Below are 56478 nucleotides of genomic sequence, written 5' to 3' on the forward strand. Positions count from 1 at the left end.
GACGAGGCACTACGGTGCTGAAGTAACAAATGCCCTGCTTCCAGGAAAAGCCTCTAAGCATCAGGTAACACGAAATCGTACCCCAAACCGACACAGGTGGTCAGGTAGAGAATACCAAGGCGCTTGAGAGAACTCGGGTGAAGGAACTAGGCAAAATGGTGCCGTAACTTCGGGAGAAGGCACGCTGATATGTAGGTGAAGTGGTTTACCCATGGAGCTGAAATCAGTCGAAGATACCAGCTGGCTGCAACTGTTTATTAAAAACACAGCACTGTGCAAACACGAAAGTGGACGTATACGGTGTGACGCCTGCCCGGTGCCGGAAGGTTAATTGATGGGGTTATCCGTAAGGAGAAGCTCTTGATCGAAGCCCCGGTAAACGGCGGCCGTAACTATAACGGTCCTAAGGTAGCGAAATTCCTTGTCGGGTAAGTTCCGACCTGCACGAATGGCGTAATGATGGCCAGGCTGTCTCCACCCGAGACTCAGTGAAATTGAACTCGCTGTGAAGATGCAGTGTACCCGCGGCAAGACGGAAAGACCCCGTGAACCTTTACTATAGCTTGACACTGAACACTGGTCCTTGATGTGTAGGATAGGTGGGAGGCTTTGAAGCGTGGACGCCAGTCTGCGTGGAGCCAACCTTGAAATACCACCCTTTAATGGCTGGTGTTCTAACGTAGACCCGTTACCCGGGTTGCGGACAGTGTCTGGTGGGTAGTTTGACTGGGGCGGTCTCCTCCTAAAGAGTAACGGAGGAGCACGAAGGTTAGCTAATCCTGGTCGGACATCAGGAGGTTAGTGCAAAGGCATAAGCTAGCTTGACTGCGAGAGTGACGGCTCGAGCAGGTGCGAAAGCAGGTCTTAGTGATCCGGTGGTTCTGAATGGAAGGGCCATCGCTCAACGGATAAAAGGTACTCCGGGGATAACAGGCTGATACCGCCCAAGAGTTCATATCGACGGCGGTGTTTGGCACCTCGATGTCGGCTCATCACATCCTGGGGCTGAAGTAGGTCCCAAGGGTATGGCTGTTCGCCATTTAAAGTGGTACGCGAGCTGGGTTTAGAACGTCGTGAGACAGTTCGGTCCCTATCTGCCGTGGGCGCTGGAGAATTGAGGGGGGCTGCTCCTAGTACGAGAGGACCGGAGTGGACGCATCACTGGTGTTCGGGTTGTCATGCCAATGGCATTGCCCGGTAGCTAAATGCGGAAAAGATAAGTGCTGAAAGCATCTAAGCACGAAACTTGCCCCGAGATGAGTTCTCCCTGAGACTTTAAGTCTCCTGAAGGAACGTTAAAGACTATGACGTTGATAGGTCGGGTGTGTAAGTGTAGCGATACATTGAGCTAACCGATACTAATGAACCGTGAGGCTTAACCTTACAACGCCGAAGATGTTTTGGCGGATTTGAGAAGATTTTCAGCCTGATACAGATTACATCGACATGCCCAAGAGGTGTGTTGATAAACAGAATTTGCCTGGCGGCTGTAGCGCGGTGGTCCCACCTGACCCCATGCCGAACTCAGAAGTGAAACGCCGTAGCGCCGATGGTAGTGTGGGGTCTCCCCATGCGAGAGTAGGGAACTGCCAGGCATCAAACAAGTGAAGAAGCCCATCCTGACGGATGGGCTTTTTTGCGTCTGTACGGAGTGAAAACCGCCGGACTGAACGTGTTTTGCAGGCCTGATAAGCGCAGCGCATCAGGCAATACCACAGTTACTGCCTTACCCATTGCGTAATAAAATCAGTAAGTTGCTGTATATCGTTGATATCTAACAATGGAACATCCAGCGCCAGCGGAACATCACTGGCAACCGCGATAACATATTCGTCTATCGCCAATTCTTCCGGACTGTGCCCGCAACCGTCGCGAAAAAGCACGATCTTAGCAACAGGTTCATGCTTAAAACCCTCAACCAACACCATATCCAACGTTGATGCATCCATCCTGCTTACCAGGTACGCTAAATCCAGTTCGGGCTCTTCCGGCGTCTCTACCATTAACGCCCAGCGTTGTTGGCTGGCGACCAGCGTTTGTGCTGCACCTGCTTTGCGTAGCTCAAAGCTATCTTTGCCGGGCGTGTCGACATCCATATTGTGATGGGTATGCTTAATCAATCCGGGACGAATACCTCTGGCACGTAGCTCCGGAATTAATTTTTTGAGCAGCGTGGTTTTCCCCGTTCCGCTCCATGCTGCTATAGCGAGTAATGGGATCATGATTTGTCCTGCCATTTTGCGAGTTCTTCAGGGGTATTCACGTTCACGAACGCATCTTTGCGATCGCTGAAATCCACAGCATGACCGCCAGCCTGGCGCATAAAGACCATGACGCGCCTTTCACCGGACTGAAGATAATCCTGTAACAAGGGCTGCATGGAGCGGTGCATCAGCGCAATGGTCGGGTGATCTCTTTCCCCATCGTGCACCCAGACAACGGGTGCGGTTTTGCGCTGTTCCTTCAAACGTGTAACCAGATCATGAGGAATATAGGGCATATCGCACGGGCAGAACAAAAACCACTCCCCCGTTTGCTGCAGGAATACCGATAGCATCCCGGCCAGTGGGCCAGGGAAATCGGCCAATGAATCGGGGATAACTTTCAGGCCGCTTTGCTGGTAAATATCCCGGTGGCGATTGGCGTTAACCACCACGGTTTCGACCTGCAAAGCGAGGGTATCGGCCACATGCCGCCAAAGAGGTTTACCGTCCAGTTCAAGCAGACCTTTATCGGTTCCCCCCATCCGTCTGGCCTTACCGCCAGCCAGCACAACCCCTGTTATTGCACTATCCAGAATCACTGATATCGCCTCTTTTAATGTGGGATTGACCCTGCTAACGTATCTGTATTGAGCCTAAGGAGCACAACCATGAAATGTAAACGTCTGAATGAAGTTATTGAACTCCTCCAGCCTGCCTGGCAAAAGGAACCCGATCTTAACCTGATGCAATTTTTACAGAAACTGGCGCAAGAGTCAGGTTTTGACGGCGAACTGGCGGATTTAACTGATGACATTCTGATCTATCACCTGAAAATGCGTGACTCGGCGAAAGATGCGGCCATTCCAGGTATTCAGAAAGATTATGAAGAAGATTTTAAAACCGCACTACTCCGCGCACGTGGCGTAATTAAAGAGTAAAAGCTTGTAATCGCCGCCACCGAAAGCGCTGCGAAATGATATCCTGAATCATTCGTAGTATTTTCCGGATGATGGGATGAACGACAACGCTTTTAATTTCCAGACGCTACACCCGGATACCATCATGGATGCACTGTTTGAGCAGGGGATCCGGGTGGACTCCGGGCTTACCCCGCTTAACAGCTATGAAAACCGTGTCTATCAATTCCAGGACGAAGACCGTCGACGCTTTGTCGTTAAGTTTTATCGCCCTGAACGTTGGTCTGTCGATCAGATCCAGGAAGAGCACCAGTTTGCTCTGGAACTGGTAAGCGATGAAGTCCCGGTAGCTGCTCCGCTGGTATTCAGCGGCCAAACGCTGTTAAGCCATCAGGGTTTTCATTATGCGATCTTCCCTAGCGTCGGCGGAAGGCAGTTTGAGGCCGACAATATCGATCAAATGGAGGCGGTGGGGCGCTATCTGGGGCGTATGCATCAGACCGGAGGTAAGCATAATTTTGCCTTCCGCCCGACGATAGGTCTTGAAGAGTACCTGACTGAGCCGCGTAAACTTTTTGAGCACGCGCAGCTGATCCCATCAGGGCAAAAGGCGGCCTTCCTGAAGGCGACAGATGCACTTATCGCGGTCGTTACCGAACGCTGGCATACACGTTTTGCCACGTTACGCCTGCACGGTGATTGTCATGCCGGTAATATCCTGTGGCGCGATGGCCCGATGTTTGTCGATTTAGATGATGCCCGCAATGGTCCAGCCGTTCAGGATTTATGGATGCTCCTCAATGGCGATAAAGCTGAACAACGTATGCAGCTTGAAACCATTATCGAGGCTTATGAAGAGTTTAGTGAGTTCGACATCTCTGAAATCGGACTGATAGAACCTTTACGCGCTATGCGTTTAGTTTATTATCTTGCCTGGCTAATTCGACGTTGGGCTGACCCTGCATTTCCAAAAAACTTCCCGTGGTTAACCGGGGAAGATTACTGGCATCGTCAGACCGCGACCTTTATTGAGCAGGCAAAAATTCTGCAAGAGCCCCCCTTACAATTAACGCCAATGTATTAATCGGAGAAACTTGAACATGAAAAAAATATGGCTGGCGCTGGCTGGTATGGTCTTAGCTTTTAGCGCATCTGCAGCGCAGTTCCAGGATGGTAAACAATACATCACTCTGGAAAAGCCAGTTGCGGGTGAACCGCAAGTGTTGGAGTTCTTCTCCTTCTACTGCCCGCACTGCTATCAGTTTGAAGAAGTGCTTCACGTCTCTGATAACGTGAAGAAAAAACTGCCGGAAGGCACCAAGATGACCAAATACCACGTCGAGTTTCTGGGGCCTTTGGGCAAAGATCTGACGCAGGCATGGGCGGTTGCTATGGCGCTGGGCGTTGAAGATCAGGTCACTGTTCCGCTGTTTGAGGGAGTTCAGAAAACTCAGACCGTTCAGTCCGTTGCTGATATCCGTAAAGTGTTTGTCGACGCAGGTATTAAAGGCGAAGACTATGATGCGGCATGGAACAGCTTCGTAGTGAAATCACTCGTGGCGCAGCAGGAAAAAGCAGCGGCTGATTTACAGCTGCAGGGCGTTCCGGCGATGTTCGTGAATGGCAAATATCAGGTAAATCCGCAGGGCATGGATACCAGCAGCATGGATATCTTTGTACAACAGTATGCGGATACCGTGAAATACCTGGTTGGTCAGAAATAAAAGCAAAAGCCGGTCACTGACCGGCTTTTTTATTTGAGGCTTTAATCGCGTCGAGTTGCGCGTCTTTCTCACTCCATAGCGTATTTAGCCAGAGCTGAAACCGACGCTTGAATCCTTTATCGTTCACGTAATCACCGTGCAACTCTTCATCAATTGGCTCCAGATTCACCCGCACGACAATCCGCGTTAGCTTACCGCTCAACATATCGTAGAACGGTCGGCTACTGTTTTCCGGATAGCACAACGTGACGTTCAACATTTTATCGAACTGTGAACCCAGTACGTTCAATGCCATCGCAATACCGGCTGCCTTGGGTGGGAGTAGGTTTTGATAAGGAGAGCGGGTTTGCTCGCGTTTCTCTTTGGTAAAGCGTGAACCTTCGACAAAATTCACAATGGTTGTCGGGTGTACGCGAAACTTCTCGCAGGAACGACGTGTTGTTTCGACATCTTTTCCGCGCCGTTCCGGATGGCGGAGCAGATAGCCACGCGAATAGCGTTTCATGAACGGCATGTCCAGCGCCCAGCAGGCCAGGCCAATAAAGGGCACCCAGGCCAGCTGTTGCTTGAGGAAATATTTATTCATCGGGATGCGTTTACGGAACAGAACGCAAAGCACAACAATATCGGCCCAGCTGTAATGGTTACAAATGAGCAGATACCAGTTTTTCTTGCTAAGACCTTCCAGTCCCTCGACATCCCATTTCAGTCGCGGATTGAGGTGTAGCAGTAGCGCCAGACCTTCACACCAGCAGTACATCATGAAATTACAGAACACGGAAACCTTGCGCCAGACGACAGGAACGGGCAAAAGGAGTTTCACAACTCCGGCAAGGATGATCGGCACAGAACAAAAAATCGTGACCAATATGGTCAATACGATACTCAGCAACAGCGTTATCGCAGCGAGTATTCTCGTCATAATTAAATTATTCAAAAGGTTAGCCATAGATAGTGCGCTAAAGAGGCGCAAGGGGCTGATTTTATCAGAAAACGAACCAAATGATGGCTCTTCCCTGAATAGAAAAAAAGAGAATATCTATCCACATCAGGATATAAGCTGGAAAAATGGAATAAAATGCTGCGCGCTAAATTAAGATTATGAAAAATATACATAAATACAATGAAGCACTAATTGCCTTGCTATATTTAAAGAACTGAAAATTATTTATTCACAAAGTTATCCACAGCCGTGTTTGCGAGCAAAGCAGAAGAACTGCAAAAGTTTTTCGACAAATGCGGCGAAAAACTCATGTTTTTATCCTGTCTGTGGCATCCTTTACCCATAATCTGATAAACAGGCACGGACATTATGGTTCAGATCCCAGAAAACCCCCTTATCCTTGTAGATGGCTCCTCTTACCTTTATCGCGCATACCATGCGTTCCCGCCGCTGACTAACAGTGCAGGGGAGCCTACTGGCGCGATGTATGGCGTGCTCAACATGCTGCGTAGCTTGATTCTGCAATATCAGCCGACCCATGCAGCGGTGGTATTCGACGCTAAGGGTAAAACCTTCCGTGATGAGTTATTCGAACACTACAAGTCGCACCGCCCACCTATGCCGGACGATCTGCGAGCGCAGATTGAACCCCTGCATGCGATGGTAAAAGCGATGGGGTTGCCACTGTTGGCCGTATCAGGCGTGGAGGCGGACGATGTTATCGGTACGCTGGCGCGGGAAGCAGAGAAGGTGGGTCGTCCGGTGCTGATTAGCACTGGCGATAAAGATATGGCTCAGTTAGTGACGCCGAATATCACCCTGATCAACACCATGACCAATACGATCCTCGGCCCGGATGAAGTGGTGAATAAGTACGGCGTCCCGCCGGAACTGATCATCGATTTCCTGGCGCTGATGGGGGACTCCTCAGATAACATTCCTGGCGTTCCAGGCGTAGGTGAAAAAACCGCGCAGGCTCTGCTGCAGGGGCTGGGTGGGCTGGATACCCTCTATGCTGAGCCAGACAAAATAGCCGGGCTGACTTTCCGTGGTGCGAAAACCATGGCGGGCAAACTTGAGCAGAATAAAGAGGTTGCGTACCTCTCTTATCAATTGGCTACTATCAAAACGGATGTTGAGCTGGAGTTGACCTGCGAGCAGCTGGAAGTCCGTCAACCGGCAGCAGAAGAACTGCTTGGCCTGTTTAAACAGTATGAATTCAAACGTTGGGTTACCGACGTTGAAGCGGGTAAATGGCTACAGGCGAAAGGAACGAAGCCGGCAACAAAACCGCAGGAAACACTCGTTGTCGATGAAACGCCTGAGGAGCCGGCTACGGTTCTTTCGTATGATAACTATGTGACGATTCTGGACGAAGCGACGCTGGAAGAGTGGATCGCGAAGCTAAAAAAAGCGCCTGTTTTTGCTTTCGATACTGAAACTGACAGTCTGGACAACATCTCCGCGAATCTGGTTGGCCTGTCTTTTGCCATTGAACCGGGTGTGGCTGCATATGTTCCTGTTGCCCACGATTACCTGGACGCCCCCGATCAAATCGCTCGTGACCGCGCGCTGGCGCTGCTGAAGCCGCTGCTGGAAGATGAGAACGCACACAAAGTCGGGCAAAACCTGAAGTACGATCGCGGTATTCTGGCGAACTATGGCATCGAGCTGCGCGGCATCACCTTTGATACCATGCTCGAATCCTACATTCTGAACAGCATCGCTGGCCGACACGATATGGACAGCTTGTCTGACCGCTGGCTGAAACATAAAACCATCACCTTTGAAGAGATCGCCGGAAAGGGCAAAAACCAGCTGACCTTTAACCAGATAGCGCTGGAAGAAGCCGGTCGTTACGCTGCGGAAGATGCCGACGTTACGCTACAGCTGCATCTGAAGATGTGGCCGGAATTGCAGCAGCATAAAGGGCCGCTGAACGTCTTTGAAAATATCGATATGCCGCTGGTGCCGGTTTTGTCTCGCGTTGAGCGCAACGGTGTGAAAATCGATCCGGCAGTTCTGCACAAGCATTCAGAAGAGCTGACGCTGCGTTTGAACGAGCTGGAGCAAAAAGCGCACGAGATCGCCGGAGAAGCGTTTAACCTCTCTTCCACCAAGCAACTGCAAACTATCCTGTTTGAAAAGCAGGGTATTAAGCCGCTGAAGAAAACCCCTGGTGGTGCGCCATCAACGTCGGAAGAGGTACTGGAAGAGCTCGCGCTGGATTACCCGTTGCCGAAAGTCATCCTGGAATATCGTGGCTTAGCAAAACTGAAGTCAACCTATACGGACAAGCTTCCGTTGATGATTAACAAGAAAACCGGGCGCGTGCACACCTCCTATCATCAGGCTGTTACCGCTACCGGGCGCTTGTCTTCAACGGACCCAAATCTGCAGAACATCCCGGTACGAAATGACGAAGGTCGTCGTATTCGTCAGGCATTCATTGCGCCAGAAGGCTATGTGATTGTCTCTGCGGACTACTCGCAGATTGAATTGCGCATCATGGCGCATCTCTCACGTGATAAAGGCCTGCTTACCGCGTTTGCCGAAGGGAAAGATATTCACCGTGCAACGGCGGCGGAAGTTTTTGGCTTACCGCTGGATTCCGTGACCAGTGAACAACGCCGCAGCGCGAAAGCCATTAACTTCGGTCTGATCTACGGGATGAGTGCCTTTGGTCTGGCGCGCCAGTTGAATATTCCGCGTAAAGAAGCGCAGAAGTACATGGACCTCTACTTTGAACGCTACCCTGGCGTGCTGGAATATATGGAACGAACTCGTGCGCAGGCGAAAGAGCAAGGTTATGTAGAGACGCTGGAAGGGCGTCGTCTCTATTTACCGGATATTAAATCCAGTAATGGCGCTCGTCGCGCAGGTGCCGAGCGTGCGGCAATTAACGCCCCGATGCAGGGTACAGCCGCAGACATTATCAAACGCGCCATGATAGCGGTGGATGGATGGCTGCAAACCGAGCACCCGCGCGTGCGCATGATTATGCAGGTACACGATGAACTGGTGTTTGAAGTGCATAAAGATGACCTGGAAAGCGTCTCTAAAAAGATCCACCAACTGATGGAAAATGAGACCCAGATTGACGTGCCGTTGCTGGTGGAAGTCGGTAGTGGTGAAAACTGGGATCAGGCGCACTAAGGGTTTACTGAATAACGACCCTTTTTCGTAACTAAGCAACATAAGATAGAACTTTTTGTGATGTTCATTAGAATTCCCTATGTAAGGAATGAAAAAAAATTACAAAAAGTGCTTTCTGAGCTGCTCAAAAAAGAGTAAAGTTATTCACGTAGGGTACAGAGGTAAGATGTTCTATCTTTCAGACCTTTTACTTCACGTAATCGGATTTGGCTGAATATTTTAGCCGCCCCAGTCAGTAATGACTGGGGCGTTTTTTATTTTGCTCGTCATACTTCAAGCTGCATACGCGTTGGCTTCCTCACTCACCCCAGTCACTTACTGATGTAAGCTCCTGGGGATTCGCTGTGTCGCCGCCTTTATGCAACTCGAATTATTTAGAGCAAAAATAAAGATCTGTAGGCCGGATAAGACGCGCAGCGGCGCCATCCGGCAATACGGTGGGTTATTCTCCGTCCTGTATCTCTTCAACCGGTGCCAGTTCACTAAACCAGCTATCCAGCTTTTGCCGCAGTTTGTCCACGCCCAGCTTTTTCAGTGATGAAAATGCTTCTACCTGCACATCACCGTTAAATGCCAGTACGGCTTCACGTACCATATTCAACTGGGCTTTGCGCGCACCGCTGGCCAGCTTATCTGCTTTAGTCAGCAGTACCAGAACCTGAACATTGCTCTCAACTGCCCACAGGATCATCTGTTGATCGAGATCTTTTAGCGGGTGACGAATATCCATAAGCACCACCAGACCTTGCAGGCTCTGTCGTTTTTCCAGATATTCAGCCAGCGCGCGCTGCCATTTGCGCTTCATCTCTTCCGGAACTTCGGCATAACCGTATCCTGGCAAATCGACCAGGCGTTTGCCGTCAACGACTTCAAACAGGTTGATAAGCTGAGTACGACCCGGCGTTTTAGATGTACGCGCCAGACCTTTTTGATTCGTCAGGGTATTTAGCGCACTGGATTTGCCTGCGTTGGAACGGCCAGCAAAAGCCACTTCTATTCCGGTATCGGAAGGTAGGTGGCGAATATCAGGCGCACTCATCACAAAGTGCGTCTGTTGATAATTCAAGTTAGTCAAAGCAGTCCTCTCCATCAATCAGGGCTTTGCAGCGATTATACCTGAACCCCAGCAAAAGGCTGGTTTTTCGACGAGTGGGCTGTGTAAGTAAAAACCTCGCACTTTGTGAGACATTGCCGATAGTTTCTATACGAGATGACAGAGTAAAAAATGACGGAACTAAAACAAATCATAGAGTTACATTAGGCTGCTATTCTTAAAATCCGAAATTGTTACCCAGGTTACTTGTACGTTTAAACCAAAACGGTAAAGTAGTGTCCATAGCGAGGAAGCTGACAGGATAGTCGACTCAGGATGAGGGTCAGGAGCGCCAGGAGGCGAAGACACAGGATTGTCAGGAAGACAAACGTCCGGAGACGTTAGTAAAAGGAAATGGAAACAACACGGAATGTTTCAGGCTAAAGGAAAAACAGGGTGTGTTGATAGCCAACAGGGAATGTAGAGCCCGTAAGGGTTGAGAGTCAGGAAAAAAGGCGACAGATTACTCTGTCGCCTTTTTTCTTTATTTCTGCTAGATTCCGGCGCAATTATATACTGAATAAATACAGCCAAAGACGAATCATGATGAAACCAACTTCTACACCACGCGGTAAAGGTCCTGCAAAAGCGCGTCGTAAAACACGCGAAGAAATTAACCAGGAAGCTCGCGACCGTAAGCGCCAGAAAAAACACCGTGGTCATGCGGCGGGTAGCCGTGCGTCCGGTAGCGAAGGCGCATCTGGTGGTGGAAACAAAAATAAGCAAAAAGATCCTCGTATTGGCAGCAAAAACCCCATTCCATTAGGCGTGACCGAAAAAGTCACCAAACAGCACAAACCGAAGAGTGAGAAACCTATGCTTTCACCACAGGCTGAGTTGGATTTACTGGAAACGGATGAGCGCCTGGATGCGCTGCTGGAGCGTCTTGAAGCAGGAGAAATCCTGAGCGCAGAAGATCAGACCTGGGTTGATGCCAAGCTGGACCGCATCGATGAACTGATGCAAAAGCTGGGTCTTTCTTACGATGACGAGGAAGAAGAGGAAGAGGAAGAAAAACAGGAAGACATGATGCGCCTGCTGAAAGGCGGCAACTAACGGTTTTACACCGTGGGTCTTCCCGTCCTGCTTATAACCCTTCCGGTTATATGTTATCTGGTGTGGTTATTCGTTAAACTACAGCGGTTGTCGCGGCGACAGAAGTGGCTGCGCAACCGACTTATCACCCGTAGTGGGGTTAAGTCGGTACGCCGTACCCGCCAGAGACGCCATCGGAAGGAGTGAGCATGTCAGAGCAGTTAATAGACTGGGACCTGGCCCTGATCCAGAAATATAACTATTCCGGGCCACGATATACCTCGTACCCGACCGCGCTGGAGTTTTCTGAAGACTACGGCACTGAAGCATTTCTAAAGGCTGTGGCGCGTTATCCTGAGCGTCCGCTCTCGCTGTACGTTCATATCCCGTTCTGCCATAAACTGTGCTACTTCTGCGGTTGCAACAAGATTGTGACGCGCCAGCAGCATAAAGCCGATCAATACCTCGATGCCCTGGAACAAGAAATCATTCATCGCGCTCCTCTGTTCGCCGGACGCCATGTCAGCCAGTTGCACTGGGGCGGCGGCACGCCAACGTATCTGAATAAAGCGCAAATCAGCCGTTTAATGTCGTTGCTGCGTGGCAACTTCAACTTCAACGACGATGCCGAAATCTCGATCGAAGTGGATCCGCGTGAAATTGAGCTGGATGTGCTCGATCATTTACGTGCTGAAGGTTTTAACCGCCTGAGCATGGGGGTACAGGACTTCAACAAAGAAGTTCAGCGCCTGGTGAACCGTGAGCAGGATGAGGAGTTTATCTTTGCGCTGCTGAATCATGCGCGGGAGATTGGTTTTACCTCAACAAATATCGATCTGATTTATGGCCTGCCAAAACAGACGCCGGAAAGTTTTGCCTTTACCCTGAAACGCGTGGCTGAGTTGAATCCAGACCGTCTTAGCGTCTTTAACTACGCGCACCTGCCAACGCTGTTTGCCGCTCAGCGTAAGATTAAAGATGCCGACCTGCCCAGCGCGCAGCAGAAACTGGATATCTTGCAGGAGACCATCTCGTCACTGACCGAAACCGGCTATCAGTTTATTGGTATGGATCATTTTGCCCGCCCGGATGACGAACTGGCCATTGCACAACGCGAGGGTGTTCTGCATCGCAATTTCCAGGGCTATACCACCCAGGGGGATACCGATCTGCTGGGGATGGGCGTATCGGCCATCAGTATGATTGGCGACAACTACGCGCAGAACCAGAAAGAGCTGAAGCACTATTACCAGCAGGTAGACGAGCAGGGGGACGCGCTGTGGCGCGGAATCGCCCTGACCCGCGACGACTGCATTCGTCGGGATGTTATTAAGCTCCTGATCTGCAACTTCCGCCTCGACTATGCCGCCGTGGAACAGCAATGGGACCTGAACTTTGCTGACTATTTTGCCGAAGACCTGAAACTGCTGGCGCCGTTGGCGAAAGATGGACTGGTGGATGTGAATGAGAAGGGGATTCAGGTTACGCCAAAAGGGCGGCTGCTGATCCGTAATATTTGCATGTGCTTCGATGCGTATCTGCGTCAGAAAGCGCGGATGCAGCAATTCTCGCGCGTCATTTAACCGGGTTGCCCGGTGGCGCTTCGCTTACCGGGCCTACCAAAATCTCACTACGTAGGCCGGTTAAGCGAAACGCCACCCGACAAACCCGCTAGCTGAACAGCCCAACCAGCGCTGCACACAGCACTGCGGCAACCGCAGTTTGTGGCGTATGGCTTTCGACTGCACCGCTCGACAGCAGATTAATCATTGATTCCAGCATGATAACTTCCCCCGTTTGCCGGGCACGATCATACTTAACTCATCGGAACAGTAAAGCGCAAAATAGCAGCAATTTGCGCTTAATAATCAATCTTTACACAGTGACGATTTGTCACTCCATACCGAGTTCTTTTAACTTCCGCGTCAAGGTATTACGCCCCCAACCGAGCAGTCGTGCAGCTTCCTGTTTATGCCCCTGGGTATGGCGTAGCGCGGTGGTTAACAGCGTACGCTCCAACTCTGGTTGCGCCTCAGAAAGCAGGTTTTGATGACCGGAACGTAATGCCCTATCCGCCCACTGTGCCAACAGGGTTGCCCAACTGTCTGGTTGCATATGTGACGGTGCGTCAGGCACGGTGGTTTCAAACAGCTCGGTTGGTAAGTCCTGAATCAGTACTTCCTGTCCGGCGGCCATGACGGTTAACCAGCGACAGGTGTTTTCAAGCTGACGCACGTTTCCAGGCCAGGCCAGACGGGTGAGTGCCGCCTCGGTTTCCGGGTGTAATTGCTTGGCTTCTACTCCCAGTTCGCGGGCGGCCTCCTGCAGGAAATGACGCGCCAGGCGTGGGATATCTTCCCGACGTTCGCGAAGTGGCGGCAGATGTACCCGAATGACGTTCAGGCGATGGAATAAGTCCTCACGAAATTTGCCTTCCTGTACGCGCAGTTCAAGGTTTTGGTGCGTGGCGGCGATAATGCGCACATCCACTTTCACCGGTGCGTAACCACCCACGCGGTAAAACTGTCCATCGGCTAATACCCGCAATAAACGCGTTTGTACGTCCAGCGGCATATCGCCTATTTCATCGAGGAACAGCGTACCGCCGTCTGCCTGTTCAAAGCGGCCCTGACGAATCGTATTCGCCCCGGTAAACGCGCCTTTCTCGTGGCCAAACAGCTCAGATTCGATCAAATCTTTCGGGATTGCCGCCATGTTCAGCGCGATAAACGGCGCTTTGACGCGCGGGCTATGACGGTGCAACGCATGGGCGACCAGCTCTTTACCGGTTCCTGACTCCCCATTAATCAATACGCTGATTGAAGACCGGGACAAGCGACCAATAATGCGAAAGACGTCCTGCATTGCTGGCGCTTCGCCGATGATGTCGGTTGTGGGGCCGTTAATCTGAACATTGCGCGGCTGCTGCTGTTCCTGATAATGACTGATGGCGCGCTCGACCAGCGCCACCGCTTCATCAATATCAAAAGGTTTGGGCAGATAATCAAACGCCCCTTGCTGATAGGCGCTGACGGCGGCATCCAGATCGGAGTGCGCGGTCATTATGATGACCGGAAGCATCGGATGCCGCTGTTTAATCTGTTTTAACAGCGTCAGGCCGTCCATACCCGGCATGCGAATATCCGACAACAGCACATCCGGCGTTTTGCTGGCCAGCGCGTCCAGTACCTCTTTACCACTTTCAAATGTGGTACAGCTTAGCCCTGCCCCTGCGAGCGCACGTTCAAGCACCCAACGGATGGAACTATCGTCATCAACTACCCAGACTATTCCTCGTTGCATAAACGTCACCTTTATTTCCTGATAGGCAGGTAAACCGAGAACTCGGTATGACCCGGCCAACTGGTAAATTCAATTTTGCCGGAATGTTGATCAATCAAATTACGGGCGATGGATAAGCCAAGGCCAGTACCGCCCTCGCGACCGCTGACCATTGGGTAGAACAGCGTGTCCTGTAAATGCGAGGGGATACCCGGACCGTTATCCTCAACATCAATCCGTGCCGCCAGGCGATAACGCATGCCGTGCAGCGTGAGCTGAAACGCGGTGCGGGTACGCAGAACGATTTCGCCGCCTTCCGGTCCCAGCGCCTGCAAAGCGTTACGCACGATATTTAACAGAACCTGCTCTATCTGGTCCGGATCGTGCAGTAATTCCGGCAGACTCGGATCGTAATCCCGGATCAGCGTGACGTTTTCCGGTAGCTCCATTGAGACCAGCGCCACCACGCGCTCCGCCACTTTGTGAATACTCTCTGTGACGTGCATACCCGGCTGTTGTGGCCCCAGCAGACGGTCGACCAGATTACGCAGGCGGTCGGCCTGCTCAATAATGACTTTGGTATATTCGGTCAGCGCCGGGTCCGGAAGCGCTTTACTGAGAAGTTGCGCCGCGCCGCGCAATCCACCCAGCGGGTTTTTAATTTCGTGTGCCAGGCCGCGCACCAGATCGCGGGCGGCAATCTGCTGGGCGTGCTGGAGCTGTTCCTGGCTCAGACGGCGCTGGTTATCCATTGGCGCCATCTCCAGCAAGATAAGGCCATCAGGCAGCCTCTGAGCGGTCACAGAGAGGATATGTGAGTGGCTGTCTATCACCAGCGTCACTTCGTTATCCGTAAAGCCCTGGCCTGCTTCCAGGCTCTCTCGCATCAGCCCGATGTTCAAGGAGAAATAACTCAACAGATCGGGAAGCGGAGTACCAAACAGTTTGCGGGAGCTTTGGGCGAGCAGCTGTTGCGCTGCCGGGTTGGCGTAATGTACCGCCAGCTCATCGTCGACGAGTAAGATGCTGTTGATTAAAGAATTGAGGATCTGCCCAGCATCGGGCAGCGTGCCGGTTGCCATTCAGCAGTCTCCTGAAAAGTGTTGCACCAATTTAGTGCATTATAGCTTTTTACATCAAAAAAGCGCGAAAAAGCAGGTTGTTAGTGGAGAAAAAAGCCCATCCAGAGATGGGCTAAAAGTTCCACGGCAACTAAAACCTTCGTCTTTCTCCCTACAGCTGTGTTGGTTGCTTTCGCTCACCCCAGTCACTTACTTATGTAAGCTCCCGGGGATTCACTCAATTGCCGCCTTGCTGTAGCAAGAAATCCATTGGTTATTACATCCTCTGCACGTTTTTATGTGAGAGTGTAAAAGTTAAATTAAACGCTGTAGTACAGCTCAAACTCTACCGGGTGCGGAGTCATGCGCACGCGGTCATCTTCTTCGCGACGCAGCGTAATGTACGCATCGATCGCTTCATTGGTGAACACGCCGCCTGCTGTCAGGAACTCACGGTCCAGATCCAGTTCTTTCAGTGCTTCTTCCAGAGAACCAGCAACCTGTGGGATCTCTTTTGCTTCTTCCGGCGGCAGGTCGTACAGGTTTTTGTCCATCGCTTCGCCCGGGTGGATCTTGTTCTTAATACCGTCAAGACCAGCCATCAGCAGCGCTGCGAAGCACAGGTACGGGTTAGCAGCCGGGTCCGGGAAACGCACTTCGATACGACGCGCTTTCGGAGAAGCAACTACCGGAATACGGATAGAAGCAGAACGGTTACGGGCAGAGTAAGCCAGCATTACCGGCGCTTCGTAGCCTGGGACCAGACGCTTGTAGGAGTTAGTGGTCGGGTTCGCCAGGGCGTTGATCGCTTTAGCGTGTTTGATTACGCCGCCGATGTAGAACAGCGCCTGCTCAGACAGACCCGCATACTTGTCACCGGAGAACAGGTTTACGCCGTTCTTGGACAGAGACATGTGGCAGTGCATGCCGGAACCGTTATCGCCGAACATTGGTTTTGGCATAAAGGTCGCGGTTTTACCGAAACGGTGAGCGACGTTGTGAACGACATATTTGTAGATCTGAATCTCATCCGCTTTTTTGGTCATGGTGTTGAAGCGGGTTGCGATTTCGTTCTGGCCAGCGGTAGCAACTTCGTGGTGATGCGCTTCAACGACCAGGCCCATCTCTTCCATGATCAGACACATGGTAGAACGGATGTCCTGAGAAGAATCTACCGGAGGAACCGGGAAGTAACCGCCTTTCACGCCAGGGCGGTGACCTTTGTTACCACCTTCGTATTTGGTGGAGGAGTTCCATGCGCCTTCGATGTCATCAATAGCCACATGGGAACCGGAAATAGACGCGCCGAAACGGATGTCGTCAAACAGGAAGAATTCTGGCTCTGGCCCGAACAGAACGGTGTCTGCGATGCCGGTAGAGCGCAGATACTCTTCAGCGCGTTTAGCGATGGAGCGCGGATCGCGGTCGTAGCCCTGCAGCGTACCTGGTTCCAGGATATCGCAACGGATGATCAAGGTAGACTCTTCATAGAACGGGTCGATGAGTGCAGTAGACGCATCTGGCATCAGAACCATGTCTGATTCGTTAATGCCTTTCCAGCCACCGATTGAGGAGCCGTCAAACATTTTGCCTTCTTCAAAGAATTCGGCATTTACCTGATGAGCAGGAATAGTGACGTGCTGTTCTTTACCTTTGGTATCAGTGAAGCGTAAATCAACAAACTTCACTTCGTGTTCGTTCAGCATCGTCAAAACGTGTTCAGCGGACATACTTACTCTCCCGGATTGGTCATGGTCGTCGTGGTAACGAAGTCTTCAATTCTGCAAAAAATTGGCCGTGTCGCCGTAAAAAATATAAAGCGAAATCTGTGCCAACTTTTAAATTGCCCCTAAAAGGCGTTATCATGCGCACTATCGTGCAAAGGGGCTGCACCATGAAGGTAGTATTGCACCATTATAGTGCTTTAATGTGAACATTAAGCACCATATTGGTGCAAAGCATGTCAGATTACCCCTTTTAACGCTCCGTGAATGTGATCACAAAGAAACTCTGCAATACTTGTTTGCGGAGGATGTTTGTGATCCTGTTTTGTACTGCGATTAATCCGTGTACAATAACGCGCTATTTCTAAAATGCCTGAGGCAAAGTTGTGATCGAAAATTTGCGTAACATCGCCATCATCGCGCACGTAGACCATGGTAAAACGACCCTGGTAGACAAGCTGCTCCAACAATCCGGTACGTTCGATGCACGTGCTGAAACCCAAGAGCGCGTGATGGACTCCAACGATTTGGAGAAAGAGCGTGGGATTACCATCCTCGCTAAAAACACCGCTATCAAATGGAATGACTACCGTATCAACATCGTTGATACCCCGGGGCACGCCGACTTCGGTGGTGAAGTTGAACGTGTAATGTCCATGGTCGACTCCGTGCTGCTGGTGGTGGATGCAATGGACGGTCCGATGCCGCAGACGCGCTTCGTGACCAAAAAAGCCTTTGCCCATGGCCTGAAGCCAATTGTTGTTATCAACAAAGTTGACCGTCCTGGCGCGCGTCCTGACTGGGTTGTTGATCAGGTATTCGACCTGTTCGTTAACCTCGACGCTACCGACGAGCAGCTGGACTTCCCGATCGTTTACGCTTCCGCGCTGAACGGTATCGCAGGTCTGGATCACGAAGACATGGCTGAAGACATGACTCCGCTGTATCAGACCATCGTTGATCGCGTACCGGCTCCGAGCGTAGACCTTGATGGCCCGCTGCAGATGCAAATCTCTCAGCTGGACTACAACAACTACGTTGGCGTAATCGGCATCGGTCGTATCAAACGCGGTAAAGTTAAACCGAACCAGCAGATCACTATCATTGATAGCGAAGGCAAAACCCGTAACGGTAAAGTCGGTAAAGTCCTGACTCATCTGGGTCTGGAACGTATTGAGAGTGATATTGCCGAAGCAGGCGATATCATCGCGATCACCGGTCTGGGCGAACTGAACATCTCCGACACCATCTGCGACCCGCAGAATGTCGAAGCGCTGCCGGCTCTGTCCGTTGATGAACCGACCGTAACCATGTTCTTCTGCGTAAACACCTCTCCGTTCTGTGGTAAAGAAGGTAAATATGTTACCTCTCGTCAGATCCTTGACCGCCTGAACAAAGAGCTGGTGCACAACGTTGCCCTGCGCGTTGAAGAAACCGAAGATGCGGATGCGTTCCGTGTATCTGGTCGTGGTGAGCTGCACCTGTCTGTTCTGATCGAAAACATGCGTCGTGAAGGTTTCGAAATGGCGGTTTCCCGTCCGAAAGTAATCTTCCGCGAAATCGATGGCCGTAAACAAGAGCCGTTCGAAAACGTAACGCTGGACGTCGAAGAGCAGCATCAGGGGTCTGTCATGCAGGCTCTGGGTGAGCGTAAAGGCGACCTGAAAAACATGAATCCAGATGGCAAAGGCCGCGTACGTCTTGACTACGTGATCCCAAGCCGTGGTCTGATCGGCTTCCGTTCAGAATTCATGACCATGACTTCCGGTACCGGTCTGCTGTACTCCACCTTCAGCCACTACGACGACGTTCGTGCGGGTGATGTGGGTCAGCGTCAGAACGGCGTTCTGATCTCCAACGGCCAGGGTAAAGCAGTTGCGTTCGCACTGTTCAGCCTGCAGGACCGCGGTAAGCTGTTCCTGGGTCACGGTGCAGAAGTTTACGAAGGCCAGATCATCGGTATTCACAGCCGCTCTAACGACCTGACTGTAAACTGCCTGACCGGTAAGAAACTGACCAACATGCGTGCGTCTGGTACTGACGAAGCAACGGTTCTGGTTCCACCGGTTAAGATGACTCTGGAGCAGGCTCTGGAATTCATCGATGACGACGAACTGGTAGAAGTTACCCCAACTTCTATCCGTATCCGTAAGCGTCACCTGACTGAAAACGATCGTCGCCGTGCAATGCGTGGCGCGAAAGAAGAGTAATTAACGCTCTTCCTCAGGTAAGCATAAAAAAGCCGCTGATTTCAGCGGCTTTTTTTATCATCAGGAGGATCAGAAGAAATACTTTGCCCCGACACGAATCTGGTTTTGTTCACGATGATAGGGCTCAACATTGCGATCTAACCAGCGTAATTCCAGATAGGGCAGCCAGTGTTCATTAATACGATACTTAAAGGTATTAGTAATTTCCCAGTGATGATCTTTTCCATTGCTGCTATTGAAGTCATTGACGCGCATAAAATAGTGCGGTTCAAAGGTGTAGGAGAATTTATCGGTAATGGTAAAGTTCCAGTAGTTACCGATTTCATAGGTGTCATTATTATCCAGATCACCATTTAAATCAGTTGAACTGTAGTTATTATGGTTATATCGATTCCGCACGGTAAGATTAAACCACGGAGTAAATTTATAGTTAACATCCAGATAAACAGCTCCGCCTGAACCAATACTCTTATCGTTTATTAATCCTCCTGGCTGGATTGTTAATTTATCTGTCGGTTTAAATAATGGATACCAGCCCTCTATTTCGTTATAGCCGTGTTTTAACTCATCCTTGCGTTGCATAGTATAGGTGTTGGTGAGCATGATACCCGCGCCCATATCGGAGTTATAACCGACACGCAGCATGACTTCCATTTGGTCGGACGCCAGATTATATGCTTCGCGGTTTTCTACATAGACTCCAGCAAAAGCAGAGGTTGACACCACAGAGGATAGGAGAATTATTGTCGTTAATTTTTTCATGATAAATCCATTTTTTAAGCGTAGGGAGGCCGCCATCCATTGGGATGGAATAGGCGGCTATTATTTTTATACTTTTACAGCAGAGGTATTCTTTTTATTGGTAATAGGGTCCGGTTGGATGTTGTTTTTCTTCCGTTGGCTGATTTCCTCAATAATAAAAGCAAAACGTGTTTCGTTAAGTTTATAAAAGAAGCCCATCGTGAGTGCTGCAATAATCGCAAGACCGCAGGGCCAGAGAAAAATAAGCTGACGCAAACCGAGCAGGGTGGCATCGCTCTGGGCTATGTTAGGGATATAACCGATTTGCGTCAGCATGATGCCCGGCAGGAAGCCTGCGAGCGCAGCAGATATTTTGCGAGAAAAGGTATAACCCGTATACACCGAGCCTTCCGCGCGGATCCCTGTTTTCCATTCGCCATAATCGACCGTATCCGGAACCAGCGCCCAGTTCAGGCTGTTAACAAAAGCGGTTCCGAAGAAGGCCATACAGGAGAACGTCACGAATAAGAATGATGTACCGCCCCAGAAAAAGTTCAGCACATCACCGATAGCCCATAGTGCCAGACCGCCGAGATAAACCTGTTTTTTACCGAAGCGTTTTACAGCCGTGGGAACCAGCAAGACCCCAACCAGAATGCATCCCATGCTGAAGAAACCCATCCACGACAGCAGATGTATATCGTTGAGTACGTACTGGGTGTAATACACCTGAATCGCCAGCTTAATGTTGAATGCCGCCAGCGTGCATAGGTTGGCAACACATAGCACCAGTAGTGGAGGGTTACGGAAAATGGCGCAGAACGATTTGAGAATACTGGGTTTATGGTGATCCGGCACGATTTCGATATAGCGTTCTTTCACACCGCTAAAGCACCACCACATACTGAACAGTCCGCAGACAGAGAAGAGCAGTGCGGCAATCAGATAACCCAGCGAAGGCGAACTGACAAATAGAGCCTGAATTGGCATAAATCCAACGGTACACAGTAAGAGACCTACGGTAGCGCCGCCCTGACGCCAGGCAGCGAGCTGAGCGCGTTCATGCGGGTTTTTAGTGATCGCAGGCACCATCGCGCCGTAGGAGCAGTTCATCAGGCTATAGAACAGACCGAACAGCATAAACAACACCGTTGCCAGTCCGGTTTTCACCGTTAGCGTAAAATCAGTCGCTAAAAACTGCGCGCTGGCAACGACTGCGACAGGAAACGACGCATACAAAATAAAGGGCCTGAATTTCCCTTTTGCGCCAATGTTACGCCTTGAGTCCAGCAATACACCGGTTAACATATCAGTGAAGGCGGTGAAGAACTTCGCCACCAAAAAGATAATCCCACCGTAATACGCCGGCATCCCTAGTTCATCGGTATAAAATTTAAGCAGATACAGCGTACCGATACACAGCATCAAATTTGAGCCGAAGTCACCCACTCCGTAGGCGAATTTTTCACGCAGGCTCAGTTTTAGCGTTAGCGGATCATGAAAAGACATAATCGCTCCTCAATAGCGCTCCGTAGAGCGCTATTCGTTATTATTATCAAACGGGTTGTTTACGTGCTTCTATCTCTTCAACGATGCGGACATACATCTTCTCGTTAAGATTGTAGAAACAGCCCATAGCTACAATGGTGATTACCGCCAATGCGCAGGGATAGATAAAGATCAACTGGCGCAAACCTTCGACTGTACTTGCAGACTGCACCACGTTGGGGACGTAGCCGATTTGCGTCAGCATCCAGCCAGGGAAGAAGCCAGCCAGCGCTTGTGACACTTTACGAAAGAAGGTGAAACCGGTGTATACCGTACCTTCAGAGCGTACGCCGGTACGCCATTCGCCATATTCCACCGTGTCCGAGACCAGTGCCCAGTTCAGGCTGTTAACGAATGCTGAGCCGAAGAACGCCAGGCACGAGAAAGCGACAAAGCTGACGGAACCGCCGCCAAAGAAGTAGTTAAGCAGATCGCCCGCGACCCAAATCAACAAACCGCCTATGTAGACCTTTTTCTTGCCGAAACGTCTGACCATTCCCGGCATCAAGAAGACGCCGATGAAGATACAACCCATGCTGAAAAAGCCCATCCAGGAAAGGAGGATCGGGTCGTTCAGTACGTACTGGGTGTAATAGACCTGAATCGCCAGCTTGACGTTAAACGCGCCAAGTGTGCAAAGGTTGGCAACGCACAGAATAAACAGCGGGCGGTTACCTGCGATGGCGCGGAAGGATTGCAGTAATCCCGGTTTTTGCGCGGCATCAACGGGTTTCACTTCCACGTAGCGTTCTTTTACCCCGGCATAGCAGAGCCACATAAACAGCAGACCAAACAAAGAAAATAACGTGGCGGCGAAGATATAACCCAGTTGCGAGTTGCCTTCGATCAGGTTCATTACTGGAACAAAGCCGACGGTACACAGCAACAAACCAAGGGTTGCACCACCTTGCCGCCAGGCGGCCAGCGATGCGCGTTCGTCAGGATTTTTCGTAATAGCGGGAACCATCGCACCATAAGAGCAGTTCATCATGCTGAAGAACAATCCGTACAGCATAAACAGCACCGTTGCCATGACCGTTTTACCGGTTACTTCAAACGGTGTACCGACAAAATTGGCAATTGCCAGCAAGGTAACCGGAAATGCGGCATATAAAACGAACGGACGGAATTTACCTTTCGGACCGATTTTGCGGCGCGAATCGAGCATAATTCCGGTGCCCATATCGGTAAATGCGGTAAAAAATTTGGCGATAAGGAATATGATACCGCCATAAGTTCCTGGTAAACCAAGGACATCGGTGTAAAACTTGAGTAAATAGAGCGTACCAATGTCCAGAAGGATATTGGAACCTAAATCACCCATCCCATAGGCGAGTTTTTCTTTGAACGGCAAGCGTAGGGTTGCCGGATTAGAGGAAGTCTGACTCATTATTATTCTCCATGTGCCCGCGAGTTTACCCGCGGGCGAGCCGCATTAGATGTTGCGTAAGGTGGCAAACAGTGACGCCCATTCACTCTTCGCGCGATAAAACACCGGAGGCTTGCCAATAGGCGCATCTACGGTAATTTCTCCGCCCTGAGAAGTTTCCCCAGTCCAGACGTTTACCCAGCTATCCTCCGGCAGATACAGCGTCCAGTTTTGCTGACCTTGTTCGTGAACCGGCGCAACCAGCAAATCCTGCCCCAGCAGGTACTGATATTTCAGGGTATAGGTCCGCGCATCGTCTTCGTAATGCAGGAACAGCGGGCGCATCACCGGCAGACCAGTAGCGCTGTTTTGCGCGACCGCCTGTTTGAGATACGGTTTCAGGGTGGTAAAGACGGTGGTCATACGGGCAAAGTGGGCGATGGTTTCTGCATCACCATCAAACTGCCAGTTATCGCCAGGGCGGTTACCTTCGTGGGTGCGCATCATTGGCGTGAAGGCGCTAAAATCACACCAGCGCAGCAGTAGCTCTTTGCTGCGTTTCATGTCAAACAGGGTGGTGTAACCGCCGATATCGCTGTGGTGCAGACCGTGGCCGGTCATCGCCAGCGACAGCGCCGCAGGAACGACGGAAGCCAGACCATCGTCGAGGCTCCAGTCAACGTTCTGATCGCCTGCCCACATTATGGTGGAGTATTTCTGGCTGCCGGTGTAGCCCGCACGCATAAAGAACAGGATCTCGCCGAGTTTGCCGGTCTCCTGTAACGCTTCGTAGTTACATTTCGCCCACAACGCGGGCCAGGCGTTATGCATAATTTCAGCGCTGACACCGTTATGCAGATACGTATCGGTCGGCAGGTATTCGCCAAAGTCGGCCATCCAACCGCCGCAGCCCAGTTCAATCATGTTCTTTTTGATGACTTCTTTGAACCAGGTGTAGGCTTCGGGGTTGGTCAGATCGACCACGCCGCCGTAAAATTCACCAAACTCAACCAGATAGTCAGCGCCAGAGGCGTCTTTCGCCAGATAGCCATGTGCAGCGGCTTCGGCACAGAGATCTTTATCGCTGGCGACGTACGGGTTGATGTAGGAGAGAAACTGCACGCCTTCTTCTTTCCACTGCTTAATACGGCTATCCAACTGCGGATAGTTGTCGCTGTTCCACTTCCAGTTCCACATCACGCGCTTGCCAAAAGAAGTCATGCGGATCCCGGACCAATCCTGCGCCCAGATGCCGTTTACTTTCACGCCTGCGTTACGCATAGTGTCCAGTTTGTTCTGGCAAATCTCAGTACCGCCCTGAATACCGAGCGTGACGCCATCGTAGATCCAGTCCGGTAGCTCTGGCTGGCGTCCTAGCAGTGCAGTCAGTTTTTCCAGCAAAGAGATGTAGGTGTCTGCGCATTCAAAGCGAAGAGTGGTTTTATCCTCCCACAATGCCAGTTCGTGGTACTCCGGCGCGCTGAAGTCGAAATTCATATAGCAGCTGTTATCCACGTGGCAGTAGTATTTCTGCGTACTGACAAAGGTCGGCTGCGGGAAGAAGGTCCAGTAGTAGTCACCGCCGGCATTTTCTTTACAGTCTGCCTGCCAGGTGACATAGCTGTTTTTGTTACGGCCCACGCCCTGTTCGCTGGTCCACAGTGGAAATGGCTTTCCGCGCAAATCGAAGTAAGAGAATTGTTCGCCGCAGCCGTAAATATGATCGTCCGCCCTGGCGGCCAGGCGCAGCCAGATACGGTTATGGCTGAGATCCTCGTTGTGCAGATCCAGCTTCAGGCGTCCCTGTTCATCGGTGGAGATGTGCAGCGTGGCGTTGATGGTATTACCGCGGCTGAAATCTACCCGCCAGCCTTCAGGCGACTCGCTTACCGTGGCGTCGGTCAGAGCAATCTTCTCATTGAGCTTGTCTTTAATGCTGAAGTTGCCGCGAAACATGTCAATGTCGGCAACGCCAGCGCCGATCCACAGGCAGGGGAGTTCTGTGCTGTGACGCAAAATCAGGCGCTGGTGGTATGTTAAAGCAAATCCATCAGGTAATGATGTGAGTTCTAAGGCGGTTGACCGTTGTTGTAGCGAATTCATTATCGTCTCCGTAAACATAGGGTAATTCGGTAATTTGTCGGAAATCTGTTATTCACTGCCGATTAAAAAATGCATTTGATGTGTTTCTCCGGGCGGGAGATGAATCAGGCTAATCCCGGAGTTAAAGGCGTTTGGTGGGCAGGTCATCGGTTCAACCGCCAGGCCGCGCCGTGCTAATTTCTCGCCGGTATATATCTGCAGCCAGGGCTGGTGGCTGCGTAAAAAGGTAGACATGTTTTGCGATTGACTGGTGATCCTGACTTCCCACTCTGCATTAGGTGACAACGTCCTGAAGGTATGATCGATAGTGGTCTGCGCAATGCGTCGCGGTGTAATGAAACCCCGCTCGTCACATGTTTCTTCACTAGCCGGGAGCGTTAATTCACAGTCATCGATAGGGTGCAGATTGCAGGTCAAGTAGGGATGTGCCCCCGCGCCATAGGGTGCAATTTCGTCACCCACATTCTGCGTCCGAATAATGACGTGCAATCCGCACTCTGCCTCCAGTCGGTAAATCACCTCTGAAACCAGCGCAAAGGGATAGCCATAAGAGGGCGGCAGAAAAATCGTCAACGACACTTCCGTGTTCGACAGTTGATTAATCTGCCAGTCCCGCCAGGCCAGTAATCCATGGATGGCGGTATGTGAAACAGGGTCGTTAACGGCAAGTTGGAAGGTCTTGCCGTTATGTTGATAGCAGCCATCTGCAACGCGGTTTGGCCAGGGAACCAGCACTTTTCCTAAATGTGCCAGCGGCATCTCTTCCGGCTTATGCGGAATAACAATGTGACGCCCACAGTGCGTCAATTCTGCTAGTCCCGCACCAACTGTGACGATTTTCGCCTGGAAGTTTCCGGCTTGAAGTTGAATGGTTTTTCCACCGTTATGCATGGCTGCTCACCTTGTTACTTATTTAGCGTTGATATCCAGCAGACCGGCAGCCACCGCCGGAGCAAGGCCCGGAGCCAGTGGTAGACGGGGGATCACCAGGCAGTGCAGCAGGTGATAAATGTCCTGCTTACCGTCCCAGACTTTGGTGGTCACCTTGTTATCGGTGTCCAGCTCCTGCCACCATGAACCAGTCTCGTAATCCATCAGATATGTGATGCAGTAATCCCACCACTTCTGGTACCAGGCTTCGTACTGGCTATCGCCGGTGAGGGTATACAAGGCATAGGCGGTACCCATAGCTTCGACTATTGGCCAACGCACTCTTTCGCGAACGATGGGTTTACCGTCCCAGTCCACCGAATAGACAAAACCATCCGCACCGTCCGGTGCCCAGGCATCACGGATGGTGGCGTGGAACAAGCCTTTGGCATCTTCCAGCAGCCATGCGGGAGGCGTTTCAAAACGGGCTTCCAGCGCGGCATGCAGATGCAGCATCAGGCGGCCCCACTCGATCCAGTGGCCCGGTGTGCCACCGTAGGCGCGGAAACGGTGAGCTGGATTATCCTTGTTGTAATCGCGAATTGGGTTCCACTGTGAATCGAAGTGCTCGTTGACGCGATACTCCCCGCTGCGGGCCACGTCGTGAATAATCACCGATGCAATACGCAATGCGCGATCGAGCCATTTACGGTCATGGGTAACGTCATAAACGATCAGAAAAGCCTCGACCGCGTGCATGTTGGCGTTACCGCCGCGGTAATCTTCCGTCTGGCTGAAGGCTTCGTCCCAGGATTCCAGGCACATCTGCTCGTCTTCGCTCCAGAAGTACTGTTCGATCACCTCGATGGCGTCATCCAACAATTGTCTGGCCTGCGGATGACCGGTGGTGACCGCACTTGCCGCGCCAAGCAAGACGAAGAAATGCTGATAGCCTTGCTTGGAGGCGTCCATTACCCCTTCGTCATTTACGCAGGCGTACCAACCGCCGTAGCGTGTGTCGCGTAGCGCACCGTTCAGCGCTTTAATACCGTGATCGACTAGCTGATATGCGCCAGGGCGACCCATTGATGCGGCAACGGAGTAAACGTGCAGCATACGGGCGGTGATCCACAAATGTGTCCCCATATCTGCTCTGACCTGGCCACTGTTTCCCAGCCAGCCAAATCCGGTGGGTACCGCCGCGTTCTTACCAAAGTTAAAGATGCGGTCGGTTTCCTGCTCCAGCCAGCGGTTGTGGCTTAGGGTGTTAAACCATTTCATTCTTCGATCCTCTTAGCGGCGGGCCATCATTTCATCGACGATATCGCCCAGACGCTGCAATTTAGGCGCGGAAACATCACGCAGCATCAGTTCGGTATCTGGCAGGCCAACAACCGATGACCAGACCGCACGTCCGGCCAGGAAGCCAGATGCGCCTGCGGTCATTGCTACGCTGACTGCGCGCGGGAACAGTTTTTCATCCACACCAGAGGAGAGAATGACCCACGGCATGTTGATGTTTTCATTCAGGCGCTGAGAGGCGCTTAGTAGTTCTTGTTGAGTACCTTTGCCGTACAGCGGCATTTCGACCTTGTAGAGATCGGCACCGCTATCACCCAGTTCTTTTGCGGCATCGATAATGGCCTGTTCGCGATCGAACTTATCGCCACGACGCGGTGGGCGAACAACCGGCTCGATGATGCTAAGCAGGCCATTGGAATGGCATAGCTCATTGAATTCTTTCACCATATCAAGACGCTGCTGAGCATCTTCATCGCTACGCCACAGCACCAGCAGTTTGAGAGCCTTAGCACCATCTTGCTTCACGGCTTGCGGGTTGATTTTTTTATCAATCACCACGCTATCGACCGGAATACCGTTACCCGGAATGAACTCATCAGCGGCCACAATCATGGCGCAGCTTTTGGCGACCGCGTTTTGCTCTACAACCTGGCGGTAGCAGAACTGCTGGTCGACCAAAATGGCGGAGGCATAGGGGGACAGGATCTTTGCCGCATTGACCTTGAAATCGGTCAGCACGCTGTCATTGACCGGGGATTTTGCACCCGCTGCGGCAAACATTAAGCGCATGGCTTCGCGCTGATCGACCGCCAGCATGGCAAAACCGCCAGAAGCTCGGGTGATATCTTTCAGGGTGTACTTCGTCATTGTTCAGTCCTTACTTATCTGTGTGTTTATTTAGCCCGGCGGATGCGCGAACCTGTTCGAGAATTGCCGTCCAGTCTTCCCGGCCACGGCCAGCGGCGCGTGCCTGGTTATAGACTTCGCGGGAGGCGGCGCCGAGCGGCATCGGCACATGCAGTTGGTTGGCAACGTCCAGGGCGATGCCAAGATCCTTGTGAGCTAAATCGATCATAAAGGCCGGGGAAAGATCGCCTTTCAGCACTTTGTTTGGCCAGGAGGTGGTGAAGTGACCTTTTCCGGCAGGCGTTCCGCTCATCACTTTTAAGGCCACATCGAAGGAGAGGCCGAGCGCTTCGCACAGCACGGCGGCTTCAGCAGACAGGGCATTTAGCGCAATACTCATGTAGTTGTTGATGAGCTTCACGCGGATCCCCATGCCGGGACCCCCTGCATTGATCAATTCATTACCCATCGCCATCAGAACTGATGTGGCGTGTTCTACCTGCTGTGCCGTTCCACCTGCCAGCAGCAACAGCGTTCCCGCGATAGCGTGATCGGAGGTGCGTCCAACCGGGCAATCCATCATGTCGAAACCTTTGGCACGCATATCGGCGATCAACTTGTCGGTTTGCAGTGGGTGAATAGTCGACATATCAATCACTAACGCCTGCGGGGAGAGGCTTTCGCAGATACCCTGCTCCCCGAACAGTACGCTACGCACCAGGGAGCCGTTTGGCAGCATGGTGATGACAAATTCTGCCCCCTTTGCCGTCTGGGCCGGGTTGTTGGCTGGCTGTGCTCCTTTTTCCACCAGGCGCTGAACGGCATCCGGGTTAACGTCAAAGACGCTGAGTTGATGACCCTGCTTCAGCAAGTTGCTCGCCATGGGTGAACCCATCTGACCTAATCCGATAAATGCTATAACTGCCATAACGTTCTCCTGAGACGTGGATGTCATTTTTTGTCATTTAAGGTCGTTTGTTTTTGTCTGTTTTTGATCGTATTTGTAATTTATGGTCAAAAAATTGACAGCCGTCACTTTTTAAACATTTTGTGAAATTAAAATGATCCCATCTTGAAACGCCTAAGGAATGACCATGATTCGTATTGCTTGTGTAGGTATTGCCGTGATGGATCGCATCTATTACGTGGAAGGTTTACCGACTGAAGGAGGTAAGTATGTGGCGAAGCGTTATACGGAAGTGGGCGGCGGGCCTGCTGCAACGGCCGCAGTGGCTGCAGCGAAGCTGGGCGCGCAGGTGGACTTTATTGGCCGTGTGGGCGATGACGACACCGGAAATAGCCTGCTGGCGGAGCTGGAATCCCTGGGGGTAAACACCCGCTACACCCGGCGCTACGTGGGGGCAAAGTCTTCGCAATCGGCGATTATGGTTGATGCGCAAGGTGAACGGATTATCGTTAACTATCCCAGCCCGGATTTACTGCCGGATGCTGATTGGCTCAATGAGATCGATTTTTCCCAGTGGGATGTGGTGTTGGCGGATGTTCGCTGGCACGAAGGGGCCAGGCAGGCGTTCACGCTGGCGCGTCAGGCGGGAGTGATGACGGTTTTGGATGGCGATGTAACGCCACAGGGTATTAGTGAACTGGTGGCGTTAAGCGATCATGCTGCATTCTCTGAACCTGGTCTGGCGCGATTAACCGGGATAAGCGATCCTGTCGCTGGACTGAAACAAGCACAAACGCTCACAAATGGTCATGTCTATGTGACACGAGGGAGCGAAGGCTGTGACTGGATAAAAAATAATACGTTGCAGCATCAATCTGGATTTAAAGTCGACGTCGTTGACACAACGGGGGCGGGGGATGTTTTCCACGGTGCGCTCGCATTCAGCCTGGCTGACGGCGATGCTCCGGAAGGGGCTGTCAGGTTCGCCAGCGGGGTTGCTGCGCTAAAATGTACACGTCCGGGAGGAAGAGCCGGAATCCCTGACTGTGATCAAACCCGATCTTTTCTGTCACTTTTTGTATAAAATGCCAGGGCAATGGTTTTTCGAGGAAATTTCATGAGTCTTACCGAACTGACCGGTAACCCGCGACACGATCAACTGCTGATGCTGATTAGCGAGCGCGGTTATATGAACATCGACGAGCTCGCCAGCCTGCTGGACGTGTCCACGCAAACCGTGCGTCGTGATATTCGTAAACTCAGCGAGCAGGGATTAATTACCCGTCATCATGGTGGCGCGGGTAGAGCTTCCAGCGTGGTGAATACGGCGTTTGAGCAGCGTGAAGTCTCCTGGACGGAAGAGAAAAAAGCCATCGCGGAAGCGGTGGCTGATTACATTCCTGATGGGTCAACGGTGTTTATTACCATTGGCACCACCGTTGAGCAGGTGGCGCGCGCACTGTTAAACCATAATCATTTGCGTATTATCACCAACAGCCTGCGTGTGGCGCACATTCTGTATAACAACCCACGTTTTGAAGTCATGGTGCCGGGGGGAACGTTACGTCCGCATAACAGTGGCATCATTGGCCCTTCTGCCTCGGCATTTGTCGCTGATTTTCGGGCCGACTACCTGGTTACCAGCGTTGGCGCGATTGAAAGTGATGGCGCGCTACTGGAGTTTGATGTCAATGAAGCCAGCGTAGTGAAAACGATGATGTCCCATTCAAGACACATTCTGCTGGCTGCGGATCATACGAAATATACGGCTTCTGCCGCGGTAGAAATTGGTAACGTGTCTCAGGTGACCGCGTTGTTTACCGATGAATACCCAGGTCCCGCATTGCATAATTTACTCCAGTCACAGCAGGTGGAAATTGTGCAAGTGAGTCCTTCACAGGACGATGCTCTGGCCGTGTAATTCTCTCCAGTGATGGCTCGATAAGTTCGTAGTCATCACTCTCACATAGTCAAACTTCTCCTTTCCCGCTACAGTTATTCATCCACGGCGAATAAGGAGAAGGGCATGCTCTATATCTTTGATTTGGGTAATGTGATTGTCGATATCGACTTCAATCGCGTGTTAGGCACATGGAGCGATTTGAGCCGTGTACCGCTGGCCTCGTTAAAGCAAAGTTTCACCATGGGGGAGGCTTTTCACCAGCACGAGCGAGGTGAAATAACGGATGAAGCTTTTGCGGAGGCGCTATGCCATGACATGGCGTTGCCGCTCAGTTACGAGCAGTTCTCTCACGGTTGGCAGGCCGTTTTTGTCGCCTTGCGCCCTGAGGTTATCGACATCATGCATAAGCTGCGTGAGCAGGGGCATCGGGTGGTCGTCTTGTCGAATACTAACCGTTTGCACTCGACGTTTTGGCCAGATGAATACCCCGAGATCCGTCAGGCTGCTGACCATATTTATCTTTCCCAGGACCTGGGCATGCGTAAACCGGAAGCGCGGATTTACCAGCACGTCCTGCAGTCTGAAGGTTTTTCTGCGCAAGATGCGATCTTTTTTGACGACAACGCCGATAATATTGAAGGGGCCAATCGGTTAGGGATTACCAGTATCCAGGTCGTCGATAAAACGACCATTCCTGACTATTTCGCGAAGTTGTTATGCTAAAAAATGTTCAGCAACAAGCCAGGCACCATACGCGTCCTGTACGGGCCTGGCTGAAGCAACTATGGCAGCGGATTGATGAAGACAACATGACGACGCTGGCAGGGAATCTTGCCTACGTTTCATTGCTCTCATTAGTGCCGCTTATTGCCGTTGTGTTTGCTCTTTTCGCCGCCTTTCCGATGTTTTCTGACGTTAGTGTCCAGCTGCGGCATTTTATTTTCGCAAACTTTATCCCGGCGACGGGAGACGTTATCCAGCGTTATATCGAACAGTTTGTCGCCAACTCGAACAAAATGACCGCCGTTGGAGCATGTGGGCTGATTGTTACGGCGTTATTATTGATGTATGCCATTGATAATGCGCTGAATACTATCTGGCGTAGTAAACGCACTCGCCCTAAAGTTTACTCTTTCGCCGTTTACTGGATGATTTTAACGCTGGGGCCGCTGCTGGCGGGGGCCAGCCTGGCGATCAGCTCTTATCTGTTGTCATTGCGCTGGGCCAGCGATCTCAACACGGTGATTGATAACGTTCTGCGTATTTTCCCGCTGGTGCTTTCCTGGCTCTCGTTCTGGCTGCTTTACAGCATTGTACCGACAACCCGTGTACCCAATCGTGATGCGGTTATTGGCGCCTTTGTGGCCGCCGTGTTGTTCGAAGCCGGAAAGAAAGGATTTGCGCTCTACATCACGATGTTTCCGTCGTATCAGCTCATTTACGGTGTCCTGGCGGTGATCCCCATTTTATTTGTCTGGGTATACTGGACGTGGTGTATCGTCTTGCTAGGCGCGGAAATAACTGTCACTCTCGGGGAATACCGCAAACTTAAACAAGCCGCAGAACAAGAAGAAGCAGAGCAACCATGATTGCATTAATTCAGCGCGTAACCCGTGCCAGCGTCACCGTGGAGGGCGAGGTGACGGGTGAAATTGGCCCAGGACTTTTGGTCCTGTTAGGTGTCGAAAGGGATGATGACGAACAAAAAGCGAACCGCCTGTGCGAACGCGTACTCGGCTATCGAATCTTTAGCGATGCCGAAGGCAAAATGAACCTGAATGTGCAGCAGTCAGGCGGCAGCGTGCTGGTGGTCTCGCAATTTACGTTGGCGGCAGATACTGAGCGCGGCATGCGTCCGGGCTTTTCAAAAGGCGCAGCGCCCGAGCGGGCAGAAGCGCTGTATGAGTACTTTGTTGAGCGTTGCCGCCAACAGGAAATGAATACGCAAACCGGTCGTTTCGCTGCGGATATGCAGGTTTCACTGGTTAATGATGGTCCCGTGACGTTCTGGTTACAAGTATGAACCAGCTACCGGTGTGGCCGCGGGCAACAAGAGAGAATACGACTATGTATCACCTTCGAGTACCGCAAACAGAAGAAGAATTGGAGCGTTACTACCAGTTTCGCTGGGAGATGCTGCGTAAACCCTTGCACCAGCCCAAAGGCTCCGAACGGGATGCCTGGGATGCGATGGCGCATCACCAGATGGTGGTGGACGAAGAGGGGAATCTGGTCGCGGTTGGGCGTTTGTATATCAATGCGGATAACGAAGCCTCGATACGCTTTATGGCCGTAGACCCCTCCGTACAGGAGAAAGGTTTGGGCACGCTGATGGCGATGACCCTGGAGTCTGTGGCGCGTCAGGAAGGGGTAAAGCGCGTAACCTGTAGCGCCCGTGAAGATGCGGTCGAATTTTTCGCCAAACTCGGGTTTGTGAGCCAGGGAGAAATCACCACGCCGCAAACCACACCGGTGCGCCACTTTTTGATGATTAAGCCCATCGCGACGCTGGACGATATTCTCCATCGCGGCGACTGGTGCGGACAGTTACAGCAAGCCTGGTACGAACATATTCCCTTGAGTGAGAAAATGGGCGTGCGCATTCAGCAGTACACCGGGCAGAAATTTATTACCACGATGCCCGAGACCGGTAATCAGAACCCGCACCATACGCTGTTTGCCGGAAGCCTGTTTTCACTGGCGACGTTAACGGGCTGGGGGCTTATCTGGCTAATGTTGCGCGAGCGTCATCTGGGCGGGACCATAATCCTCGCGGACGCGCATATCCGATACAGCAGGCCGATCACCGGGAAGCCTACCGCCATCGCCGACCTGGGCTCGCTGAGCGGTGACCTGGACCGTCTGGCAAGAGGCCGCAAGGCGCGCGTTCAGATGCAGGTCGGGGTATTTGGCGATGACACGCCGGGCGTTGTGTTTGAAGGCACCTACATTGTGCTACCCGCAAAACCGTTTGGCGCATATGAAGAAGGCGGGAACGAGGAAGAGTAGGCCTTCTAGCTGAAATGCAATATTGGGTTCATTTGCTGATGTAAAATGCGGATTATGAAAATGCCATAATCCGCATTTTGATAAAAAATCGCATGCTGTCGATGATTGTATTGACGGGTACCTTCCTTAATCGCAGAACAGTTGTGTCCCATCAAAGCGTTTTTCTCTAACAGTAAAAAAAGCTGTTCCATCTCAGTCGTGTATTTATCCGCCTGCTGATAACCGAATTTTCTCCAGGTGTATTCATAGATAGATTCAAAGTCTTCGACTGCCTGATTAGAGAGTTTATACATTCAGACTGCGCTTTTTCCTGTGCGCGACCTCCTGTAGAGTCAGGTCGCTTGTGCCGCTGTGTATCCCATCCTCCAGCGCGTCGCGTAATGCGTTGTTTCGCAATTCTTGTTCTTCCAGTAAACGTAATGCTGAACGGACAACTTCGCTGGTGGAACCATAGCGCCCACTTTCAATCATTTCGTTAATAAAACGATCGAGATGCTCGCCAATCGTAATGCTGGTAGTTCTGGGCATAGGTTTGTCCTTTGTGTTATCTATTCACACAAGATAGCACCCGTGGACGAAAACATGAACAACCTTACTGACCTAGCCGCCAGGCCACATCCCGCATAATGCTTCGTGCTGCCTGACTCACCCCAGCCAACTGGAAAAATCCGTGGATAACGCCGAGATAGCGTTGGCAAGTGCACTCCACGCCCTGCTCCTGGAACCGTTGATACAGGGCCTCGCCTTCATCTCGCAGTGGGTCGAATTCAGCTGTAATGATGTGCGTGGGCGGCAAACCGTTGAAGTCTTCGCGCCAGAGTGGGCTGACTTCGGGATGCAGTGGATCGGTTTGCGGCATATACATCTCGTAGCCCGACAGCAGCGTGTCGCGGGTGATAATGTAATCCTGTCCATTATGGTCATAGCTCGCAAACCTGACGGTTGCGTCCAGCATCGGGTAGATCAACATAAGCTGCGCAGGTTGCCATTGTCCGCTAGCTTTCAGGCGTAGTGCGGTGACCAGCGCCAGATGCCCGCCCGCGCTGTCACCGGCAAGCGTAATGTTGCTGCGGTCGACTCCCAGTTTCTGGGCATACTTCCAGATAATATTGGCCCCCGATTCAGCATCGTTATGCGCTGCCGGGAAGGTGTGCTCTGGTGCGAGGCGATATTGCACCGCAATCACCCGACAGCCGCTGTACCACGCGAGCTGCCTTAGCTGATTATCATGGGTGGCGAATCCACCGCTGACAAAGCAGCCGCCGTGATAATAGATAACGCAGGGGAGATTTCCTGTGCTGCCCCGCGGCGAAACAACGCGAAACGTCATGGCATCGAGTTCAATATCTTCAACCTGTACGCGGGTTTCAGTTTCTCCTGCCAGTGCAGTGCTGGCGATGTAGCCTGCTCTCCGGTCATCAATATTCTGCTCACGTGAAGAAGGGCGTCTCGCCGCGATAAATGCCTCAACAAGCTGTGCAATCCCGTTTTCCAGTGCCATTTATTATTCTCCTTATCTGTATATATATACAGTTTTATAACCTGGATACTCACGAATGAAAATGGGAAAAAAGGGGGCGGGTATGATTCTGGAAAGCTGCTCGCAAAAATAAAAATCGTTCGCGTGAAGGCTACTTTCCCACTTTTCTCAGGTGTATGTTGTGTGGAAATTAATCGCTGATGATATACTGGAGGTATATGTGAGTATGATGGCTGGGATGGATATGGGCAGAATTTTACTCGATTTATCAGATGAGGTGATTAAACGTCTTGATGATCTCAAGGTTCAGCGCAACCTGCCGCGAGCAGAACTCTTGCGGGAGGCCGTTGAACAGTATCTTGAGAGGCAGGATCAGGCTGAAACAACAATTTCACGTGCTCTTGGGCTGTGGCAAGGCTGTGAGGAAGATGGTGTTGAATACCAGCGTAAACTCCGTGAGGAATGGTAATGGTCAAAGGATCAGCTCTTTTTGATACCAACATCCTCATCGACCTTTTTAGCGGGAGAAATGAAGCAAAACTAGCGCTAGAAACATGGCCGCCGCAGAATGCAATCAGCCTCATTACATGGATGGAGGTGATGGTGGGCGCAAAAAAATACCATCAGGAAGCCCTTACTCGCGTTGCGCTAGGCGCTTTTAACGTGATCGACATTTCACAGGATATTGCTGAACGAAGCGTGAGTATCAGACAGGAGCATGGGATGAAATTGCCGGATGCCATTATTTTGGCCACTGCGCAGATTCATCGTCTTACATTGGTTACGCGTAATACCAAGGATTTTGCAGGCATATCAGGCGTGGTCACGCCGTATGCGTTATAACCCGGGCGACCTACGCCGCCCGGTGGTACGGAGAACTTACTCCCCTTCACCCGGGAATAAGAACGGGTTGATGGAGCTGCGGGCGAAGCCCTCTTGCTCCATGTGAGCGTCCAGCATCAGTGAAGCGAGATCGTCAGCTACTGCCTCAACTTTCGGGTCTTTTTCCTGATAGAGAATCTTCAGGTAAGTCCCGCAGTCGCCGCAGCTTTCAGCTTTAATCGCTGCCTGTTCGTTATCCAGCGACCAGTAGTTCAAATCACGGCTCTGTTCGCAGTTGCTGCACTTCACGCGCACCACGTGCCACTCGGTTTCACACAGGTTGCAGTGCAGATAGCGCAGCCCCTGAGTGGTACCGATTTGCACCATGCTGGAGACCGGCATTGAACCACACACCGGGCAGTACTGACGCTGTTCACCGTATTCCGCACGGGCTTTGCCGGGGATCAGGCTTGCCATCTGCGCCCAGTAGAGCGACAGGGCAGCCCAAATGAACGGCGCTTTGTCGCTGCTGACGGAGGCGAAATCAGAGGCAAACAGCGCGCTGGCCATCAGCTCCAGTTCCTGCTCTGAGGCTTTTTCCAGATTCTCGATCACGGCTAGTGCAGGGCCGCTCATCTCCGGCTTCAGCTCAGCAATTAACGATTGCAGCAGTTTTTGCCAGTGCTTGTCGCGTGGCAGGACGTGAATGTCCAGCGGCGGTTTGCCCTGATCGTTCGCTTCTTTGATGCGAGCGGTCAGATCTATCTGCAGCGGATGGTCGTACAACACCACTTCCTGCGCGTGTGCGATCAGCGCGGCAAAGCGCAGATAATCGCCAAGCGGGTTGTTCTCGGCCAGCTCGCGCAGACGCTCAGCGCGGCGGTTATACAAATTTTTGAGTCTGGGGAATAATAACGGCGGAATCATATCCGCCGTGCGTTTCTCGCTCTTCTCCAGCTCATCTTGCGGGATTATGCGAATACTCATTCAGATGACTTTTCCTGTTTCTGGCGGACTTCACGGTACCAGCGCGGGTGATGTTTCTTCGCCCATGAGCTGGTAACCCATCCTTCCACCATCGCGGTAATGGTGCCTTTCACCCAAAGGGCGGCGTAAATGTGCACCATGATAACCACAATTAACGCTACTGCGGCAAATGAATGCAGCATTAACGCGAATCGGATCACCGGGATTGAGAAAGCAGGCGCAAAATACGGACGCCAGATGACCACTCCGCTCACCAGCAACAGGACCAGGAAGATAATCGCCGCCCAGAATACGCATTTCTGGCCGAAGTTATAACGTCCCGTGTCACCTACTTCCTCGTTGACGACAATCTTACGAATATTCTTCGCCCAAAAGATATCATCCCGATTGATTAGATTGTGGTGCCAGTAACGGAAAAACATGATGATAAACGAGGCAAACATGATCACGCCGACAAACGGGTGCACAATTCGCGCCAGTTGCGGAGTGCCCATGATGTGCATCAGCCAGTTAAAAGATGGGAAGAGAAAGCCCATCCCGCTCACTGCCGCCAGAATGAAGCAGAAGGCGGTGATCCAGTGGTTGATGCGTTCCGGCGCCGTGTAGCGCACGATGGTGTCACGTCGTTTCATTTGCGCACCTCGTCTTTTTCTTCATGCAGATTGTCTTCTTCCTCTTCCGCACGGTTCGGGCCTACGCCGACGTAGTGGAAGATACTGGCCGCAAATGTCGCTGCAAAGCCGACGGCTGCGAGAGGTTTCCAGATGCCTTTCCAGAATTTCACGGTGGCGCTGATTTCCGGGTTCTCCGGCAGACCGTGGTACAGATTCGGCTTGTCGGCATGGTGCAATACGTACATTACGTGCGTACCGCCAACGCCTGCCGGATCGTACAGACCCGCGTTTTCGTAACCACGCGTTTTCAGCTCCGCTACGCGCTCGCCGGCCAGCGTTTTCATCGACTCTTTGGTGCCGAAATGAATGGCGCCGGTTGGGCAGGTTTTCACGCAGGCCGGTTCTTGCCCGACCACCACGCGGTCAACGCACAGCGTACATTTGTAGACGCGGTTGTCTTCCGGGTTGAGGCGCGGTACGTCGAACGGGCAGCCCGCGATACAGTAGCCACAGCCGATGCACTGCTCGGACTGGAAGTCGACGATCCCGTTGGCATACTGAATGATTGCGCCTTCAGCCGGACACGCCTTCAGGCAGCCCGGATCGGCACAGTGCATACAGCCATCCTTGCGGATAAGCCATTCCAGTTTGTCGTTTTGTTCCACTTCTGAGAAGCGCATTACCGTCCAGGATTTAGCGGTCAAATCAGCCGGGTTGTCGTACACCCCAACGTTGTTACCCACTTCATCACGGATGTCGTTCCATTCAGAACACGCCACCTGACACGCTTTACAGCCGATACAGGTGGTGACGTCGATAAGCTTCGCCACCTCTTCCTGATGGTCCCGCGCCTGAGGCGCGGGGGTGAAACCGTTAGTGGCGGAACGACGAATGATGTCTTGCGATTGATAAGCCATAGGTCGTCTCCGTTACACCTTTTCCACGTTCACGAGGAAGGACTTAAATTCCGGCGTCTGCGTGTTCGCATCACCGACGAATGGCGTTAACGTGTTAGCGATAAAGCCTTTTTTCGCCACACCTTCGTAGCCCCAGTGAATCGGAATACCGATAGTGTCGATATCCTTACCGTTAGCCTTCAGCGTGCGAATACGTTTAGTCACCACCGCTTTGGCCTTAATGTAGCCGCGGTTAGAGGAGACTTTGACGGTATCGCCATGGGAGATACCGAGCTTATTCGCCAGCTTCTCGCCAATTTCCACAAACTGTTCCGGCTGAGCGATGGCGTTCAGCAGCGCGTGCTTGGTCCAGTAGTGGAAGTGCTCGGTCAGACGGTAGGTCGTACCGACGTACGGGAACTTATCTGCTTTACCCAGTGCTTCCGCGTCACCTTTAAAGATACGCGCGGCAGGGTTAGAGATAACGTTCGGGTGCAGCGGGTTAGTGCCCAGCGGCGTTTCAAACGGCTCGTAGTGTTCCGGGAACGGACCTTCCGCCATCTTATCGATAGCAAACAGGCGTCCCATCCCTTCCGGCTGCATGATGAACGGCCCAACGTTGCTGCCCGGTGCGGCGGCGCTGTAGTCCGGAATATCCATCCCGCTCCATTTTGCCCCGTCCCATTTCAGGATCTGACGTTTTGGATCCCACGGATTCCCCTGCGGGTCAGCAGAGGCGCGGTTGTACAGAATACGTCGGTTGAGCGGCCACGCCCAGGCCCAGCCCAGCGTGTTGCCAAGGCCGGATGGATCGGCGTTATCACGGCGCGCCATCTGGTTGCCGTCCGGCGTCCAGCTACCGGCAAAAATCCAGCAGCCGCTGGAGGTCGTGCCATCGTCACGCAGTTGGGCGAACGAGCTAAGCTGTTGGCCTTTCTTGACGATAACCGCGCCGGTTGCCGGGTCGGTAATGTCGGCCAGCGCTTTACCGTTACTCTCCATCGCCACTTCTTCCGAAGCCGGTTCGTGTGGGGTGGAGTAGTTCCAGGTCATGCTCAGCACCTGTTCCGGGTTCGCGCCACCCTGCTCGGCATACATCTTACGCAGGCGTAAGAAGATACCAGCGAGGATTTCGCCATCGGTAACGGCAATCCCTGGGGCATCAGCGCCTTTCCAGTGCCACTGCAGCCAGCGACCGGAGTTGACGATAGAACCATTCTCTTCGGCGAAGCAGGTGGATGGCAGACGGAATACTTCGGTCTGGATTTTCGACGGGTCAACATCGTTCGACTCACCGTGGTTCTGCCAGAAGGTGGAAGTCTCAGTGTTGAGTGGGTCGATAGTGACCAGGAACTTCAGTTTGGACAGTGAAGCCACAACTTTGTTTTTATTCGGGAATGACGCGACCGGGTTAAAGCCCTGGCAGATATAGCCATTCACTTTGCCCTGGTTCATCATCTCGAAGTACTGCAGGACGTCGTACCCTTTATCCCACTTCGGCAGCCAGTCGAAGCCCCAGCTGTTTTCCGCTGTCGCTTTATCGCCAAAGAAGGCTTTCATCATCGAAACGAAGAATTTCGGATAGTTGCCCCAGTAGTTCACCTGACCTTCCAGCAACGGTTTTGGTGTGTTGGCGGCAAGATAGGTTTGCAGGTCAGTCTGTTTTTCGCTCGGCAGCGTCATATAGCCTGGCAGGCTTTGTGACAGCAGGCCTAAGTCGGTCAAACCCTGAATGTTGGAGTGACCGCGCAGGGCGTTAACGCCGCCGCCTGCCATCCCCATATTGCCAAGCAGCAACTGGATCATCGCCATGGTACGGATGTTCTGCGCACCCACGGAGTGTTGCGTCCAGCCCAGGGCGTACAGGAACGACGCGGTTTTATCTTTGGCGCTTGTTTCTGCGATGTACTCACAGACCTTCAGGAAGTCGGCCTTTGGCGTCCCGCAGATGTTTTCTACGACGTCCGGCGTGTAGCGGGAGACGTGCTGTTTCAGCAGGTTCCACACGCAGCGCGGATGTTGCAGGGTGACGTCGCGTTTGGCGAAGCCTTTTTCATCCAGTTCGTAGTTCCAGCTGGTTTTGTCATACTTGCGTTTATCCGCGTCGTAGCCGGTGAACAGGCCATCTTCGAAACCGTAATCCTCACGCACGATCAGGCTGGCGTTGGTATAGGCCTCAGTGTATTCGCGGTTGAATTTTTCGTTGTTCAGCAGGTACAGCAAGACGCCTGACAGGAAAGCAATGTCAGTACCGGAACGAATCGGAGCATAGAAATCAGCTACCGCGGCGGTTCGCGTAAAGCGCGGATCGATAACAATCAGCTTCGCGCCGTTGTGAATTTTGGCTTCCATCGCCCAGCGGAATCCGACCGGGTGAGCTTCAGCAGCGTTACCGCCCATCACCACAACGAGGTTGGCGTTTTTAATGTCGACCCAGTGGTTGGTCATCGCACCGCGACCAAATGTTGGAGCAAGACTTGCTACCGTTGGTCCGTGTCAGACGCGTGCCTGGTTGTCGACCGCGAGCATACCGAGCGCGCGGGAGAATTTTTGCGTTAAATAGCCGGTTTCGTTACTGGAAGCGGAAGCACACAGCATCCCGGTGGAAAGCCAGCGGTTAACGGTTACGCCTTCGGCGTTTTGCGCAACGTAGTTAGCGTCGCGGTCTTCTTTCATCAGCTTAGCGATGCGGTCAAATGCCTCATCCCAGCTAATCTGTTGCCACTTATCAGAGCCTGGTGCGCGGTATTCCGGGAATTTCAGGCGGCTTTCGGAGTGGATGAAGTCCACAAGTCCTGCCCCTTTCGGGCACAGCGCGCCACGGTTCACCGGGTGATCCGGGTCCCCTTCGATATGGAAGATGGATGCTTTGGCGTTTTTAGCTCCGTCACCGAGGCTGTACATTAACAGTCCACAGCCAACGGAACAGTAAGTGCAGGTGTTACGGGTTTCACGGGTGCGCAGCAGTTTATATTGCCGTGTTTCCGCGAGCGCTACGCCGGGTGCAAAGCCCAGTGCCGCTGCCGTGGTGCCTGCCATACCGCCAGCGCAGATCTTAAAGAACTGCCTTCTGCTGACCTGCATGGTTCGCTCCTTGTTTCGACATTGTCACGTTCCCTTCGCTTTTCTATAACGCGAACGCGAGGGAAGTGGTTGTTATTTTTCTTTGCGGACGGGACCGCAAAGGTCCAGAATTGGGTGAATTTCCCTCCGTCCAGGAGGGGTTTGTAAAGAATACCACAATGTTGGTATGTGTGTTCCAATATGGTTAAAAGAAAGTGAATAAGATTATTCAAGAAAACATCAAGAATGTGACATCTCCGACAGGATCTCGTCAGTTGACCCTCTGGAAACGCGAGGATTTGCAACATCCTCAGCCTGATGAGGTAGCTGAAGAAGTGCCTGTGGCGCTGGTATACAACGGGATTTCACACGTGGTGATGATGGCATCACCGAAAGATCTTGAGCATTTCGCGATAGGTTTTTCACTTTCTGAGGGCATCATTGAGTCCCCACAAGATATTTACGCGATGGACGTAGTGCCTTCCTGCAACGGATTGGAAGTGCAGGTTGAGTTGTCCAGCCGTCGCTTTATGGGGCTGAAAGAACGTCGTCGCGCTCTGGCCGGCCGCACCGGCTGCGGTGTTTGTGGTGTGGAACAGCTTAATGATATTGGCAAGCCGGTCCAGCCGCTGCCGTTTACTCAGACATTTGATCTGAGGCATCTCGATAACGCTTTACGGCATCTCCCTGATTTCCAACCTGTTGGACAACTGACAGGCTGCACGCACGCGGCTGCCTGGGTTCAGCCGTCAGGTCATCTGGCGGGTGGGCATGAAGATGTAGGGCGTCATGTTGCGCTGGATAAACTGCTGGGGCGACGTGCAATCGAAGGGGAGGCCTGGCAGCAAGGCGCAGTATTAGTCTCCAGCCGCGCCAGCTACGAGATGGTGCAGAAGTCGGCAATGTGCGGCGTGGAAATTCTGTTTGCCGTCTCTGCGGCGACCACGCTTGCCGTGGAAGTTGCCGAACGCTGTAACCTGACGCTGGTGGGTTTTTGCAAACCGGGCAGGGCGACGGTCTACACGCATCCGCAACGTCTGATCGCGCTGTGACGCCACCAGGCGGCCAGAATGCTGCCTGAAAATGCCAGTTCCATGATTACGGCAACTGGCGAGCCGACAATCACATTGTTCAGTAGCCAACACAGGCTACCGCACAATGTGTAACCCCGTAGTTTTCCGCTGCGTTTTTGAAACGACGCAAAGGTCATTAGCAGGCTTCCCATCAGCGGCAAAATACTCGACAGATTTTGCCAAAGATAAACGCTACACAGCAGCGATCCCAGCATAAATCCCCACATCGCCCAGCGGTGAAACGTGACGATGGCCGTCGCGTAGCGGCATGCGGCAATGATCATTAACCCAGCCGCTGCGTGTTGATCCAAAAGATAGAAATGGATAGCCAACAGGGAAGTGGAACTGGTGAGCAGAGATAAGGTGATAGCCCGGCGCTGAAAATGAAAAGCGGAAATATCCAGCAAAAAGCTGATGCCAGCCAGAATCTGAGAGAGGAGAAATGCGTTCATAATGTGCGCCAACAATTGAAGAGTGACGGGACAATAATCGACGCATCAACGTAAGGCGTTAACCTTTGTTAAGACGCTGGCGAATACGAGACAGGCTAACGGGAGTAATGCCGATATAGTTGGCGAGATCGCGCTGAGTGAGTTGCGACTCCCAGTCCGGGAAGTGTGTTTGTACGTACTGGTAGCGTTGCTCTGGGGTATTGAGCAGCAGCATTTGTTCTTTTTTCTCTTTATAGATCAACTGCTGGACCAGTAGCTGGGTCCTAATATCCTGATTTTCCGGCGCATCCAGCAACGCCAGCGGTATTTCACTGGTTTCGCCAGCGGCGATCATTTGCAGACTGTAATCAGCAGGCGTGTTGGTTAGCCAGTTCAGGTACAAAAAGCAGTATTCCCCGGCAAAGTAGAACTCTTTAACCCTTTCAACGCCACTGTCTGCGTGATACACCGCACGTGCAACGCCATGATGTAAAAGATGAATTTTACTTTGCGGTTCACCCTGACGCAGTAACCAACTTCCCGCCGGTTGCGTTTTTCTTCGGCTGCCTGCAAGCCATTGTGATTCCCGATTATGTGACATCTTATCTCTCAAATAATTTGAATAAGACTGGCAAATCATTCCGCTTTTAGTTGTTCGAGTATCAGCCTATTATTTATCACATCAAGGCACGGTGCCTTACTCAAACAACTTAGTTAAAGGGTTTATATCATGAAAAGCATCAAAACTTTTGTCGCAGTTATCGCTCTGGCTACTTCTTTCGGTTCTTTCGCTGCTCAGACCGTTACCGCAACCGGTTCTACGCTGGAAAGCGCTGAAGCAAAAATTGCCGCTCAGGCTGAACGTGCAGGCGCCAGCGATTATAAAATCACTCAGGCTTACACCGGCAACCGCGTGCACATGACCGCAGAACTGCTGAAATAAGATACCTTAGTACTGTCGAAAGAGCGCCCTTGAGGCGCTTTTTTCATTTCTGATATTTACTGCCTGAGCAATGCAATAAACGCTTCATATCCGGTCAATCCCGCAATAGTATCAGCCTGATGGCTGCTCAGTACGCTGGATAAATAACTGAAGATTTTTAGTTCATGCCGCGCCTCAGCGGCGGCACAGGCGATCAGGACATGACTGACCGGTTCGTTATTCACCAAAATGGGCTGCGCGAGGGTGATAAAGAAACCGCGGAAACGACGCTCCTGTTCGCTCCAGCAATGAGGAATTGCCAGGCGATTCACTATCAGGTTTTCACCTTCATGCTCCCGGGCGCAAATGCGTAGCGCTTCGTCCTCAGTGATATGGCCCTGAGCCACAAGTTGGCCGCAGATCCGACCGATGATACTCTGCCAGCTTTCGGCCTTCATATTGGCGTAATGGAAGCAGCCCTGCTGTAAAAAGAAACGTTCGGGCTGCTGGCGGATAAAGGCCGTAGCAAGAAAGTGTTTGATCTGCTCGGTACCCGCTGCGGTGATAATATTCTTGATAGTTAATGTATTTTTTAGAGATTCATCAAGCAGATAGTGACTATTGTTGACGATTAACAGCGGGGTGATTTCTTCGCTGATGGCGCTGACTTCACTTGTATTTCGCGCAATGATCACCCGACAATTCAGGACATCCCGCTCAATAGCCTGTTGGTTGATGGTGGCGATAGCATTCTGGTCGGATAATAAAATGACCGGCTGACGCTCGTTTTGATGCCGCTCCAGCGCACAGGCGAAGTAAAGCCCGATGAGATCGCTATCGAACAGCGGGATATCCAGTTTTTCGCGCAACAGGGCGATAAAACGCAAGCTCAAATCGAAAGCGGCAGGCCAGGTAGACTTCAGGTTATGCATACTGCTCTGGCGATGCTCCGGTACCCAAACCGGGGCAGAGACGCATCTCAGCAGGTGGCCGGTAATATTTTCAACCAGTTGGGCATCGATAACGTTCAACACGGCAATGCCGGGAACGCTTTTTAACAAGCAGGTCACCGCATCGGCCGAGATGGTCATTGCCTGACGTTGCCTGATTTCCAGAAGACCGATCAGGGTTCTGAAAGCGTTTTCGCCCAGGTAGACTCCTCCTTGTTCCACCGCATTTTTCAGTGATATATACCGACACTCCGGCCACGATCCGGTGAGCTGATTACGCAGGGCGTAGACTGCCAGCACCAGACTTGCCAGGTACTCTCCCGAGATGAACGGGAATTCATCAAGTTTTTCACATGCAGTGTTGAGCCTGTCGATGTTGTCTCGGGTAATACCTGGCAGTGGAATTAAGAGTGGATCTTTTTTAAGCAGATTTGCCAGCAGGATTATGCGCTTTTCTTCTGGTTCATCAATGAAATGACCGACTCCCGGGCGGCTGGCAAGACAAAAAGCGCGCTCATAGCGCTGTTTCAAACGCGGGAGACGATCGGCCACCCAGGTTTCAGGTAAATTGAGTGCTGAAGCCAGCTGTACGCGGGGTGTAAAGGTATTAAGCAGAAGAAAGGCCAGCAACCGGTCATCATTATCATGGCGTTGCAGAAGCTGAAAATAACCGCGTCTGTCGACAATTTCCAACTGATATCCTGCACCACCACCGGGCTGAATGCGGGCCTTACCGCTGAGGGTAAAGTTGAGGTAATCAATATCACGCAGGATGGTTCTGCCCGACACGCCAGTTTGCCGCGCCAGCTCGCCCAGCGAACACGGCTGCTGTTCGAGGAGATCGACAATCTTTAACTGGCGTTCCGATAGCATTAACTCTCCTGGCGAAAATCAGTGAACGCGCAGATCTTTTCGGCCGTCAGCGCGGTGAGCAGTTCGCGCACCAGGGTAAACAGCGCGTTGTAATCCGATGCGGAAATCATGCCGCTGTTGGCGTGGAGATAACGTGTCGGCAGGCAGAGTGCCGCCACCGGACGACCCCCTCCCATAACGTTATAGCGTCCGCCGTCCGTCGCCCCGGTTTTCATAGTACAGAGCTGCAATGACGCACCGCTGCTTTCTGCACACTCTTTTAATGTGGCGACCAGTTGTTGATTCGGGAAATAGCGCTTATCGAACAGCATCAGACCAGGACCCTCACCAAGCTTGAGCGGGTATTTGATGGCGTCGATTCCGGGCACATCGCCCGCAACTGCGGTATCCAGCACGATCACCACGTCGGGCTTGATATGCTCGGCCGAGGTTTGCGCTCCGCGCAGCCCCACCTCTTCTTCCACGCTGCCCACGCCGTACAGGGTAATGTCGGGGTTATCGACGGTTTGTAAAAGCTCAGCCATCAGGGCGCAGCCGACGCGGTTATCCAGCGCTTTACCGACGATCTTATCTTCGCCCCAGCGAGCGAAATTGGCTTCCGGGCTAATGAAGTCACCGATCGCAATCCCGTATTTTTCTACTTCTTCGTGGCTGTTAGCGCCAATATCGATAAACATCTCGTCAAAGGTCAGCGGCTGCTGTTTCTGCTTTTCCGTCAAAGCATGCGGCGCCACGGAGCCGATGATGCCAGGGATTTTAACGCCTTTACGGGTACGGATAGAGACCCGATGATTGAGCATCGACTGGCTCCACCAACCACCAATGGTGGTGAAGCGCAAAAATCCGCTCTCGTCGATATGCGTGACCATAAAGCCGACTTCATCCATATGGCCGACAACCGCCACCTTCGGCCCGCGGTTGCCTTTGCGGGCGACAAAGCTACCGAGGCCGTCGAAGGTGATTTCATCGACGCTGGATTCCAGCGCGTTAATGAGAAGAGTACGAACTTCCTGTTCATCGCCGCTGACGGCGCTGGCTTCGCATAGCTGCTGAAGTAACTCAATGTTCATGGGCAAGCTCCTGCTGCGCGGCTTTACGTTTCAGCCACAACCCTTTCAGGATGATAATTAACGAAATGTTCAGTGCCAGACCGATAGCCAGCACCAGGTAAAATGATCCCACCGGAGACATCAGGCCAATCAGCGGATCAAAGATACCTAAACCCGGCGCGAGGCGTTTGATTCCAAAGGCGATAACCAGCATGCCGGTAATGCCACCGGAGAGCGTATTGGCGGTAATCATCGGCAGCGGCGCGGCCAGTGCGTAGGGGATGGCCGGCTCGGTGGCGACGGTGGCGCCGACGACAATCGCACTGCTGGCGGCGGCCTTCTCCTGTTGGGTAAACAGTTTGGGCGCTAAATAGGTAGCGATTCCCGCCGCGACGGGCGGCATCAGCGCCACCACGCCGACGATGGCGTACCAGTCATAGATATGTTTTTCCAGCAGCGAGAAGCAGAAGAACCAGGCCGTTTTATTGATTGGCCCGCCCATATCAAACGCCAGCATCGCACCAACGAGGAAGGCCGCGCCCATTTTCATGGATGGCGGAATGGTGTTCAGGAAGTGCAGCAGACCGCCCATGATGTCGGACATCACCGGGCCGATGACGTAGTAAGTCAGTACGCCGAACACCAGTAAAGTGACAAACGGGATCAGCATAGAACCAAGCAGTGGCTGTAGCGCTTTGCCGAGGCGAACCTTGCGAAACCACAGGACAAAGTAGCCAATTGCCAGCCCGAGTACGACCGCGCCGAGAAATCCTGCGCCGGACTGCGTACCCAGCAGGCCTTTATCGTTCGCCAGATAACACACCAGAAATGCTGGGGCAAAAGCGGGTTTATCGGCAATCGACCAGGCAATATATGCCCCCATAATCGGGATCATAAAGGTAAAGCCCAGATAGCCGATCGATTCAACAATCCAGGTGAACGACGGCGCGCCTTTCGACATATCGGTATAGGGCAAACCGAACTGCACCAGCATATTGGCGATGGCGACCAGAATACCGCCGCCGATAACAAACGGCAGCGCGGCGGAAACGCCCGCCATCAGGTGGCTCATTACGCTACCGTGCTGGACCTCCTGTTTTCCCAGCTTCACGCTGCTATCGGCGGCGAAAAGTTGGGAATGCGTCGGTAACTGCGTAAAAATCAGGTCGATATTTTTTAGCGCCTGGGAAATGGCGATTTCATAGACTTTTTTCCCGGCAAAACGCGCCCGGTCTTCGCCGCTCAGGCCGCGACCGGTGGCCAGAATGACATAATCGGCTGCGGCAATCTCTTCATTGCTCAGGCGGTTTTCGACGCCGCTTGAGCCCTGGGTTTCGACTTTAATCGTGTGGCCGAGCGAGCGCGCTTTTTGCTCCAGCGCCTCTGCCACCATATAAGTGTGGGCGATCCCCGCCGGACAGTTGGTGATCGCCACTAAACGTAAGGATGACTCCATAGCCGCTTCCTTATGAGGTTAAGGTCTGATTAAGCAGGGCGAGCACCTGGCTGGTGTCACCTTGCTTCAGTTGATCGATGAAATCCTGATGAATGATTTTGCGGCACAGGGTGCCGATGATTTTGACCTGATCGTCCTCGCCGGTTTGCGGTACACCGAGGCAGATCCAGCAGTTGACGTCCTCGCCGTCGCTGGCTTTCCAGTCCACGTTTTCTGATTTGCGCGCGAACAACACAAAGGGCTGCCTGATGCAGGCGCTCTTACCGTGCGGGACGGCAATACCCGAGCCAAAGCCGGTGGAATGCAGCTTTTCGCGCAGCAATAGCGTTTGCAGGAAAGTGCTGCGATCGGAGACATAGCCATTCTGAAACGCCATATCTGCCAATTGCTTGAGGATGGCATACACGCTATTCCCCTGAATATTCAGGTCAATGCAGTTAGCTGTAAGGGTTGTCATGTGGGGGGCTCCGTTAAAACTATTTGATTTGATTCTAACGGCGAGATGGCGAAGAGATGAGCGGCAATATGTCAGCGTGGAGTGACAATTTGAGGCCGAGTTAGCGCGTGGTTTTGTGGGGTAAAACACACAACGCTACAGGCGATTACCCTGATGAATATTTCGCCAGGGTAATTATTTTTTTAGTGTATTCCCGCCATCCTTAACAACGCGGTCACCACCGCGGCGGCAACAATCACCACGATTAGCGGCAGCTTGCGCCAGGCGAGAAATACCGCGAAGCCAACCCCAAGAACCCGCGCCATACCGGCAAAATGTTCGCCTTCGTAAAAGGTGGTCGCCAGCGCCACGGAGAACAGTAATACCGTTGCGGCGTCGGAAAGCAGCGCCTGCGAGCGTTCTGAGAACGCTAAACGGCTCCCAAGCTTCGCTCCTCCTAAACGCATTAAATAGGTTCCCAGAGATAAGATGGCGATACCGACGATAAACAGCGTCATGTTACCCATTATTTTTTCCTCGTCAGTAAGCCGAACAGTGAAAGCAGAACTGGCAAACCGACCGGCGCAAAGGGAATGGCGGCAAGCGACAGCCCGGCGCCGCTACAGGCGCGAATCAGCGTGGTGCGGTTTTTGAATGCCGGGACGACCAAAGCCAGCAGAATGGCAGGGAAGACGGCATCCAGGCCGATGGTTTCCGGTGCGGGGAGCAGTTTGCCGACGCCCGCGCCGATCAGTGTACCAACAGGCCAGAAAATCGCGACGCCCAGACCGCACAGCCAGTAGGCGGCTTTACGTTGTTCGGGCGTTTTTTGCGACAGGCCAAAAACCACGCTTTCGTCGTTCATGATATGGCAGCCGAGGAAACTGGCGGCCCGGTTTCCCACCAGATCGCGCACCGTGACGCCAAACGGCACGTGTCGGGCGTTGACCAGTAAACCGGCAGCCGCAGCCGCCAGTGGGTTACCACCGCTGGCGACGATGCCGATAAACATAAACTCGGACGCCCCCGCCAGTACCGTAATAGAGAGTACAAACGGTACCCACAGCGGGAAGCCGTAAGCCATCGCCAGCGAGCCGTACGACATGCCGACAACGCCGACAGCCAGACAGACGAGAAATATTGCTTTCAGCGTGTCGCCTTTGAGACTGGAAAAATAATGTTTCATACCGTTTTAGCCATATCGAACGAATTTCCATTATAATGAACGGGAGCAGTTAACTTTACAAGTCGAACGATTCGTTCGATATAAAAAACATGGAGTCGTGAATGACCCAGCCCATCAGTATGATCGCGAAAAGCCTGGTGCGTGAACGTCAGCGCACCGGTTTGTCGCTGGCGGAGATTGCCCGTCGTGCGGGGATTGCAAAATCGACGCTCTCACAGTTGGAAGCGGGCAATGGCAATCCTAGCCTGGAAACGCTCTGGTCGCTGTGTGTGGCGTTGGATATCCCTTTTGCGCGCCTGCTGGAGCCGCAGGAGCAAAAAACGCAGGTGATTCGCCGCGGCGAAGGGACAAAAGTCGTGGCGGAACAGGCCCACTATCAGGCCATTTTACTGGCCGCCTGCCCACCGGGCGCGCGGCGGGATATTTATCTGTTGCTGACGCAGCCGGGCGCGGATCGTATTTCACAGCCGCATCCGCCGGGATCGGTTGAACATATCATCGTGACGCAGGGCAAGGCGATGGTGGGGTTGACGGAAGCGCCGGAAGAGTTAGGTGAGGGCGACTACATTTGTTACCCCGCCGATCGGGCGCATATCTTTAAAGCACTGGAGCCTGACACCCAGGCGATTCTGGTTTCTGAGCAGAATTGAAATTGCCGGATGGCGCTATCGCTTATCCGGCCTACAAAAAATAAAACCGTGTGCCCGGTAAGCTTGCACCACCGGGCACACGACTTACTGCAGATAGAACACCTCTTTTAGCTCTGCGCTGAGCGGGCTGTTGTCCGGGTTGGCTGGCATTACGTCACGCATATGCTTCCACCAACGCTGGCAAACGTCGGTGCTGGCGACAGCGTCCCAGCGCGCTTCGGACTCAATCTCGACGGTGGCGAACAGCAGATTGCGCTCCCGATCGAGATAAATCGCGTAGTGATGGGCGCCGTGTTCTTTCAGCACCGCTTCCAGTTCTGGCCAGATGGGATTGTGCCGACGTTGATATTCAACGTGCGCGTCGGCATTTACCTGCATCACAAAGGCCTTGCGGATCATAACGCCTCCAGATACAGCTCGCGGACCTCGTCGCGGCTGGCGGTACGCGGGTTGCACGGCGCACACGGATCGGCCAATGCTTTGTCCAGCCAGCCTTCAATATCTTCTTTCGTCACGCCAAGGGAGCTAAAGCCCGCAGGAATACCGACACGCTTGCTGAGTGCTCGAATCGCCTTGATGGCCTCCAAGCTTGCCGCTTCATCGCTCATGCCACGGGTATCGACGCCCATTGCCTGCGCCACGCGGGCAAAGCGCGCCACCGCGTTTGGGCGGTTAAAGTTTTCGATTACCGGCAGCAGGATGGCGTTGCAGACGCCGTGCGGCAGATTGTGGGTTGCGCCCGGCTGATGAGCCAGCGCATGCACCAGACCCAGACCGGCGCTGTTAAATGCCATACCCGCCAGATACTGACCAAACGCCATTTGCTCGCGGGCTTCGAGGTTATGGCCCTCGTCGACCGCTTTTGGTAGCCACAGATTGATCAGGCGAATCGCTTCCAGCGCGTTGGCATCGGTAAGCGGATGCGCACCAACGGAAACATAGGCTTCCACCGCGTGGGTCAGGGCGTCCATGCCGGTTGCAGCGGTGACGGAGGCTGGGATTTCCAGCATGACGCTGGCATCATCCACGGCGATATCCGGGATGATATTCGGGTCGATGATCACCTCTTTGACCTTGCGCGCAGAGTCGATAATAACCGCGTTGCTGGTCATTTCTGCTGCCGTACCGGCAGTGGTGTTGATGGCGACCAGCGGTACGCCCGCATTTTTCACTTTGCCCACGCCGGAGTAAGCGGTAGAAGGGCCTGGGTTGGCGGTCAGGATCTTCACCGCTTTAGCGGTATCGATCGGGCTGCCGCCGCCGAAAGCGATAATGTAGTCACATTCTGCGCCCTGATATGCTGCAAAACCCTGCTGCACCAGCTCCTCTGTCGGGTTCGGGAACACCTCATCAAACAGGTGGTAAGACATTTGATGTTCATCCAGCGCGGCAAACAGGCTGTCCAGCAGGCCCAGCTTCACCAGTTGACCATCGGTGACGATCAGCGCTTTGCCCCATTGTTTATTCGCCACGAGATCCACCATATCGGCAATCGCGCCGGTGCCATGCAGGCTAATTTTTGGCAGTGCCAACATAAAGCTCATCACTATTCTCCTTAACAATAAAATCCTGTAGGCCGGATAAAGTGAAGCCGCATCCGGCGTTGGGTTGGGAGGTATCAGTACAGCTCTACGGCGCTTGCCAGCGGCGTCACGCCAAAACGTTTGCCAAGGGCTATCAGTTCTTCGCGCGTGATGGTCTGCTTCATACCGCCCATCGAATAGATTTTGACCAGAACCTCGGCGGATTTCTCTGCGGTATCGATCAAACCGAACGCCTCGTCGAGGGTAGGTCCGCTGCCGAACACGCCGTGGAACGGCCACAGTACCAGCGAGTGTTTCTGCATTTCCTCGGCTGTCGCCTGGCCGATTTCATCCGTACCCGGCACCATCCACGGCAGAATGCCGACGCCATCCGGGAATACCACCAGGCACTCGGTGCTGCCTTCCCACAGTTTGCGGGTAATCAGCGCGCTGTTGTTTTCCAGCACGTAGGTCAGGGCGATCAGGTTGGTGGCGTGGCAGTGCATGATCACGCGGTCTTTGCCGTTCGTCGCTTTAATACGTTCGCAGTGGGAGAGGAAGTGAGCTGGCAGTTCAGAGGTTGGTACGGCCTCGTGGGTCAGGCCCCACAGGATATGGTAGCCCGCGCCATCGCTGTCTACTTTCACCACACCCAAATTTGCCGCGGGATCGAGCTGAACGTTACGGAAAAATTTGCCGGAACCGGTGACGATAAACGGCGTGTTCGCCAGCAATGGCATTGGCTTACTTAGCGCGATATAGCGTGGTTTTTCATGGAAATCGGCGCTAAACGGTGCAATGTCTGCCTCATCCAGACGCAGCGTCAGGTTGCCGCCGTTACGCTCGTCCCAGCCTTTCAGCCACGCATCAGAAGTGGCTTTGATCATCCCCTGGACGAACCAGGAAGTAGTAATGTTTTGCATCTTCGGTGTTCCTGTTTATTGCCCGAACGTTATCGGGTCTTACGATTGCCGGATGGCGACGCGGGGCGTCTTCTCCGGCCTACAAGTCTGGCGTCACGGTTAGCTACGTTTGCTCAAAATCTCTTTTTCATAGGCGCGCACGCTTTCCAGCCACTGGCTACCCGCTGGCGTGTCGTGGCGCTGGCAATACATCTCCCAGACGGCCTGCCACGGCAGTGATTTTTGCTCTTCCAGCAGGGCCAGGCGTGCGGTGTAGTCGCCGCTGGCTTCAAGCTGACGCAGTTGTTCGGTCGGTTCTAACAGCGCGCGCAGCAGCGCTTTTTTCATATTGCGAGTGCCAATCACCCACGCGGCGATGCGGTTAATGGAAGCGTCGAAGAAGTCGAGGCCAATGTGTACGCGGTCGAACAGGTTGTGGCGGACGATCTCGCTGGCAATTGCCTGAGTTTCATCATCCAGCAGCACAACATGATCGCTGTCCCAACGCACCGGACGGCTGACGTGTAGCAGCAGGCGCGGTACGTACAGCATGGCGGCGGAGATTTTGTCGGAAATTACTTCGGTCGGATGGAAGTGACCCGCATCCAGGCATAGCGCGGTTTGACGGCTGGTGGCGTAACCCATATAGAACTCGTTGGAGCCCACGGTGTAGCTTTCAGCGCCGATGCCAAACAGTTTGCTCTCAACGGCATCGATATGGTGCGCCGGGTCGAGTTTCTCGCTGATCACCTCGTCCAGTGCTTCCAGCAGGCGCTGGCGCGGCGCTAAACGGTCAACGGTGATGTCTTTCATGCCATCCGGGATCCAGATGTTCATCACCGACGGTGTACCCAACTGCTCGCCAAAATACGCCGAGACGCGACGGCTGGCTTTGCAGTGATCAATCCAGAACTGGCGAATGGTGTCATCGGCGTGGGCCAGCGTGAAGCCGTCAGCGCTCAGCGGGTGAGAGAAGCAGGACGGATTGAAATCCAGCCCTAACTGGTTCGCTTTCGCCCACTCAACCCAGTTTTTGAAGTGTTCAGGTTTGATTTGGTCGCGGGCAACCGGCGTATCCGATTCCAGATAGATCGCGTGCAAATTCAGGCGTTTTGGTCCCGGAATCAGGCTTAGCGCTTGCTCCAGATCGGCCCGCAGTTCGGTGGCGTTACGCGCTTTGCCCGGATAGTTGCCGGTAGCCTGAATACCGCCGGTGAGTGAGCCTTCCGGATTCTCGAAACCGGCGACATCATCGCCCTGCCAGCAGTGCATGGAGACCGGCAGACGATCGAGCTGGCGCAATGCCGCCTCGACATCAATGCCTACCGCGGCGAAACGCAGTTTTGCCAGTTCCCAGGCTTGTTCAAGTTGAGTGGTCATGCGCAAAGCTCCTTTGTCTGTCGTAGTGATTGAAACTGCGCCTGGTAGCGGGCAATTTCACTTTCAGGATTTGGAATAAAGGTGGTCAGGTCGTAGTTGGCGCGTACTACCTGACGGAAATCATCGACGTTGTTAAGCTCGTCCAGCGTCATCAACTGGATGCCGATATTGCCGAGCGTGGAGGCCTCAATCGGGCCGGACATAACGCGAATCCCGCAGGCATCCGCGCACAGTTGGTTCAGTAAGACGTTCTGGCAGCCGCCACCGACGATGTGCAGTTGGCTAAACGCTGCGCCTCGCAGCTGCGCCAGTTCTTGCAGAATATCGGCGTATAGCAACGCCAGACTGTCGAAGATACAGCGCGCCAGTTCGGCGTTTTGCAGGGGAACGGGTTGGCCCGATTCACGACAGGCTGCCTGAATTTCGGCACTCATATCGTCGGGATTGATAAAGCGATCGTCGTTCGGGTTTATCAGGAACTGGCAGGCCGGCAGCGCTTGCGTTTCGGCGATAAGCGTTGGCAGATCGGTAATCTTGCGCTCTTTTAAAACGCGCTGGAGCAGCCATAACCCCATAATATTTTTCAGTACGCGGTAGCGCCCTTCCGCGCCCCCTTCGTTGGTGATGTTCGCCGCCAGCGCCGCATCGTTGGTATACGGTGTTCTGCTCTCAAAACCCATCAGCGACCAGGTACCGGAAGAAAGATACGCGCTGTTTTTGTCGGCCAACGGCGAAGCAATTACCGCACTGGCGGTGTCGTGACTGGCGACGGCCACGACCGGAATGCGATTTTTCTGTGGGCAAATCCAGTGGCCAATTACGTTCCCCGGGTGCGTCGGGCGACCAAACCAGGCTTTGTCTGCCCCGGTCCACGCCAGCAGCGTGTCATCCCAGTCGTCGGTGTTGATATTGACGAGCTGCGTAGTGGTGGCGTTGGTGTATTCCCAGTTCATTTCACCGGTCAGGCGAAAGCTGAAGTAATCGGGGATCAGCAGGGCATGAGCCACCTGCGGGAGCAGTTCTGGCTGCTGTTCAACCAGTGCACGCAGCTGATACAACGTGTTAAAGGGCAGAAACTGAATGCCGCTGCGGCGATAAATTTCACCTTTACCCGGCTGCGTCATCGCCTGCGCCATAATGCCGGCTGTACGGCTGTCGCGGTAAGAGACCGGCAGACCAACACGCTGACCAGCGTTATCGATCAGGACGTAATCTACGCCCCAGGTATCAATGCCGATGCTGTCTATCCGAATGCCTTCATCACAGACTTTTTTCAGGCCAAGACGAATGTCATTTTCCAGGCTGTCGATGTCCCAGGTATCAAAACCGTCAGTTTTTTGCAGACAGTTAATGAAGCGGTGGATTTCACGCAGCGTCAGGGTGCGGTGTTCACTGTCGTAACGCGCCAGCATTACGCGCCCACTGGATGCGCCGAGATCGACAGCGACACAATGGCGAAAAGTCATAGCGAGGTCCTTCTGAGTTTTATTGCACTCAGTCTAAGAACCCCTGATAAAGCGTACCTTCTTGACAGTGACAGCCCCAATTAGCGGCTGGCAACACGGCAAAGGTGAACGTGATGTTGTTCACAGTTTCCGCTAATAGCGCGGATTTTGGCGGATGTGACGCCTTCCGCATTTCCCGATCTTTCCCGCCATTTCTTGAAGAATTAACCGTGTTTACGCACTTTGGCGTCAAAAATTTAAGGTGAGGGTAGTAACCCTTAATTACTATTCAGCCATATTCGTTAATCAGGGGGAGCCGTCATGACCGTACTGCATTGCGTGGATTTTTTTCCGACAGGTAAAGCGCCAGTGGCTATTGAACCACGCCTTCCT

Annotated in this window: 57 protein-coding genes, 2 rRNA genes and 1 pseudogene (1 of these 60 only partly in view); 24 read left to right on the plus strand and 36 right to left on the minus strand. The window is 52.7% G+C overall.

Features of this window, described 5'->3' with window-relative positions; translation table 11 throughout:
• Together OGV77_RS08970 and rrf are read left to right on the plus strand one after the other, a co-directional pair.
• Window positions 1-1383: ribosomal RNA gene (locus tag OGV77_RS08970) — 23S ribosomal RNA — on the plus strand; the annotation flags it as partial.
• Window positions 1384-1479: 96 nt separating this feature from the next.
• Window positions 1480-1595 (plus strand): 5S ribosomal RNA (rrf, locus tag OGV77_RS08975).
• Between the two features lie 123 nt (window positions 1596-1718).
• Here the strand turns inward: rrf and mobB are convergent.
• Both mobB and mobA read right to left on the minus strand, forming a co-directional pair.
• A complete protein-coding gene (gene mobB / locus OGV77_RS08980) occupies window positions 1719-2237 on the minus strand; it encodes a molybdopterin-guanine dinucleotide biosynthesis protein MobB (RefSeq protein ID WP_087050726.1) in 519 nt (172 codons plus the stop codon).
• Window positions 2219-2803 carry a molybdenum cofactor guanylyltransferase MobA gene (gene mobA, locus OGV77_RS08985; RefSeq protein ID WP_080625908.1) on the minus strand — a complete coding sequence of 195 codons (585 nt, stop codon included), beginning with the start codon at window positions 2801-2803 and terminating at the stop codon, window positions 2219-2221. Before mobA ends, mobB begins: the two co-directional genes overlap by 19 nt.
• A 69-nt stretch (window positions 2804-2872) precedes the next feature.
• Between mobA and OGV77_RS08990 the strand changes: the two genes are divergently transcribed.
• From OGV77_RS08990 to dsbA, 3 genes are all read left to right on the plus strand, one after another.
• Complete coding sequence (locus OGV77_RS08990) at window positions 2873-3142, plus strand: YihD family protein (protein ID WP_043018867.1); 270 nt, start codon at window positions 2873-2875, stop codon at window positions 3140-3142.
• 76 nt (window positions 3143-3218) lie between these two features.
• The gene (locus OGV77_RS08995) at window positions 3219-4205 is read left to right on the plus strand and encodes a serine/threonine protein kinase (RefSeq protein ID WP_043018868.1); all 987 of its coding nucleotides are present in this window, start codon (window positions 3219-3221) and stop codon (window positions 4203-4205) included.
• A gap of 16 nt (window positions 4206-4221) precedes the next feature.
• Window positions 4222-4845, plus strand: coding sequence for a thiol:disulfide interchange protein DsbA (gene dsbA, locus OGV77_RS09000; RefSeq protein ID WP_003028621.1), 624 nt, complete (start codon window positions 4222-4224; stop codon window positions 4843-4845).
• A gap of 13 nt (window positions 4846-4858) precedes the next feature.
• On the opposite strand, the gene yihG is transcribed toward dsbA, so the two are convergent.
• Window positions 4859-5722, minus strand: a complete 864-nt coding sequence (gene yihG, locus OGV77_RS09005; RefSeq protein ID WP_226792429.1) for a 1-acylglycerol-3-phosphate O-acyltransferase, YihG family — start codon at window positions 5720-5722, stop codon at window positions 4859-4861.
• Here yihG and OGV77_RS24835 point away from each other — a divergent pair.
• The 3 genes from OGV77_RS24835 (at window position 5607) to spfP (ending at window position 9158) form a co-directional block, all read left to right on the plus strand.
• Window positions 5607-5942, plus strand: coding sequence for a hypothetical protein (locus tag OGV77_RS24835; protein WP_223306705.1), 336 nt, complete (start codon window positions 5607-5609; stop codon window positions 5940-5942). The genes yihG and OGV77_RS24835 overlap by 116 nt on opposite strands.
• 215 nt (window positions 5943-6157) lie before the next feature.
• A complete protein-coding gene (gene polA / locus OGV77_RS09015) occupies window positions 6158-8944 on the plus strand; it encodes a DNA polymerase I (RefSeq protein WP_087050725.1) in 2787 nt (928 codons plus the stop codon).
• Between the two features lie 166 nt (window positions 8945-9110).
• Window positions 9111-9158 carry a small protein SpfP gene (gene spfP, locus OGV77_RS24840; protein ID WP_071892919.1) on the plus strand — a complete coding sequence of 16 codons (48 nt, stop codon included), beginning with the start codon at window positions 9111-9113 and terminating at the stop codon, window positions 9156-9158.
• Window positions 9159-9386: 228 nt separating this feature from the next.
• Here the strand turns inward: spfP and yihA are convergent, their stop codons facing one another.
• On the minus strand, window positions 9387-10019 hold the full coding sequence (gene yihA, locus OGV77_RS09020; RefSeq protein WP_072033416.1) for a ribosome biogenesis GTP-binding protein YihA/YsxC: 633 nt from the start codon (window positions 10017-10019) through the stop codon (window positions 9387-9389).
• A 209-nt stretch (window positions 10020-10228) separates the two neighbouring features.
• Here yihA and OGV77_RS09025 point away from each other — a divergent pair.
• The 3 genes and pseudogenes from OGV77_RS09025 (at window position 10229) to hemN (ending at window position 12655) form a co-directional block, all read left to right on the plus strand.
• Window positions 10229-10477: pseudogene (locus tag OGV77_RS09025) on the plus strand (hypothetical protein).
• A gap of 106 nt (window positions 10478-10583) precedes the next feature.
• Window positions 10584-11093: a Der GTPase-activating protein YihI gene (gene yihI, locus OGV77_RS09030; RefSeq protein ID WP_240004100.1), complete on the plus strand. Its 510-nt coding sequence runs from the start codon at window positions 10584-10586 to the stop codon at window positions 11091-11093.
• A 188-nt stretch (window positions 11094-11281) separates the two neighbouring features.
• Window positions 11282-12655, plus strand: coding sequence for an oxygen-independent coproporphyrinogen III oxidase (gene hemN, locus OGV77_RS09035; RefSeq protein WP_075145421.1), 1374 nt, complete (start codon window positions 11282-11284; stop codon window positions 12653-12655).
• Between the two features lie 88 nt (window positions 12656-12743).
• Here hemN and OGV77_RS09040 read toward each other — a convergent pair whose 3' ends face one another.
• From OGV77_RS09040 to glnA, 4 genes are all read right to left on the minus strand, one after another.
• Entirely contained in the window at window positions 12744-12854 is a 111-nt protein-coding gene (locus OGV77_RS09040; protein WP_003028631.1) for a YshB family small membrane protein, read from the minus strand.
• A 111-nt stretch (window positions 12855-12965) separates the two neighbouring features.
• On the minus strand, window positions 12966-14375 hold the full coding sequence (gene glnG / locus OGV77_RS09045) for a nitrogen regulation protein NR(I) (protein WP_043018955.1): 1410 nt from the start codon (window positions 14373-14375) through the stop codon (window positions 12966-12968).
• A gap of 11 nt (window positions 14376-14386) precedes the next feature.
• The gene (gene glnL, locus OGV77_RS09050; RefSeq protein ID WP_043018874.1) at window positions 14387-15436 is read right to left on the minus strand and encodes a nitrogen regulation protein NR(II); all 1050 of its coding nucleotides are present in this window, start codon (window positions 15434-15436) and stop codon (window positions 14387-14389) included.
• A 299-nt stretch (window positions 15437-15735) separates the two neighbouring features.
• Window positions 15736-17145 carry a glutamate--ammonia ligase gene (gene glnA, locus OGV77_RS09055; protein WP_003028638.1) on the minus strand — a complete coding sequence of 470 codons (1410 nt, stop codon included), beginning with the start codon at window positions 17143-17145 and terminating at the stop codon, window positions 15736-15738.
• A 380-nt stretch (window positions 17146-17525) separates the two neighbouring features.
• On the opposite strand from glnA, the gene typA reads away from it, so the two are divergent.
• The gene (gene typA, locus OGV77_RS09060) at window positions 17526-19349 is read left to right on the plus strand and encodes a ribosome-dependent GTPase TypA (RefSeq protein ID WP_008786988.1); all 1824 of its coding nucleotides are present in this window, start codon (window positions 17526-17528) and stop codon (window positions 19347-19349) included.
• 69 nt (window positions 19350-19418) lie between these two features.
• Here typA and ompL read toward each other — a convergent pair whose 3' ends face one another.
• The 8 genes from ompL to yihU all read right to left on the minus strand — a co-directional run bounded on the left by ompL (window position 19419) and on the right by yihU (window position 29056).
• Window positions 19419-20111, minus strand: a complete 693-nt coding sequence (ompL, locus tag OGV77_RS09065; RefSeq protein ID WP_043018875.1) for a porin OmpL — start codon at window positions 20109-20111, stop codon at window positions 19419-19421.
• Between the two features lie 66 nt (window positions 20112-20177).
• Entirely contained in the window at window positions 20178-21599 is a 1422-nt protein-coding gene (locus tag OGV77_RS09070) for an MFS transporter (RefSeq protein WP_043018876.1), read from the minus strand.
• A gap of 46 nt (window positions 21600-21645) precedes the next feature.
• On the minus strand, window positions 21646-23028 hold the full coding sequence (locus tag OGV77_RS09075; protein WP_003825308.1) for an MFS transporter: 1383 nt from the start codon (window positions 23026-23028) through the stop codon (window positions 21646-21648).
• Window positions 23029-23073: 45 nt separating this feature from the next.
• Window positions 23074-25110, minus strand: a complete 2037-nt coding sequence (locus OGV77_RS09080) for an alpha-glucosidase (protein WP_087050724.1) — start codon at window positions 25108-25110, stop codon at window positions 23074-23076.
• 48 nt (window positions 25111-25158) lie between these two features.
• On the minus strand, window positions 25159-26001 hold the full coding sequence (locus OGV77_RS09085) for an aldose-1-epimerase (protein WP_087050723.1): 843 nt from the start codon (window positions 25999-26001) through the stop codon (window positions 25159-25161).
• A gap of 18 nt (window positions 26002-26019) precedes the next feature.
• Window positions 26020-27261: a sulfoquinovose isomerase gene (yihS, locus tag OGV77_RS09090; protein WP_043018879.1), complete on the minus strand. Its 1242-nt coding sequence runs from the start codon at window positions 27259-27261 to the stop codon at window positions 26020-26022.
• Between the two features lie 12 nt (window positions 27262-27273).
• Window positions 27274-28149 (minus strand): sulfofructosephosphate aldolase, encoded by an 876-nt coding sequence (gene yihT, locus OGV77_RS09095; RefSeq protein WP_043018880.1) that lies wholly within the window; start codon window positions 28147-28149, stop codon window positions 27274-27276.
• A gap of 10 nt (window positions 28150-28159) precedes the next feature.
• On the minus strand, window positions 28160-29056 hold the full coding sequence (yihU, locus tag OGV77_RS09100) for a sulfolactaldehyde 3-reductase (protein ID WP_087050722.1): 897 nt from the start codon (window positions 29054-29056) through the stop codon (window positions 28160-28162).
• Between the two features lie 166 nt (window positions 29057-29222).
• On the opposite strand from yihU, the gene OGV77_RS09105 reads away from it, so the two are divergent.
• From OGV77_RS09105 to fabY, 6 genes are all read left to right on the plus strand, one after another.
• Window positions 29223-30119, plus strand: a complete 897-nt coding sequence (locus OGV77_RS09105) for a sugar kinase (protein WP_047407495.1) — start codon at window positions 29223-29225, stop codon at window positions 30117-30119.
• A gap of 33 nt (window positions 30120-30152) precedes the next feature.
• Window positions 30153-30956: a DeoR/GlpR family DNA-binding transcription regulator gene (locus OGV77_RS09110; protein WP_003847907.1), complete on the plus strand. Its 804-nt coding sequence runs from the start codon at window positions 30153-30155 to the stop codon at window positions 30954-30956.
• Between the two features lie 105 nt (window positions 30957-31061).
• Window positions 31062-31661: a glucose-1-phosphatase gene (gene yihX, locus OGV77_RS09115; protein ID WP_087050721.1), complete on the plus strand. Its 600-nt coding sequence runs from the start codon at window positions 31062-31064 to the stop codon at window positions 31659-31661.
• Window positions 31655-32527 (plus strand): virulence factor BrkB family protein, encoded by an 873-nt coding sequence (locus tag OGV77_RS09120; protein WP_087050720.1) that lies wholly within the window; start codon window positions 31655-31657, stop codon window positions 32525-32527. Before yihX ends, OGV77_RS09120 begins: the two co-directional genes overlap by 7 nt.
• A complete protein-coding gene (dtd, locus tag OGV77_RS09125) occupies window positions 32524-32961 on the plus strand; it encodes a D-aminoacyl-tRNA deacylase (RefSeq protein WP_003028671.1) in 438 nt (145 codons plus the stop codon). The genes OGV77_RS09120 and dtd overlap by 4 nt, the downstream gene beginning before the upstream one ends.
• 44 nt (window positions 32962-33005) lie before the next feature.
• Window positions 33006-33947, plus strand: coding sequence for a fatty acid biosynthesis protein FabY (fabY, locus tag OGV77_RS09130; protein WP_003825286.1), 942 nt, complete (start codon window positions 33006-33008; stop codon window positions 33945-33947).
• A gap of 5 nt (window positions 33948-33952) precedes the next feature.
• Here fabY and OGV77_RS09135 read toward each other — a convergent pair whose 3' ends face one another.
• From OGV77_RS09135 to OGV77_RS09145, 3 genes are all read right to left on the minus strand, one after another.
• Window positions 33953-34240: a type II toxin-antitoxin system RelE/ParE family toxin gene (locus tag OGV77_RS09135; RefSeq protein ID WP_003825284.1), complete on the minus strand. Its 288-nt coding sequence runs from the start codon at window positions 34238-34240 to the stop codon at window positions 33953-33955.
• Window positions 34233-34475 (minus strand): type II toxin-antitoxin system ParD family antitoxin, encoded by a 243-nt coding sequence (locus tag OGV77_RS09140; RefSeq protein WP_003825282.1) that lies wholly within the window; start codon window positions 34473-34475, stop codon window positions 34233-34235. Before OGV77_RS09140 ends, OGV77_RS09135 begins: the two co-directional genes overlap by 8 nt.
• A gap of 64 nt (window positions 34476-34539) precedes the next feature.
• Entirely contained in the window at window positions 34540-35448 is a 909-nt protein-coding gene (locus OGV77_RS09145; protein WP_087050719.1) for an alpha/beta hydrolase, read from the minus strand.
• Window positions 35449-35653: 205 nt separating this feature from the next.
• Here OGV77_RS09145 and OGV77_RS09150 point away from each other — a divergent pair, with 205 nt between their 5' ends.
• Together OGV77_RS09150 and OGV77_RS09155 are read left to right on the plus strand one after the other, a co-directional pair.
• Complete coding sequence (locus tag OGV77_RS09150) at window positions 35654-35896, plus strand: ribbon-helix-helix domain-containing protein (RefSeq protein WP_043018956.1); 243 nt, start codon at window positions 35654-35656, stop codon at window positions 35894-35896.
• A complete protein-coding gene (locus OGV77_RS09155) occupies window positions 35896-36270 on the plus strand; it encodes a type II toxin-antitoxin system VapC family toxin (protein ID WP_087050718.1) in 375 nt (124 codons plus the stop codon). The genes OGV77_RS09150 and OGV77_RS09155 overlap by 1 nt, the downstream gene beginning before the upstream one ends.
• 36 nt (window positions 36271-36306) lie before the next feature.
• Here the strand turns inward: OGV77_RS09155 and fdhE are convergent, their stop codons facing one another.
• The 4 genes from fdhE to fdnG are packed head-to-tail and all read right to left on the minus strand — an operon-like array spanning window position 36307 to window position 41830.
• A complete protein-coding gene (gene fdhE / locus OGV77_RS09160; RefSeq protein WP_043018887.1) occupies window positions 36307-37236 on the minus strand; it encodes a formate dehydrogenase accessory protein FdhE in 930 nt (309 codons plus the stop codon).
• Complete coding sequence (gene fdoI, locus OGV77_RS09165) at window positions 37233-37868, minus strand: formate dehydrogenase cytochrome b556 subunit (RefSeq protein WP_003028686.1); 636 nt, start codon at window positions 37866-37868, stop codon at window positions 37233-37235. Before fdoI ends, fdhE begins: the two co-directional genes overlap by 4 nt.
• The gene (gene fdoH, locus OGV77_RS09170; RefSeq protein ID WP_003028691.1) at window positions 37865-38767 is read right to left on the minus strand and encodes a formate dehydrogenase O subunit beta; all 903 of its coding nucleotides are present in this window, start codon (window positions 38765-38767) and stop codon (window positions 37865-37867) included. Before fdoH ends, fdoI begins: the two co-directional genes overlap by 4 nt.
• Before the next feature lie 12 nt (window positions 38768-38779).
• Entirely contained in the window at window positions 38780-41830 is a 3051-nt protein-coding gene (fdnG, locus tag OGV77_RS09175; RefSeq protein ID WP_141110892.1) for a formate dehydrogenase-N subunit alpha, read from the minus strand.
• A 194-nt stretch (window positions 41831-42024) separates the two neighbouring features.
• Here fdnG and fdhD point away from each other — a divergent pair, with 194 nt between their 5' ends.
• Entirely contained in the window at window positions 42025-42861 is an 837-nt protein-coding gene (gene fdhD / locus OGV77_RS09180; protein WP_075145411.1) for a formate dehydrogenase accessory sulfurtransferase FdhD, read from the plus strand.
• Here the strand turns inward: fdhD and OGV77_RS09185 are convergent.
• Both OGV77_RS09185 and OGV77_RS09190 read right to left on the minus strand, forming a co-directional pair.
• Entirely contained in the window at window positions 42828-43334 is a 507-nt protein-coding gene (locus OGV77_RS09185) for a YgjV family protein (RefSeq protein ID WP_043018890.1), read from the minus strand. The genes fdhD and OGV77_RS09185 overlap by 34 nt on opposite strands.
• A gap of 58 nt (window positions 43335-43392) precedes the next feature.
• Window positions 43393-43914, minus strand: a complete 522-nt coding sequence (locus tag OGV77_RS09190) for a Crp/Fnr family transcriptional regulator (RefSeq protein WP_043018891.1) — start codon at window positions 43912-43914, stop codon at window positions 43393-43395.
• Between the two features lie 129 nt (window positions 43915-44043).
• Here OGV77_RS09190 and OGV77_RS09195 point away from each other — a divergent pair, with 129 nt between their 5' ends.
• Window positions 44044-44256, plus strand: coding sequence for a YdgH/BhsA/McbA family protein (locus OGV77_RS09195; protein WP_003825262.1), 213 nt, complete (start codon window positions 44044-44046; stop codon window positions 44254-44256).
• 56 nt (window positions 44257-44312) lie between these two features.
• On the opposite strand, the gene OGV77_RS09200 is transcribed toward OGV77_RS09195, so the two are convergent.
• From OGV77_RS09200 to OGV77_RS09225, 6 genes are all read right to left on the minus strand, one after another.
• On the minus strand, window positions 44313-46058 hold the full coding sequence (locus OGV77_RS09200; protein ID WP_087050716.1) for a putative frv operon regulatory protein: 1746 nt from the start codon (window positions 46056-46058) through the stop codon (window positions 44313-44315).
• Window positions 46058-47128 carry an aminopeptidase gene (locus tag OGV77_RS09205; protein WP_087050715.1) on the minus strand — a complete coding sequence of 357 codons (1071 nt, stop codon included), beginning with the start codon at window positions 47126-47128 and terminating at the stop codon, window positions 46058-46060. Before OGV77_RS09205 ends, OGV77_RS09200 begins: the two co-directional genes overlap by 1 nt.
• Window positions 47118-48563 carry a PTS fructose-like transporter subunit IIBC gene (locus OGV77_RS09210; RefSeq protein WP_075145407.1) on the minus strand — a complete coding sequence of 482 codons (1446 nt, stop codon included), beginning with the start codon at window positions 48561-48563 and terminating at the stop codon, window positions 47118-47120. The genes OGV77_RS09205 and OGV77_RS09210 overlap by 11 nt, the downstream gene beginning before the upstream one ends.
• A gap of 10 nt (window positions 48564-48573) precedes the next feature.
• Window positions 48574-49020 carry a PTS fructose transporter subunit IIA gene (locus OGV77_RS09215; protein WP_043018895.1) on the minus strand — a complete coding sequence of 149 codons (447 nt, stop codon included), beginning with the start codon at window positions 49018-49020 and terminating at the stop codon, window positions 48574-48576.
• Window positions 49021-49202: 182 nt separating this feature from the next.
• Window positions 49203-49526: an AzlD domain-containing protein gene (locus OGV77_RS09220; protein ID WP_003847885.1), complete on the minus strand. Its 324-nt coding sequence runs from the start codon at window positions 49524-49526 to the stop codon at window positions 49203-49205.
• Complete coding sequence (locus tag OGV77_RS09225; protein WP_043018896.1) at window positions 49526-50185, minus strand: AzlC family ABC transporter permease; 660 nt, start codon at window positions 50183-50185, stop codon at window positions 49526-49528. The genes OGV77_RS09220 and OGV77_RS09225 overlap by 1 nt, the downstream gene beginning before the upstream one ends.
• Before the next feature lie 101 nt (window positions 50186-50286).
• Here OGV77_RS09225 and OGV77_RS09230 point away from each other — a divergent pair, with 101 nt between their 5' ends.
• Window positions 50287-50835, plus strand: coding sequence for a helix-turn-helix domain-containing protein (locus OGV77_RS09230; protein ID WP_003825255.1), 549 nt, complete (start codon window positions 50287-50289; stop codon window positions 50833-50835).
• Between the two features lie 84 nt (window positions 50836-50919).
• Here the strand turns inward: OGV77_RS09230 and rhaM are convergent, their stop codons facing one another.
• The 5 genes from rhaM to rhaB form a co-directional block, all read right to left on the minus strand.
• Window positions 50920-51234, minus strand: a complete 315-nt coding sequence (rhaM, locus tag OGV77_RS09235; protein ID WP_087050714.1) for an L-rhamnose mutarotase — start codon at window positions 51232-51234, stop codon at window positions 50920-50922.
• On the minus strand, window positions 51231-52379 hold the full coding sequence (gene fucO, locus OGV77_RS09240) for a lactaldehyde reductase (RefSeq protein WP_087050713.1): 1149 nt from the start codon (window positions 52377-52379) through the stop codon (window positions 51231-51233). The genes rhaM and fucO overlap by 4 nt, the downstream gene beginning before the upstream one ends.
• A gap of 74 nt (window positions 52380-52453) precedes the next feature.
• Window positions 52454-53281 carry a rhamnulose-1-phosphate aldolase gene (gene rhaD / locus OGV77_RS09245; RefSeq protein WP_087050712.1) on the minus strand — a complete coding sequence of 276 codons (828 nt, stop codon included), beginning with the start codon at window positions 53279-53281 and terminating at the stop codon, window positions 52454-52456.
• A 99-nt stretch (window positions 53282-53380) separates the two neighbouring features.
• Window positions 53381-54640, minus strand: a complete 1260-nt coding sequence (gene rhaA / locus OGV77_RS09250; protein WP_087050711.1) for an L-rhamnose isomerase — start codon at window positions 54638-54640, stop codon at window positions 53381-53383.
• Entirely contained in the window at window positions 54637-56106 is a 1470-nt protein-coding gene (gene rhaB / locus OGV77_RS09255; protein WP_087050710.1) for a rhamnulokinase, read from the minus strand. The genes rhaA and rhaB overlap by 4 nt, the downstream gene beginning before the upstream one ends.
• A gap of 300 nt (window positions 56107-56406) precedes the next feature.
• Here rhaB and rhaS point away from each other — a divergent pair, with 300 nt between their 5' ends.
• Window positions 56407-56478 carry the 5' portion of an HTH-type transcriptional activator RhaS gene (gene rhaS, locus OGV77_RS09260; RefSeq protein ID WP_043018902.1) on the plus strand. It continues 777 nt past the right edge of the window, so 72 of the gene's 849 nt are visible here — the first part of the coding sequence; it begins with the start codon at window positions 56407-56409; its stop codon lies beyond the right edge, outside the window.

Origin of the sequence: Citrobacter sp. Ce129 (genome assembly GCF_030334545.1) — a bacterium.
GTDB lineage: Bacteria > Pseudomonadota > Gammaproteobacteria > Enterobacterales > Enterobacteriaceae > Citrobacter > Citrobacter europaeus.

Bases quoted from the DNA above. Each gene is read 5' to 3' on its own strand.
- mobB (WP_087050726.1), bottom strand. From the start codon at position 2,237: ATGGCAGGACAAATCATGATCCCATTACTCGCTATAGCAGCATGGAGC.
- OGV77_RS08990 (WP_043018867.1), top strand. From the start codon at position 2,873: ATGAAATGTAAACGTCTGAATGAAGTTATTGAACTCCTCCAGCCTGCC.
- OGV77_RS08995 (WP_043018868.1), top strand. From the start codon at position 3,219: ATGAACGACAACGCTTTTAATTTCCAGACGCTACACCCGGATACCATC.
- dsbA (WP_003028621.1), top strand. From the start codon at position 4,222: ATGAAAAAAATATGGCTGGCGCTGGCTGGTATGGTCTTAGCTTTTAGC.
- OGV77_RS24835 (WP_223306705.1), top strand. From the start codon at position 5,607: ATGAAATTACAGAACACGGAAACCTTGCGCCAGACGACAGGAACGGGC.
- polA (WP_087050725.1), top strand. From the start codon at position 6,158: ATGGTTCAGATCCCAGAAAACCCCCTTATCCTTGTAGATGGCTCCTCT.
- yihI (WP_240004100.1), top strand. From the start codon at position 10,584: ATGAAACCAACTTCTACACCACGCGGTAAAGGTCCTGCAAAAGCGCGT.
- hemN (WP_075145421.1), top strand. From the start codon at position 11,282: ATGTCAGAGCAGTTAATAGACTGGGACCTGGCCCTGATCCAGAAATAT.
- OGV77_RS09040 (WP_003028631.1), bottom strand. From the start codon at position 12,854: ATGCTGGAATCAATGATTAATCTGCTGTCGAGCGGTGCAGTCGAAAGC.
- glnG (WP_043018955.1), bottom strand. From the start codon at position 14,375: ATGCAACGAGGAATAGTCTGGGTAGTTGATGACGATAGTTCCATCCGT.
- glnL (WP_043018874.1), bottom strand. From the start codon at position 15,436: ATGGCAACCGGCACGCTGCCCGATGCTGGGCAGATCCTCAATTCTTTA.
- glnA (WP_003028638.1), bottom strand. From the start codon at position 17,145: ATGTCCGCTGAACACGTTTTGACGATGCTGAACGAACACGAAGTGAAG.
- ompL (WP_043018875.1), bottom strand. From the start codon at position 20,111: ATGAAAAAATTAACGACAATAATTCTCCTATCCTCTGTGGTGTCAACC.
- OGV77_RS09070 (WP_043018876.1), bottom strand. From the start codon at position 21,599: ATGTCTTTTCATGATCCGCTAACGCTAAAACTGAGCCTGCGTGAAAAA.
- OGV77_RS09075 (WP_003825308.1), bottom strand. From the start codon at position 23,028: ATGAGTCAGACTTCCTCTAATCCGGCAACCCTACGCTTGCCGTTCAAA.
- OGV77_RS09080 (WP_087050724.1), bottom strand. From the start codon at position 25,110: ATGAATTCGCTACAACAACGGTCAACCGCCTTAGAACTCACATCATTA.
- OGV77_RS09085 (WP_087050723.1), bottom strand. From the start codon at position 26,001: ATGCATAACGGTGGAAAAACCATTCAACTTCAAGCCGGAAACTTCCAG.
- yihS (WP_043018879.1), bottom strand. From the start codon at position 27,261: ATGAAATGGTTTAACACCCTAAGCCACAACCGCTGGCTGGAGCAGGAA.
- yihT (WP_043018880.1), bottom strand. From the start codon at position 28,149: ATGACGAAGTACACCCTGAAAGATATCACCCGAGCTTCTGGCGGTTTT.
- yihU (WP_087050722.1), bottom strand. From the start codon at position 29,056: ATGGCAGTTATAGCATTTATCGGATTAGGTCAGATGGGTTCACCCATG.
- OGV77_RS09105 (WP_047407495.1), top strand. From the start codon at position 29,223: ATGATTCGTATTGCTTGTGTAGGTATTGCCGTGATGGATCGCATCTAT.
- OGV77_RS09110 (WP_003847907.1), top strand. From the start codon at position 30,153: ATGAGTCTTACCGAACTGACCGGTAACCCGCGACACGATCAACTGCTG.
- yihX (WP_087050721.1), top strand. From the start codon at position 31,062: ATGCTCTATATCTTTGATTTGGGTAATGTGATTGTCGATATCGACTTC.
- OGV77_RS09120 (WP_087050720.1), top strand. From the start codon at position 31,655: ATGCTAAAAAATGTTCAGCAACAAGCCAGGCACCATACGCGTCCTGTA.
- dtd (WP_003028671.1), top strand. From the start codon at position 32,524: ATGATTGCATTAATTCAGCGCGTAACCCGTGCCAGCGTCACCGTGGAG.
- fabY (WP_003825286.1), top strand. From the start codon at position 33,006: ATGTATCACCTTCGAGTACCGCAAACAGAAGAAGAATTGGAGCGTTAC.
- OGV77_RS09135 (WP_003825284.1), bottom strand. From the start codon at position 34,240: ATGTATAAACTCTCTAATCAGGCAGTCGAAGACTTTGAATCTATCTAT.
- OGV77_RS09140 (WP_003825282.1), bottom strand. From the start codon at position 34,475: ATGCCCAGAACTACCAGCATTACGATTGGCGAGCATCTCGATCGTTTT.
- OGV77_RS09145 (WP_087050719.1), bottom strand. From the start codon at position 35,448: ATGGCACTGGAAAACGGGATTGCACAGCTTGTTGAGGCATTTATCGCG.
- OGV77_RS09150 (WP_043018956.1), top strand. From the start codon at position 35,654: ATGATGGCTGGGATGGATATGGGCAGAATTTTACTCGATTTATCAGAT.
- OGV77_RS09155 (WP_087050718.1), top strand. From the start codon at position 35,896: ATGGTCAAAGGATCAGCTCTTTTTGATACCAACATCCTCATCGACCTT.
- fdhE (WP_043018887.1), bottom strand. From the start codon at position 37,236: ATGAGTATTCGCATAATCCCGCAAGATGAGCTGGAGAAGAGCGAGAAA.
- fdoI (WP_003028686.1), bottom strand. From the start codon at position 37,868: ATGAAACGACGTGACACCATCGTGCGCTACACGGCGCCGGAACGCATC.
- fdoH (WP_003028691.1), bottom strand. From the start codon at position 38,767: ATGGCTTATCAATCGCAAGACATCATTCGTCGTTCCGCCACTAACGGT.
- OGV77_RS09185 (WP_043018890.1), bottom strand. From the start codon at position 43,334: ATGAACGCATTTCTCCTCTCTCAGATTCTGGCTGGCATCAGCTTTTTG.
- OGV77_RS09190 (WP_043018891.1), bottom strand. From the start codon at position 43,914: ATGTCACATAATCGGGAATCACAATGGCTTGCAGGCAGCCGAAGAAAA.
- OGV77_RS09195 (WP_003825262.1), top strand. From the start codon at position 44,044: ATGAAAAGCATCAAAACTTTTGTCGCAGTTATCGCTCTGGCTACTTCT.
- OGV77_RS09200 (WP_087050716.1), bottom strand. From the start codon at position 46,058: ATGCTATCGGAACGCCAGTTAAAGATTGTCGATCTCCTCGAACAGCAG.
- OGV77_RS09205 (WP_087050715.1), bottom strand. From the start codon at position 47,128: ATGAACATTGAGTTACTTCAGCAGCTATGCGAAGCCAGCGCCGTCAGC.
- OGV77_RS09210 (WP_075145407.1), bottom strand. From the start codon at position 48,563: ATGGAGTCATCCTTACGTTTAGTGGCGATCACCAACTGTCCGGCGGGG.
- OGV77_RS09215 (WP_043018895.1), bottom strand. From the start codon at position 49,020: ATGACAACCCTTACAGCTAACTGCATTGACCTGAATATTCAGGGGAAT.
- OGV77_RS09220 (WP_003847885.1), bottom strand. From the start codon at position 49,526: ATGGGTAACATGACGCTGTTTATCGTCGGTATCGCCATCTTATCTCTG.
- OGV77_RS09225 (WP_043018896.1), bottom strand. From the start codon at position 50,185: ATGAAACATTATTTTTCCAGTCTCAAAGGCGACACGCTGAAAGCAATA.
- OGV77_RS09230 (WP_003825255.1), top strand. From the start codon at position 50,287: ATGACCCAGCCCATCAGTATGATCGCGAAAAGCCTGGTGCGTGAACGT.
- rhaM (WP_087050714.1), bottom strand. From the start codon at position 51,234: ATGATCCGCAAGGCCTTTGTGATGCAGGTAAATGCCGACGCGCACGTT.
- fucO (WP_087050713.1), bottom strand. From the start codon at position 52,379: ATGAGCTTTATGTTGGCACTGCCAAAAATTAGCCTGCATGGCACCGGC.
- rhaD (WP_087050712.1), bottom strand. From the start codon at position 53,281: ATGCAAAACATTACTACTTCCTGGTTCGTCCAGGGGATGATCAAAGCC.
- rhaA (WP_087050711.1), bottom strand. From the start codon at position 54,640: ATGACCACTCAACTTGAACAAGCCTGGGAACTGGCAAAACTGCGTTTC.
- rhaB (WP_087050710.1), bottom strand. From the start codon at position 56,106: ATGACTTTTCGCCATTGTGTCGCTGTCGATCTCGGCGCATCCAGTGGG.